Here is a 49,787-nt window from a genome sequence, read left to right as displayed (position 1 = left end):
CCGCATCCTCTGGATCGCTCGGGGCGAAAGGGGTCGCGTGATTCAGCAAATCATTCAGTCTGTCAGACATGCCGGCCCCTTCTTCTAGAGTGCGAGGGTTAAGCGGAGCGTGCCTCGTCTTACAGGCAGGTTGACACGATGCTAGATGTCGATGGCCGCCCAGGCAGTCCCAACCGTGCACTTCGGTATCCGTTTCACGGGTAATGGACGACTGAAATGGGGCGCGGGAATCGGGGACGCTCCGCAGGGTGCGGACGTCCACTGTGAGGCCGGCTCCGCCGACGAGACCTCGCTACGGCGCGCCGCAGGTCGCCGCGCTCGTGCTCACCTGGCACGACTTCGCCATCAGAGGCATCCGGCTCACCTGCCGCACCAGCATCGCCTTGCGGCACCCGCCGCTCGGTTCCGTCCGACGACGGTCCTCAAAGACGGCCGGGAAACGGACATCGGTGTCGGCTGCGGGCAATTCGACGGTGCCGGATCGTCCGGGCCCGGTCAGGGGGCGGGGCGCAGGAGGGCCTCCTGGGCCACCGAGGCCAGGAGGGTGCCGTCCGCCGTGTGGAGCGTTCCGCGGGCCAGGCCGCGGGCGCCGTGGTTGGTGACCGGGGCGACCGAGTACAGCAGCCACTGGTCGACGCGCGGCGGGCGGTGGAACCACATGGCGTGGTCCAGGGTGACGGCCGTGACCAGGTGCTTCGGCGATCCCGGGGCGCGGGCGCTGCTGACCACCGCCATGTCGGACAGGTAGGCGGCCAGGCACGCGTGCAGGGCCGGGTCGTCGCCGATCGGCGCCGACGCGCGGATCCAGAACGGGTGCGGCATCGGGAACTCGTCCTCGGCGGGCGTGTTCACCAGCCGGATGTCGAACCCGATCGGATGCTTGAAGAAGGAGGGGAGCGCGGGCGCGCTCAGCCCCTCGGGGCCCGGGACGTCCAGGGGCGGGGCGGCCTGCCAGTCGAAGCCGTCCTCCGGGTCGTGGAACGAGGCGATCAGCTCCAGGATCGGCTTGCCGCCCTGGCTTGCGGTGACGTGCCGGGTCGAGAACGAGCGGCCGTCGCGGGTGCGGGCCACGTCGAACGTCAGCGGCTCGTCCGGCGTCCCCGGGCGGATGAAATAGGCGTGCAGGGAGTGCGGCGGGCGCCCGCCGGCGGTCAGGCACGCGGCGCGCAGGCTCTGCCCGGCGACCTGCCCGCCGAACAGCCTCGGCCGCCCCACCGACGGCGAGGCCGCCAGGAACGAGTCCTCGCCGAGCGGGGTCAGGTCGAACATCCGCGTGATGCCGTCACTCATCCGGGAACCTCCTGCAAGCGGTGACCCTACTGGGCGGCGGGACGGTCCCGGTGATCCGGGGCGGTCGCCTGCGCGGCCGGGGACGGCCCTGATACGGTCACGCGCGGTCGACCTATGATCGCCGTGGGGAGGGCGCCCGGGGGACTTCGGCGCCCGCCCGCGAGGAGATGAGAGAGGCAATGGCTGATATCACCGAGTCGCCCGAATGGTCCGCGCTGGCCGAGCACCACGCCGCGCTCGCCGGGCGGCACCTGCGCGACCTGTTCGCGGACGATCCGGGGCGCGTCGACCGCATGACGGTGACCGCGGGGGACCTCCACCTGGACTACTCCAAGCACCGCGCCACGGGCGAGACCATGGAGCTCCTCGCGGCCCTCGCCGAGCGGGCCGGGCTGCGCGCCCGGATCGAGGCGATGTTCACCGGGGAGCACATCAACGTCAGCGAGGACCGCGCCGTCCTGCACACCGCGCTGCGGCTCCCGCCCGGCGAGGCCCTCACCGTCGACGGGCAGGACGTCGCCGCCGACGTGCACGCCGTCCTGGACAAGATGTCCGACTTCGCCGGACGCGTCCGCTCGGGGGAGTGGACGGGCTTCACCGGCAAGCGGATCACGACCGTCGTCAACATCGGCATCGGCGGCTCCGACCTCGGCCCCGCCATGGCCTACGAGGCCCTCCACGACTACGCCGACGCCGGGATCGCCTGCCGGTTCGTCTCCAACATCGACCCCGCCGACATCGTCGGCAAGCTCGCCGGCCTCGACCCCGAGCAGACCCTGTTCGTGATCAGCTCCAAGACGTTCGGCACGCTGGAGACCCTCACCAACGCCAAGGTCGCGCGGCGGTGGCTCACCGAGCGGCTCGGCGACGACAAGGCGGTCTCGCGGCACTTCGTCGCCGTCTCCACCAACGCCGAGCGCGTCGCGGACTTCGGCATCGACACCGCCAACATGTTCGGCTTCTGGGACTGGGTCGGCGGCCGCTACTCCTTCGACGGCGCCATCGGCCTGTCCCTGATGATCGCGATCGGCGGCGAGGCGTTCCGCGAGATGCTCGCCGGGTTCCGGGAGATCGACGAGCACTTCCGCAGCGCCCCGCTCCAGGCGAACATGCCGGTGATCATGGGGCTGCTCGGCGTCTGGTACACCGACTTCTTCGGCGCGCAGACCCGGGCCGTGCTGCCCTACAGCCAGCGGCTGTCCCGCTTCCCCGCCTACCTCCAGCAGCTCACGATGGAGTCCAACGGCAAGTCGGTGCGGGCCGACGGGGCGCCCGTCGTCGCGCAGACCGGCGAGATCTTCTGGGGCGAGCCCGGCACCAACGGCCAGCACGCCTTCTACCAGCTGCTGCACCAGGGCACCCGGCTCGTCCCGGCCGACTTCATCGGCTTCGCCGAGCCGTTCGAGGACCCTCCCGTGGACGGGCCGGCGGGGATGCACGACCTCCTCACCGCGAACATGCTCGCGCAGACGTCGGCGCTCGCGTTCGGCAAGACCGCCGAGGAGATCGCCGCCGAGGGCGCGCCCGCCGCGGTCGTCCCGCACAAGGTCATGCCGGGCAACCGGCCGAGCAGCACGATCCTGGCGCCGAAGCTGACCCCGAAGACGCTCGGCTCCCTCGTCGCCCTCTACGAGCACATGGTCTTCGTCGAGGGGACGATCTGGGGCATCGACTCCTTCGACCAGTGGGGCGTCGAGCTGGGCAAGGTCATGGCGATGGACCTCGCGCCCGCGCTCACGTCCGAGGAGCCGCCGGCGCAGGCGCCCGACCCGTCCACCGCCGCGCTGGTGCGCCGGTACCGGGAGCTGCGCGGCCGGCGGGTCTGACCCCGGCGCTCGAACAGGGCGAACGGGGCGCGCATGCGAAAGGCCCGCCGGAGACGTCCGGCGGGCCTCCTCCGTCCGTCAGGCGCCGGCGGCCGGCAGCGGCCCCTCGACCCAGCCCTGGGACTCCATGATCGCGCGGAACTCCTCGTAGGAGATGAACCCGTCGAGGTTGCTGTCCGCCTGCTCGAACCTGTCCTGCGTCTCGGCGCGTGTCCAGGCGAGCCCCAGCTCGTCCAGCACGAGTGTGAACTCCATCAGGTCGAGCTTCTGGTCGCCGCCGAGGTCCGCGCGCGTGAACACCGCAAGAAGGTCGTCCTCGGTCGGTCGTGTCGTCATCTCGCTCCTTCGGTCCGATGGTAGCCACGCATCATCTCATAGGGAGCGATCCAGGCAATGTGTAAAACGCCGCAGGAAGACGGCGTGTTCCGGCTAGCCGCCGCCGGTCAGCTCGGGGACGCGGTGCCGGTAGCGGGCGAGCAGCGCGGCGTTCATCTCGTCGCCGCCGGGGACGTTCGCGCTCGTCCAGCGCGGCGGGTCCACGCCGCGCTCGGCCGCCAGGTCGTCCAGGGCGGCCAGCACGCGCGACCACGCGTACGCGGCGAGGATCGTGGACGCCGCGGCGGTGCGCGGCTCCGCCGCCGGATGCAGCACGTCGCCGGGCGGGACGCGCGTGTCCAGCACGATGTCGGCGTGGTCGGCCAGGGTCGTCTCGGTGCGCGCCGCAGCGCCCTCCGACGCCCGCGTCGACGTCACCGCGACGACCGGCACGCCCCGCGCCCGGCACTCCGCCGCGACCTCCACCGGGTACGGGTTGCGGCCGCTGGTGGAGAACACCACCGCCACGTCGGGCGGGGCGGGCGCCGCGTTCCGCACCACCGCGCGCCCGACCCCGTCGCGCCGCTCGATGCGGGTGCTGCGCACCGCGTCCCCGATCGGGGCCACGCGGGGATCCCAGATCGGGCGGACGGCGGCCAGGCCCCCGGCCCGGTAGAACGTCTCGAACACCATCGCGAGGGAGTGCCCGGCCCCGGCGACGTGCACGATCCCGTCGGCCTGGACCGAGTCGAGGACGAGCGCGGCGGCGGCGCCGATCGCCTCGCCCGACGCCGCGTCCAGGTCGTCCAGCAGGGCCCGCACCCGGTCGGGGAAGCTCGGCCGGGCGGCGTCAGGCATCGGGCAGGGCCTCCTTCAGGGCGCGGGCCATGTCGTCCTCTCCGGCGGCGGCGCGGAGCCGGCCGGCCAGGCCGCCGGACAGCGCCCGCGCCAGCCCGGACAGGACGCCGACGTGCGCGTCCGGTTCCGGGGTGCAGAACGCGAGCAGCAGGTCGACGGGGTCGTTGTCAGGATGACCGAATTCGACCGGCGCCGCCAGCCTGGCCGCGCCGACGCCGACGGCCAGCCCGCCCTCCTCGGGCCGCGCGTGCACCAGCGCCAGCCCCTTGGTCAGCACGATGTACGGGCCGTTCTCCTCGACCACCCGGACGCACGCGTCCGGGTAGCCCTCGCCGGCCGCGCCCGCGCCGACCAGCACGGAGGCCGCCTTCCGCACGGCCTCCCGCCAGTCGCGGGCGGCGACGGCGTCGCTCACCGCGATGACCGTCATGAGAGCCAGCCCTGCTCGGCCAGCCGCTCCCTGAGCTGCGCTTCGAGGCCCTCCTTGTCGAGGAAGTCGCTGATCGTGATCACGACGGGCGCCAGGCCGGCGATCTCGCTGGTGTGCATGCCCTGGCCGATCACCACGTCGGGCGACATCCCGCGCGCCGTGGACACGTCGGTGTTCTCCACCCGCGCGTCCACGCCGAGCGAGCGCAGCGCGTCCTCGGCGGTCATCTTCAGCATCAGGCTGGAGCCCATGCCGACGCCGCAGACCGCGAGGATCTCCAGTTGCCGGTCCAGTGCCATCTCGGCTCTTCTCCCTCGGTCGGTTCGGTCAGGTCTTCGCCGACGCCGCGTCGTCGGGCGCCGCGTCGTCGGGCGCCGCGTCACCGGGCGCCGCACCCTCGGGCGCGGCCTCGCCGGGCGCGTCCTCCTCCGCCGCGGCGCGGCGCTTCTCGGCGCGGCCGAGGAGCAGCAGCGACGCGACCATCGCGGCCAGCGCCACCGCGGGGACGAGCCAGACCGCGCCGCCGCCGGCGACGGGGTCCACGGCCTTCAGCAGCCACGCGATCGCGTACCAGTCGGGGTCGGCGAGGGTGGCCAGCTCGGGCGCGGTCTTCTCGTACAGGTCCCAGGTGACGGCCTGCCCCACCGCGAGGATCAGGCCGGTGATCGCGCCGCCGAGGACGGCGCCGCGCCAGCCCGCCACCACGTTGCCGAACAGCGCGGCGGCGCCGCCGACGAAGAACAGCATGATCATGGGCGGGGCGAGGGTGAACCAGCCGGCCGCGGCGAACACGCCCAGGCAGACCAGGAACACGGCGGTGGAGGCCACGAAGCCGACCATGACGGCGGTCGGCGCGACGGGGAACACGGTCGGCGCGTCCAGCGCGGGGCGGGTGCCGGGGATCACCCGGTCGCTGAACCCCTTGAACGCCGGGACGATCTCGGCGAGGAACATGCGCACGCCGAACAGCAGGATCGCGATGCCTCCCGCGAACCGGAGGCCGACCAGGATCGCCCACACCCACGGGGACAGTTTGTCGTCCATCTCGGCCGCGGCCTTGGCCACCACGCCGCCGTCGGCGAGCGCGACCCCGATCAGCATGATCACGGTGATGACCAGGGCGGTGCTGACGTTGACGTCCTTGAAGAACGACAGCTGCCGGGGCAGCTTCAGCTTCTCGGTGTCGTGCTTCTCGCGGCTGCCCAGCGGCCGCGCGGCGTACCCGGTGATCAGGCAGGCGAGCGAGCTGGTGTGCGCGAACCCGAACCGGTCGTCGGGCATGACGCGGCGCATCAGCGGCCGCATCCACAGCGGCTGCAGCGTCCAGTACGCGGCGACGAACCCGGCCCCGCACAGCACCAGCGTGAGCTGGTCGGCGTCCGGCGCGATCGTCACCAGCGACGCGACCGTCACCGTGCTGATCCAGAACATCAGGTGCCCGGTCAGGTACAGGTAGCGCGCCGCGGGGAACAGCCGGACGACCAGCACGTGGACGAGGAACGCGACCGTGATGACGAGCGCGATCGTGCCGCCCTGCTGGGCGAGGAAGTCGGCGAGGGTGTTGTCCGCCTTCGGCGGCGCGGTGTCCATCGCGCTGGCGAGGACGGTCTGGAAGCTCGTCAGCCCGCCGGTGAACACCTCGACGCCGATGAACAGGATGACGACGCCGATCGTGGCGCGCAGCGCGCCGGCGAAGACGTCCTCGAACCGCTTGCGCTGCAGGATCAGCCCGATCAGCGTGATGAGCCCGATGAGGATGGGGACCTGGCCGAACACGTTGTCGGCCAGGAAGGTGAGGATGTCCTTGATGACGTCCATGGTGAAGTCGCCTCACTTCCCGGGGTGGGGGACGGTCAGTGGGTCGGCGGCCGGAGGTCGAGTTCCAGCCGGTAGCGGTCGCCCCGGTAGACGGATCGGACGTATTCGAGGGGCCGTCCGTCCGGGTCCTTGGTGATGCGCTCGAAGAGGAACGCCGGCATGTGCACCGGCACGCCCAGCTCGGCGGCCTCCTCGGCGGTGGTGACGGTCGGCTCGATCGTCTCGGTGCCCGAGGCGATCACGATGCCGCGGCCGCGCAGCAGGTCGTAGAACGACTGCCCCTCCAGGTCGTGCCGCCGCAGGTCCGGCAGCAGCGCCCGGGGCAGGTACAGGGTCTCGATGGCCATGGTCGCCTCGTCGGCCAGCCGGAGCCGCCGAATGGTAAATACCTCTTCCTCGGGCGGGAGGGCGAGCCGCCTGCCGATCCGCGCCCCCGCGGTCTCGGTGCGGAACGACAGGACCCGGCCGCCCGGCTTCATGCCCCGCCTGATCATGTCCTCGGTGAACGACGTCATCGTCAGCGACACCGCGATCCGGGGTTCGGCCACGTAGGTGCCGCTGCCGTGCCGCCGCTCCAGCAGTCCCTCGGCCGCGAGGCCGTCGACGACCTGCCGCAGCGTGGGCCGGGAGACGCCGAGCTCCTCGGCGAGCCGGCGCTCGGACGGCAGGGCGTCCCCCACGTCCAGGCCGTCCATCATCGCGAGCAGCTCGCGGCGCACCGCCTGCCGTTTCGTGCTCCCGGACCGGGCCTCACCGGCGGATGGCACGCGGTTCACCTCCGTGGACGCTGTTCCTGTGGTTGCACACGGTATGTCCCGTTCATGCGACTGGTCAATACCACTTTGCGATGTTCGCCGCGGCGGCCGTCCGGCGGCCCGGCCCGCGGCCGCGCGATGGGGCATCGCGCACGCGGCGCCCTGGCGATGGCGTGTTCGGCGCCGGCTGGACGCGGGAGGGGCCGGGCGGCGCCCTGGCCGGCCGCGGCGCCCGGCCCGGCGGGTCCGCCCACCCGGACCGGTTCATGACCGGCGATCCGCTCATGAACTTCTGCGAGGGATCTGCGCAGGTGGACGGCATCCGGTTGTACGTTCCAATGTAAGAACGTCCGAGGCGGGGGCTAAGGTCCGGATGATCTCGCCCACGCCGCGCCACGGGGGGCCTCGTGACACAGCAGACCGCGACGGGACGGGCGCCCGAGCCGTCCCTCGCCGACCCCTGCGCGGAGCGGGAGCCGGCGGGGGAGCGGCTGCGCGCCGGCGGGGGCGGCCGGGTGCTGGACGTGTTCCTGTCCGGCCAGGTGTTCATGGACATGATCTTCACCGGGCTGCCGGGCCTGCCGCCGCCCGGCACCGAGATCGTCACCGACGGGCTCGGCTCGGCGCCCGGCGGCGTCGCCAACATCGCGGTCGCGATGAGCCGGCTCGGGCTGCGGGTCGGGCTGGCGGCGCCGTTCGGCGACGACATGTTCGGCGCCTACCTGTGGAGCACCCTCGCCGAGCAGGAGGGCGTCGACCTCGGGCTGTCGCGGCGGGTGCGCGGCTGGTCGACGCCCGTCACCGTGTCGATGGCCTACGACTCCGACCGCAGCATGGTGACGTTCGCCAAGCCCGTCCCGTCCTCGCCGGACGACCTGGGCGCGCCCCCGCCGGACGCGCGGGCGTGCTTCGTCGACGTCGGCCGCCCGGTGCCGCCTTGGGCGGCGGAGATGCGCGCGGGGGGCACGCTGGTGTTCGGCGACCTCGGCTGGGACCATACCGGCGCCTGGCCGGCCGAGGTCCTCGACCGGCTCGCGCACGTGGACGTGTTCCTGCCGAACGCGGCCGAGGCGATGGCCTACACCCGGACGGACGCCCCGGCGGACGCGGCCGAGGCGCTCGCCGAGCGGGTGCCGGTGGTCGTGGTCAAGCGGGGCGGCGACGGCGCCATCGCGATCGACGGGGAGACGGGGGAGCGGGCCGAGGTCGGGGCGCTGCCGGTGGAGGCGCTCGACCCGACCGGCGCGGGCGACGTGTTCGCCGCCGGGTTCGTGTTCGCCGCGCTCGCCGGGCTACCGCTCGCCGAGCGGCTCCGGTTCGCGAACCTGTGCGCGGGGCTGTCGGTGCGGCACCGCAGCGGCTCGCTCGGCTCGCCGTGCTGGGGCGAGATCGCCGCGTTCGGCGAGTCGGGGGAGGTGTCCGAGGCGGTGCTGGCGGAGTACGCGTTCATCGTCCCGTTCATCCCGGACGCGGCGGACGACTCGCCCGTCCGCGCCGAGCCCACCCTGCGCAAGCAGCAGATGGCGGGCCGCCGGGCCGCGCCGCGGAGGCCGGCCTAGCGGGAGCCGGCGCGGTACTCCTGCGGGCTCACGCCGTGCTCGCGCTTGTACGCGGTGCTCAGCGCGAACGCGGTTCCGTAGCCGACCTGGCGGGCGATGGCGTCGAGCGTCGCGTCGCTCTCGCGCAGCAGGTCGGCGGCCTGCGCGAGGCGGGCGCCGGTCAGGTACGCCATGGGCGGCTCGCCGATCAGCCTGGTGAACCGCTGCGCGAGCGCGGCCCGGGACACCCCGACCTCCGCGGCCAGGTCGGCGACCGTCCACGGGTGCGAGAGGTCGGCGTGCAGGAGCCGCAGCGCGGGGCCGGCGACGGGGTCGCCGTGGGCGCGGTACCAGCCGGGCGCCTCGGCGTCCGGGCGGGAGAACCAGGCGCGCAGGGTCGCGATGAGCAGCAGGTCGAGGAGCCGGTCGAGGACGACGTCCTGGCCGGGCTCGTCCTTGCCGATCTCCTCGCCCAGCACGTCGACGAGCGGCGACTTCCACGTGTCGCCGCGGACGACCGCGATCGGCGGCAGCGCGGACAGCAGCCGCTGGGTCACGGCGCCGCGCATCTGGTAGGTGCCGATCAGCATGACGGTCGTGCCGGCGGGGTCGTTGCCCCAGGCGCGGACGCCGAGGTCCATCGCCTCCGACAGGCTCGTCCCGTCGGGGGTGGTGCAGCGCTGCCCGGGATGGATGACGATCTGCGGCTCGGTCGCCGGGTCGTCGCTGACGGTGTAGGGGTCGGGCCCGCGGAAGATGACCATGTCGCCGGGGCCGACGCGCTGCGGTTCCCCGTCGTCGGGGACGATCCAGGCGTCGTCCCGGACCATGGAGAGCAGCGTCAGCGGCGCCTCGTCCTGGATGCGGATCGACCAGGGCGGGGCGAGGGTCGAGCGGAGCATGAACGCCCCCCGGGCGCGCGGCCCGTCGAGGAGGTCGGTGAGAGCGTCCACGGGTCAAGCGTAGACGCTCGCGTATGGGGGCGAGCTTCTCAACGATGGTCGCTGGAGACGCCCGGCTGTTGACTCGAAGGCATGACGAACACGGCATCCGAGAACGGCCTCACCCTCGTCCTCGGCGGGACCGGCAAGACCGGCCGCCGCGTGGTGGAGCGGCTGGAGGCCCTCGACGTCCCGGTCCGGATGGGCTCGCGGTCGGCGTCCCCGGCCTTCGACTGGCAGGACCGGTCGACCTGGGCGCCCGTCCTGCGGGACGTCGAGAAGGTGTACCTGTCCTACTACCCGGACCTGGCGGCGCCCGGCGCCGCCGAGGCCGTCGCCGCCTTCGCCGCGCGGGCGGCCGGGGCGGGCGTGCGGCGCGTGGTCCTGCTCTCCGGGCGGGGCGAGCCGGAGGCGCGGGAGTGCGAGCGGATCGTCCAGGGCGCCGGCCCGGAGTGGACGGTCGTGCGGGCCGCCTGGTTCGCGCAGAACTTCAGCGAGGACTACCTGCTCGACCCCGTCCGCGCCGGCGAGGTCGTGCTCCCGGCGGGCGACGTGCCGGAGCCGTTCGCGGACGCCGGCGACATCGCGGACGTGGCCGTCGCGGCGCTCACCGGGGACGGGCACGCCGGCGAGGTCTACGAGGTGACCGGCCCGCGCGCGCTCACCTTCGCCGAGGCCGTCGCCGAGATCGGCCGCGCGGCCGGGCGGGAGATCGCCTTCGTCCCGGTGAGCGCGGACGACTACGCGGCCGCCCTCAAGGAGCACGGCGTGCCCGACGAGGTCGCCGGGTTCCTCCTCTACCTGTTCACGACCGTCCTGGACGGCCGCAACGCCCGCCCCGCCGACGGCGTCCGGCGGGCGCTCGGCCGAGCCCCGCGCGACTTCGCCGAGTACGCGGCGGAAGCCGCCGCCAGCGGCGTCTGGAACCTCTGACCCGGAAGTGGGACGACGATGAGAACTGCGTTCGCGGGCGTCTCGGTGACGCTCTCCCTCATCATGGCGGCCGGCATGGCCGGGACGTTCTTCGGCTTCTCGACCGGCGTGATGCCCGGCTTGGACGCGGCGAAGCCGGCATCGGCGATCGACGCGATGCAGGGCATCAACCAGCGCATCCAGAACCCGCTGTTCGTGGCGATGTTCCTGCTGGTACCGGTGCTGGCGATCGCGGCGGGCGTGCTGCTGCTGACCCTGGAGCAGAAGTCGGCGGCGATCCTGTTCTTCGCCGCGGCCGGCGTCTACTTCGCCGGAGCCCTCCTCCCGAGCTTCGCGGTGAACATCCCGATGAACAACGACCTGGACGGCGTGACGATCCCGGCGGACGCCGCCGAGGCCGCGAAGACCTGGTCGGACTACTCAGGCCGCTGGACGGCGTGGAACACCGTCCGCGCGGTGTCCAGCTGGGCGAGCCTCCTCGCGATGAGCCTGGGCGTCTACTACTGGGGCAAGAACGACTGACCATGAGAAGCGGCCCGCTCCCCGCCGGGGGCGCGGGCCGCTTGCCGCGCCGCCCGGCGAGGCCGGGTCCGCGGCGGGCTTACGATCTCTGGATGGGCGGTGTCTACGCGATCAGCGACCTGCACGTGGGGTTCCCGGAGAACCGGGCGTTCGTCGAGGGGCTGCGGCCCGAGTCCGGAGACGACTGGCTGATCGTCGCCGGGGACGTCGCGGAGCGGTTCTCCGACGTCGAGTGGGCGCTCCGCACGCTGCGCGAGCACTTCGCCACCGTGGTCTGGGTCCCCGGCAACCACGAGCTGTGGACGACCGGGAACGACCCGGTGCGGCTGCGCGGCGAGGCCCGGTACCGGCGCCTGGTCGACATGTGCCGCGGCCTCGGCGTCCTGACCCCCGAGGACCCGTACCCGGTGTGGGACGGCGAGGGCGGGCCCGTCACCGTCGCGCCCCTGTTCGTCCTCTACGACTACACGTTCCGGCCGGAGGGGACGTCCACCAAGGAAGAGGCCCTCGCGGTCGCGCACGAGTCGGGCGTCGTGTGCACCGACGAGGTCTACCTGCATCCCGACCCGCACCCGACGCGGGACGCCTGGTGCGACGCCCGCGTCGCCTACAGCGAGAAGCGCCTGGCCGCCCTGGAGCCGGGGACCCGGACCGTCCTCGTCAACCACTGGCCGCTCGTCCGCGAGCCCACCCGCGTCCTGTGGTACCCGGAGTTCGCGCAGTGGTGCGGCACCGAGCGCACCGCCGAGTGGCACGACCGGTTCCGCGCGGTGTCGGTCGTCTACGGGCACCTGCACATCCCCCGGACGATCTGGACCGGCGGCGTCCCGCACATCGAGGTGTCGGTCGGCTACCCGCGCGAGTGGCGCAAATGGCGCGGGTCGCCGCGCGGCCCGCGCCGGATCCTGCCCGACCCCGAGACGAGCTGACCTAGCGGCGGCCGGGCACCATGCCGGCCGCGGCGAGCGACAGCAGCCGCCCGGCCGCCTCCGGCTCCCGCTCGGTGACCGCCGCGATCGCGCCGGTGAGCCACAGGACGTCGGCGAACGCCGCGCCCGCCGGCGCGTCCCCGGCCCGCTGCGCGCGGGCGAACAGCGCCTCGCCCGCCTCGCACATCGCCCGCCGCGCGGCCGCCCCCTCCGGCCGCCCGTCCCGCAGCGACACCACCGCCGACGCGGCCAGCCCCCGGAACACCGTCACCCGCGCCATGAACGTCCGCAGCCAGGTCATCAGCGCCTCGCCGGGCGCGGGCGCGACCATCAGGTCGCGGGCCGCCGCGGCGAGCTCCTCGTAGGCGTCGGCGAGCAGCGCCTCCAGGAGGTGCTGGCGGGTCGGGAAGTGGCGGTAGAGCGTCCCGATGCCGACGCCGGCGGTGCGGGCGACGCCCTCCAGGGACGCGCCGGCCCCCTCGCGCTGGAACGTCTCGCGGGCCGCGGCGAGCAGCCGCGCCCGGTTGCGGCGCACGTCGGCGCGCACCGCGCGGGCGGGGGCCGTCGGCGTGTCGTCGCTGGTCACGTGGGTCCTCGGTCCTTTCCCGGCGGGTATGGGCCTGCGGCGATTCGGGGGGATCCGCGGCTTTGGAACGGTCCCTCGATACTATCCGCGCCGGGCCGCCCGTTCCGCCCCGGGAGGGGCCGGCCCGCCGCGGCCGGTGCCGCGGCGGGCCTGCGCCGACCTGCGCCGACGTCAGGACGGGCCGGGGGAGACGGGCAGCTGCACCCGCCCGCCCGCGGCGCGGAACTCCGCCGCCTTCTCCCGCATCCCGGCGGCGAGGGCCGCCTCGCCGTCCAGCCCGCGCTCGTCGGCGTACCGCCGGACGTCCCGGGTGATCTTCATCGAGCAGAAGTGCGGGCCGCACATCGAGCAGAAGTGCGCGGTCTTCGCCGGGGCCGCCGGGAGCGTCTCGTCGTGGAACGCGCGGGCCGTGTCCGGGTCGAGGGACAGGTTGAACTGGTCCTCCCACCGGAAGTCGAACCGCGCCTCCGACAGCGCGTCGTCCCACGCCCGCGCCCCCGGATGGCCCTTGGCCAGGTCGGCGGCGTGGGCGGCGATCTTGTAGGCGATGACGCCCGCCTTCACGTCCTCGCGGTCCGGCAGCCCGAGGTGCTCCTTCGGGGTGACGTAGCAGAGCATCGCGGTCCCGTGCCAGCCGATCATCGCGGCGCCGATCGCCGAGGTGATGTGGTCGTAGCCGGGCGCGATGTCGGTGGTCAGCGGGCCGAGCGTGTAGAACGGCGCCCCGTCGCACCACTCCTGCTGCAGGTCGACGTTCTCCTTGATCTTGTGCATCGGGACGTGGCCGGGCCCCTCGTTCATCACCTGGTTGCCGTGCTCGGCCGCGATCCGCGTCAGCTCGCCCTGCGTGCGCAGCTCGGCGAACTGCGCCTCGTCGTTGGCGTCCGCGATGCAGCCGGGGCGCAGGCCGTCCCCGAGGGACCAGGTGACGTCGTAGGCGGCGAAGATCTCGCACAGCTCCCGGAAGTGCGTGTACAGGAAGTTCTCCTCGTGGTGCGCGAGGCACCACGCCGCCATGATCGAGCCGCCCCGCGACACGATGCCCGTCTTGCGCCGCGCGGTCAGCGGCACGTACCGCAGCAGGACCCCCGCGTGGACGGTCATGTAGTCGACGCCCTGCTCGGCCTGCTCGATCACCGTGTCGCGGAAGAGGTCCCAGGTCAGCTCCGCGGGGTCGCCGCCCGCCTTCTCCACCGCCTGGTACAGCGGGACGGTCCCGACCGGCACCGGCGAGTTGCGCAGGATCCACTCCCGCGTCGCGTGGATGTCCCGGCCGGTGGACAGGTCCATGATCGTGTCGGCGCCCCACCGGGTCGCCCACGTCATCTTCTCGACCTCGTCCTCGATCGAGGACGCCACCGCCGAGTTGCCGATGTTCGCGTTCACCTTCACGAGGAAGTTCCGCCCGATGACCATCGGCTCGATCTCGGGGTGGTTGACGTTCGCGGGCAGCACCGCCCGGCCGGCGGCCAGCTCGTCCCGGACGAACTCCGGGCGCACGCCCTCCCGCAGCGCCGCGAACTCCATCTCCGGCGTGATCTCGCCCCGCCGCGCGTACGCGCGCTGCGTCACCGCGCCGCCGGTCGCGCGCCGCGGCCGGCGGGGCGGGAAGTCCTCCCGCGCGGGCGCCCGCCGCCCGTCGTCCCCGGGCCGCGCCGGGCGCTCCTCGTACGGCGCGGTGTCGCCCCGCTCGGCGATCCACGCCTCCCGCAGCGCAGGCAGCCCCCGCCGGACGTCGACCTCCTGCGCCGGATCGGTGTACGGCCCCGACGTGTCGTACAGGACGACGACATCGCCGTTGGTCAGCGGCACCTCCCGCATCGGGACCCGGAGGTCCGGCCGCGACCCCTGCAGGTAGGTCTTGCGGGCAGCTGGAACCACACGTTGTGTCATGACGACTCGATCTCTCCCTACGCCGGCATTACCCGGTCAGGTTCATGCGGTCAGCGGCCGTCCCAGCCGCTATCTCAGCCCGGTTCGCCGGGCACCCGCGATCTGTCGCCCCCGACGCTAACCCGCGGCACCCCGGTTGCCGCAACCGCCGCCTCCGGGGTAGAACGCGCCCGCGCGAGGCCCTGAGAGGATCGGGGCATGTTCGACCCTCACCAGGAGTACACGCTGACCCCGGTCGGCCATGTCTCGTCCGCGCTGACCGACCGCGAGTCCGCGCCCAAGCAGGGGACCGAGGGCGCGCCCGAGGCATGGCTGGTCTTCGAGCCGGCCGTGCTCCCGGCGCTGGAGGGCCTCCGCCCGGGCGACCGGGTCTTCGTGCTGACGTGGCTGCACCTGTCGCCCCGGGACGTCCTGCGCGTCCACCCGCGCGACGACCCGTCCACCCCGATGCGCGGGGTGTTCGCGACGCGCTCCCCGGACCGCCCCAACCCGATCGGCCTGCACCCGGTCGAGGTCCTGGAGGTGACGGGCCGCCGCGTCCGCGTCAGCGACCTGGAGGCCCTCGACGGCACCCCGATCGTGGACGTGAAACCGATCCTCGCCTGCGAACCCGGCGGGTAGGCCGCCGGGCCGGGGGAGCGCGGCGGGTTCGCGGTCGCCGCCCGCCTCCCGCCCGCGGCGCGCCGTCAGCCCGCGGTGACGAGGTAGAGCAGGCCCGCCAGCGTCGAGGCCGAGCCGATCTCCCCGCGCGCGGCGCGCGCGGGGACCGACGCCAACGGGACCCACTCGATCCGCTCGGCCTCCACGTCGGTCGGCGCCCCGACCCGCTCGGCGCCGTCCGCCCGGTAGATGTGATAAACGCCATCGTGGACGCCGGGTGACGGCCGCACGTCGAGCAGGTGCCGGACGGTCCCCGCGCGGTATCCGGTCTCCTCGACCAGCTCCCGCGCGGCCGCCTCGCCGGGGTCTTCGCCTGGTTCGACTCGTCCGCCGGGAATCTCCCAACCCCACTGGTCGGTGATGAACCGGTGCCGCCAGATCAGCAGCACCCGGCCCTCCCCGTCGACCGCCGCGACGCCCGCCGCGGGCCGCACCCGCACGAGGTGATGGTCGAACCGGCGCCCGTCCGGGAGTTCGACATCGGCCAGCCGCACGTCCATCCAGGGGCTGTCGTAGACCGACCTCTCCCCGTAGACCGTCCATCTCATGGATGGACGCTATCGGGGCCTTTCAAACCCTTACCGGTAGGGTCAGGATCAAGGGGACCAGGGGAGGCGATCGCGTCGGTGAGCACACTGCAGGAGGCCCCGCAGGACCGGATCTTCACGGTGCCCAACGTGCTGAGCGTGGCACGGCTCGTGGGCGTCCCGCTGTTCCTGTGGCTGGTCTTGGCCGAGGCGGACGGGTGGGCGATCGGCGTGCTGGTGTTCGCCGGCCTGTCCGACTGGCTGGACGGCAAGCTGGCGCGCGCGCTGAACCAGACCAGCAAGCTCGGCACGGTGCTCGACCCGGCCGCCGACCGCCTCTACATCCTCGCCACGCTGATCGGGCTCACCATCCGCGACATCATCCCGCTGTGGCTGGTGGTGCTGCTCGTCGCCCGGGAGTTCGCGATCCTGCCGATCGCGCCGATCGTCCGGCGGCTCGGGTACGGCGGCACGCTGCCCGTCCACTTCATCGGCAAGGCGGGCACCATGTGCCTGCTGTACGCCTTCCCGCTGCTGCTGCTGGGCGACCACGACGGCGGCGCGGCGACCGCGGCGAAGGTCGCCGGCTGGTCCTTCGCCATCTGGGGGACGGGCCTGTACTGGTGGGCGGCCGTCCTCTACTGGACGCAGACGCGGCAACTGGTGCTGGCCGGCCGCGACTCGCCCCCGGCCCCCGGGCCGGACGCCGCGCGCGCACCGGACGACCGGCGCGATCCGGGCGCGGACCCGCCGGCCGGCGACCAGAAGGGAGCTGAGACCCCCCGATGAAGGCCGTCGTGATGGCGGGAGGCGAGGGGACGCGGCTGCGTCCGATGACCGCCAACCAGCCCAAGCCGCTGCTGCCGCTCGTCAACCGGCCGATCATGGAGCACGTGCTCCGGCTGCTGAAGCGGCACGGGTTCACCGAGACCGTGGTCACCGTCCAGTTCCTGGCCGCGCTGATCCGCAACTACTTCGGCGACGGCGAGGAGCTCGGCATGTCGCTGAGCTACGCGACGGAGGAGATCCCGCTCGGCACCGCCGGCAGCGTCAAGAACGCCGAGGAGGCGCTGCGCGACGACCGGTTCCTCGTGATCTCGGGGGACGCGCTCACCGACATCGACCTCACCGACATGGTGCGGTTCCACAAGGAGAACGACGCGCTCGTCACCATCGGGCTGAAGCGGGTCCCGAACCCGCTCGAATTCGGCATCATCATCGTGGACGACGAGGGCCGCGTGCAGCGGTTCCTGGAGAAGCCCACCTGGGGCCAGGTGTTCTCCGACACCGTCAACACCGGCATCTACGTGATGGAGCCCGAGGTCCTCGGACACGTCGCGGAGGGCGAGCCCGTCGACTGGTCGGGGGACGTGTTCCCCAAGCTCCTCGCCGAGGGGGCCCGCCTGTTCGGGTACGTGGCCGACTGCTACTGGGAGGACGTCGGCACCCACGAGAGCTACCTCAAGGCCCAGGCCGACATGCTGTCGGGCCAGGTCGGCATCGAGCTGGACGGCTTCGAGATGTCCCCGGGCGTGTGGGTCGCCGAAGGAGCCGAGGTGGACGCCGAGGCCGTGCTCAAAGGGCCGCTCTACATCGGCGACTACGCGAAGGTCGAGGCGGGCGTCGAACTGCGCGAGTACACCGTCCTCGGCAGCAACGTCGTGGTGAAGGAGGGCGCGTTCCTGCACCGCGCCATCGTCCACGACAACGTGTTCGTCGCGCCGTCCACGAACCTGCGCGGCTGCGTCGTCGGCAAGAACACCGACATCATGGCCGGAGCCCGCGTCGAGGAGGGCGCGGTCATCGGGGACGAATGCGTCATCGAGGCCGAGGCGTACGTCTCCAGCGGCGTGAAGGTCTACCCGTTCAAGACGATCGAGGCCGGCGCGGTCGTCAACACCAGCGTCATCTGGGAGTCGCGCGGGCAGCGCAACCTGTTCGGGCCGCGCGGCGTGTCCGGGCTCGTCAACGTCGAGATCACCCCCGAGCTGGCGGTGCGGCTGGCCTCCGCCTACGCCACCACGCTGAAGAAGGGCTCCACGGTCGTCACCGGACGCGACGTCTCGCGCGCCGCCCGCACCCTCAAACGCGCCGTGAACAGCGCGCTCACCGCCAGCGCCATCAACGTCAACGACCTGGAGGCGACCCCGCTCACCGTCGCCCGGTTCGAGACCGGCCGCGAGGACGCCGTCGGCGGCATCTACATCCGCACCACCCTCGGCGACCCGCAGGGCGTCGACATCCTGTTCCTCGACGCGGGCGGCGCCGACCTGTCCCAGGCGGCGCAGCGCAAGCTGGAGCGCGTCTTCGGCCGCCAGGAGTACCGCCGCGCGTTCCCCGGCGAGATCGCCGAGCTCACCTACCCGCCGCGCGTCGTCGAGACCTACACCCGCGACCTGCTGCGCCGCGTCGACATCCGCGGCGTCCGCGAGGCCGGGCTGAAGATCGTCCTGGACTGCGCGGGCGGCGTCGCCTCCCTCGTCCTGCCGAACCTGCTCGGCAAGGTCGGCGTGGAGGTCCTCACCCGCAACGCCGGGCTGGACGAGGCCAACCCGACCGAGACGCTCGCCGAGCGCATGCGCGACCTGGAGCGCCTCGGCGACCTGGTGTCCTCCTCGCGCGCCGCCTTCGGCGTCCGCTTCGACCCGGTCGGCGAGCGGATCTCCCTGGTGGACGAGAACGGCGAGCTGGTCGGCGACGACCGCGCCCTCCTCGTCATGCTCGACCTGGTCGCGGCCGAGCGGCGCGGCGGCAAGGTGGCGCTGCCGGTGACCACGACGCGGGTCGCCGAGCAGGTGTGCCGGTTCCACGGCGTGCAGGTCGAGTGGACCTCCACCTCCCAGGACGTCCTCACCAAGGCCGCCGCCCAGCCCAGCGTGATCTTCGCCGGGGACGGCCGCGGCGGGTTCCTGATGCCCGAGTTCAGCGGCACCGTCGACGGCATCGCGGCGTTCGTCCGGCTCGTCGGCCTCGTCGCGCGCACCCGCCTGACGCTGTCCCAGATCGACCGCCGCATCCCCGACGCGCACCTGCTGCGCCGCTCCGTCCCGACGCCGTGGGCGGCCAAGGGCAGCGTGATGCGGCACGTCGTGGAGGCCGCCGGGGACCGCACGATCGACACCACCGACGGCGTCCGCGTGGTGGAGGACGACGGCCGCTGGGTGCTGGTCCTGCCCGACCCGGCGGAGGCGGTGACCCACCTGTGGGCCGAAGGGCCCGACGCCGACGCCGCCCAGGCCCTCCTGGAGGAGTGGGCCGCCGTCGTCGAGCGCGCCGGCTCCTGATCCCGCGTCAGTCGGCGGCGGTGTCGTCGGGGTCGCCGGCGGCGATCTCGGCGAGGACGTCCAGGGCGCGCGCCAGGGCGTCCAGGGGCGGGGAGGCGAGGCCGAGCCGGACCGCGCGGGGGGCGGCGGCCGTCCCCACGACGAAGGCGGCGGCCGGGGTCACGGCGATGCCGCGGCGCGCCGCCGCGGCCACGAACGTCTCCGCGCGCCACTGCGCCGGCAGATCCCACCAGGAGAAGTACGAGCACGGCGCGGACCGGGCGTCGGGGACGCGCTCGGCGAGGAGCCTCTGGCGGGCCGCGGCGTCCGCGCGCTTGGCCCGGGCGACCGCCTCCACCGTGCCGTCGGCGATCCAGCCGGCCGCCGCGTCGAGCGCGAAGCGCGCGGGTCCCCATGCGCCCGAGCGCAGCGCCGCGGCGACGGGCCCGGCGAGCGCGGCGGGCGGGACGGCGAACCCCACGCTCAGGCCGGGCGCGAGGCGCTTGGACAGGCTGTCGACCACCACGGTGCGCCGCGCCGCGAGGCTCGCCAGCGGCCGCGGGCCGTCCTCGTCGAGGAACGCCCAGACGCGGTCCTCGATCGCGTGGAGGCCGAGCCGTTCGAGGGCGGCGGCGAGCTCGACGCGGCGCTGCCCCGGCATCGTCGTCCCGGACGGGTTGTGGAGCGTCGGCTGGACGTACAGCGCGCCGAGCGGGGCGGCGCGGTGCGCGTCGGCGAGGGCGTCGGGGCGCAGCCCGTGCTCGTCCCCGGCGACCGGGACGAGCGTGACGCCGAGCCGGGCCGCGATGCCCTTGACCACCGGATAGGTGAGCGCCTCCACGGCGAGCCGCCCGCCGGGCGGCACGAGCGCCGCCACGGCGCCCGCGATCGCCTGCCGGCCGCTCCCCGCGAACAGCACGGAGCCGGGTGCGGGACGCCAGCCGGGCGCGGCCAGGAGGGCCGCCGCGGCCTCCCGGGCGGCGGCGGTCCCCGTGACCCGGCCGGGCCCGAGCGCCGCCTCCAGGACGTCCGGGCGCAGGAGGCGCTCCATCCCCGCGGCGAGCAGCGCGTTCTGCTCCGGCAGCAGGGGCTGGCTCAGCTCCAGATCGACCCGCGCCCCGGCCGGCTCCGCCAGCGCGGGGACGGGCGCGGGCCCGGCCGCGCGGACGAACGTGCCGCGCCCCACCTCGCCCACCACGAGGCCGCGCCTGGCCAGCTCCCCGTAGACGCGGCTCGCCGTGGACACGGCGATGGCGCGCTCGCGGGCGAAGGCCCGCTGCGGCGGGAGCCGGTCACCGGGCCGCAGCCGCCCCGCGGCGATGTCGGCGGCCACCTCGTCGGCGACCCGGCGGAAATCCTCCATGCGCTCCCCACATTGCTCCGACTTCAATGGAAAGTATTGCACCGAGTAAATGCCGAGATCTAGTCTCAGATCAATTCCACTGTTCGGAGTGCAATGATCTCGCTCACCGCCGCCGCGGCCGTGGCCGCCTTCGCCCTCGGGCTCGTCCTGACCCCGGGGCCCAACATGATCTACCTGGTGTCGCGGTCGGTGACGCAGGGCCGCCGCGCCGGGCTCGTCTCCCTCGGCGGCGTCGCCGCCGGCTTCCTCGTCTACGTCGCCGCCGCCACCGCCGGGCTCACCGCCGTATTCACGCTCGTCCCGGCCGTCTACACGGTGATCAAGCTGGCCGGCGCGGCGTACCTGCTCTGGCTCGCCTGGCAGGCGCTGCGGCCCGGCGGCACGACGGCGTTCGCGCCGAAGGAGCTGCCCGCCGACCCGCCGCGCCGCCTCTTCACCATGGGCCTGGTCACCAACCTGCTCAACCCGAAGATCGCGATCCTCTACGTGTCGCTGCTGCCGCAGTTCGCCGACCCCGGCCGCGGGCACATGGCCGTCCAGATCATGCTGCTCGGCCTCCTCCAGATCACCATCGCGATCACCGTGAACGGCCTCATCGTCCTCGGCGCCGGGGGCATCGCCGCGTTCCTCGCGCGCCGCCCCGGCTGGCAGCGCGTCCAGCGCTACCTGATGGGCTCCGTCCTCGCCGGGCTGGCGCTGCAGATCGGCCTGCACCGCCCCGCCACCGCCTGACCGGCGCGGACCCGGTCTCGCCGGCGGCGGCCCGCGCGCTCCCCGGGCTTGCCATGATGGGGCGGTGATCGCACGACGGGACGACCGGCGGCCCGGCGCCTCGACGCCGCTGCTCGCCGACCTGCTCGCCGGGAAGCTCCTCGACCCCGGCTACGCGGAGGCCGCCGCGCGGCGGGCCGCCTCCGCCCCGCCGCGCCGCCTGCGGGGCCCGGGCGTCCTGCTGGTCCTCCTCCTCGCCGGGATCCTGATCGCCGTCGCCGGGGCGCAGGCGCGGCGCGGCGAGCCGGTGGCGGCCGAGCAGCGGGCCCGGCTGATCGACGAGATCCACGCCCGCACCGCCGAGACCGACGGCCTGCAGGACCGCGTGGACCGGCTGCGCGCCCGGACCGAGCGCAGCCGCGCCGCCGCGCTGGCCCGCAGCGACGAGGGCCGCCGGGTGCGCGGCCGGCTGGCGGGCGCCGGCGCCGCCGCGGCGGCGCTGCCCGCCGAGGGCGCCGGAATCGTGGTCACCCTCGCCGACGCCCCGCCCGCCGCGCGGCACCCCGCCGCCGAGAGCGGCCGGGTCTATGATCAGGACCTCCAGGTGCTGGTCAACGGGCTCTGGGCGGCGGGCGCCGAGGCCATCGGCGTGAACGGGCGGCGGCTCACGTCCACCACCGCGATCCGCGCGGCCGGCGAGGCGATCCTGGTCGACTACCGGCCGCTCACCGGCCCCTACGCGGTGACGGCCCTCGGCGACCCGGACGGCCTGCGGGACGCCCTCGAAGGCTCGCCCGCCGACCGGCGCCTCGCCGCGCTGCGCGACCGGTACGGCATCCGGTACGAGGTGCACCGCACGTCCGGAGCGCGGCTGCCCGGCGCGGGGACGCTCCGCCTGCGCTACGCCGCCCCCGCCCCGCAGGACGGCCAATGACCAGCGAACCACCGACCGCGCGACGGGTGCGCGCGCGGTGCACAGCCGCACGGCCGGCCCGCTCCCGGCCGGCCGGCAGCCGCCAGGGGAGCGGGGGAGGGGTGAGCCCGGCGTGATCGCGTTGATCGGCCTCGTGATCGGGGTGGTGCTGGGGCTGATGCTGCAGCCGGACGTGCCGCTGTGGCTGCAGCCCTACCTGCCCATCGCGATCGTGGCGGCGCTCGACGCCATGTTCGGCGGCGTCCGGGCGCGGCTGGAGGGGATCTTCGACGAGAAGGTCTTCGTGGTCTCGTTCGTCGGCAACACCGTCATCGCCGCGCTGATCGTGTTCTTCGGCGACCAGGTCGGCGTCGGCTCGCAGCTGTCCACCGGCGTCGTGGTCGTGCTCGGCATCCGGATCTTCTCCAACGTGGCCGGGATCCGGCGGAAGCTGTTCGGCGCATGACCGGGAGTGAGCGGGAAGCGCGCCCGGAGGGGCTGCGGGGGCTCCTCGCGCTGTTGCGCCCGCGGGTCACCGCCGGGCAGATCGCGGGCGGCCTGCTGTGCCTCGTCCTCGGGTTCGCGGTCACCGCGCAGGTCCGGTCGACGCAGCGGGACTCCACGTTCGCCACCGCGCGGCAGGACGAGCTCGTGGGGATCCTGGCCGATCTGGGTCAGCGGTCCGAGCGGCTGCGGGCCGATCTGCGCGACCTGGAGGCGACCAAGGCCGGGCTGGAGCGGGACGCCGCGGGCGGCAGCGCCCTGGAGGAGGCCCGCGAGCGGGCGACCACCTACGGCCTCCTCGCCGGGACGCTCCCCGCCGAGGGCCCCGGCATCGAACTGCTGATCAGCGACCCCGGGGACCGCGTCAAGGCGATCGACCTGCTGGACGCGCTCCAGGAGCTGCGGGACGCCGGCGCCGAGGTCGTCCAGGTGAACGATGTCCGCGTCGGCGTCGACACCTACTTCATGGACGACCGCAACGGCGTCCGGATCGACGGGCGGCTGCTCTCCCTCCCGTACCGCTTCCTCGCCATCGGCGACCCCCACACGATGACCACCGCGCTCAACATCCCCGGCGGCCTCGTCAGGACGCTGCGCGGAGCGGGGGCGACCGTCCTGATCACCCCGCGCGCGAAAGTGGCCGTCGGCGCGGTACGGTCTCCCTAGAGGGAACGGGGGGAACGGCAAACCGGACGGCCGGCCCATGCGTCGTGATCGGGGCGGGTCCGCGCGGCGGCGTAGACCTGCGATCATCGACGAATGTAGTTTGGTCCAGCCGGTTCACCGTTCCAGTTGACCCCTCGGGCAATACCCGCTTAAGTTGCGGCGACCGTCGCCGTGCGCGGGCGGTGAGCAGGACCGTGGCCGGGGGCGGGTCCCCGGCGTGGGTTGGGTGAAGGATGCGCGTGGCGCAGGCGGCTCCCGCTGCGGCGGGGCGCCCGCATGCGGCACGCCGATGGTAGGAGGCCGAGCCGATCGATGCCGAGCGTCTACTGCACGCAGTGCGGTCACGCCAACCCGGATGATGCCCGCTTCTGCTCGAACTGCGGCACTCCGCTGACCCGGAGTCCGGCCGCTCCGCCGCCGTACCGCGAGTCGCCCGGCGAGTCCACGTCCACGATCTCCATCGGCGGGTTCGAGGCGCTGGACACCGACACGGGCGCCGAGGAGCAGGCCGGCCCCGACCAGATGGCGATGGAGGCGCTGCCCCCCGGCACCGCCCTGCTCGTCGTCAAGCGCGGCCCGAACGCCGGCAGCCGGTTCCTGCTCGACAAGGACCGCACGTCCGCCGGGCGCCACCCCGAGAGCGACATCTTCCTGGACGACGTCACCGTGTCCCGGCGGCACGCCGAGTTCACCCGCCAGGGCGGCACCTTCTCCGTCCGCGACGTCGGCAGCCTCAACGGCACCTACGTCAACCGGCAGCGGATCGACCAGGCCGGCCTGTCCGGCGGCGACGAGGTGCAGATCGGCAAGTTCCGGCTGGTGTTCCTGACGAACCCGGCGCACGGCTGACGGAACGGGAGGGGCGTTGAACGCGGAGCCTGCCCGGTCCCCGATGACGATCGGGGACGTCCTCGGGCTGCTGCGGCCCGAGTTCCCCGACATCACCATCTCCAAGATCAGGTTCCTGGAGTCCGAGGGGCTCGTCGAACCGCGCCGCAGCCCCTCCGGCTACCGCAAGTTCTGCGACGCCGACGTGGAGCGCCTCCGGTTCGTCCTCACCGCGCAGCGCGACCACTACCTGCCGCTGCGCGTGATCCGCCGGTATCTGGAGGCCCGCGACCGCGGTGAGAGCGTCCCCCCGCTCGGCGCTCGCGAACCGTCCCGGCGCCGCCCCCGCACCCTCGTGGCCGCCGACACCACCGCCCCCGACCCCGCCGTCCGGCTGACCCGCCGCCAGCTCCTGGACGGCGCCGGCATCGACGAGGCGCTCCTCACCCGCCTGGAGGAGTACGGCCTCGTCCACCGCACCGGCGCCCACTACGAGGGCGACGCCCTCGGCATCTGCCGGATCGCCGCCGCGCTCGGCGAGTTCGGCTTCGAGGTCCGGCACCTGCGGGCCGTCAAGGCCGCCGCCGACCGCCAGGTCGCCCTGATCGAGCAGATGGTCGCCCCGCAGCTGCGCCGCCGCGGCCGCGGCGCCCACGAGGAGGCCGCCGAAACCGCCCGCGAGATCGCCGCGCTGTCGGTCAAGCTCCACGCCGCCCTGGTCAGCGCCGGGCTCAGCGAAAGCCTCGACCACTGATCATGCCCGCCGCGGAGGATTTTCCCGCCCCGGCGGCGCGACGAGCTGTCCGGCCCTGGGTGTACGTTGGCTACATGGTTCGGTCAGGAATCGATCCGCTGCGAGTGGTGATCGAGAACGCGAGAACCAGCAGGGAGCCGCTGTGAAGCAGATGGAGGTCGTCGGCGTCCGGGTCGAGATGCCCTCCAATCAGCCGATCGTCCTGTTGAAGGAGACGGAGGGCGATCGCTACCTGCCCATCTGGATCGGGGCGGTCGAGGCGACCGCGATCGCCTTCGCGCAGCAGGGGGTGCTGCCCGCCCGGCCGCTCACCCACGACCTGTTCCGCGACGTCCTGGACGCCCTCAGCGTCCAGCTCCGCACCGTGAACATCACGGCCCTGCGCGAGGGGATCTTCTTCGCCGACCTGATCTTCTCCAACGGCGTCGAGGTGAGCGCCCGCCCGTCCGACTCCATCGCCCTGGCCCTGCGCACCGGCGCCACCATCTTCGCCAGCGAGGACGTCCTCGAAGAGGCCGGCGTCGCCATCCCCGACGAGCAGGAGGACGAAGTGGAGAAGTTCCGCGAGTTCCTCGACACGATCTCCCCGGAGGACTTCGGCCGCGCCGGATAGCCCGCCGCCCCCAGCCCTCTGATCGCAGCTCGCCGGCCCCGGTTTCCCGCCCGCCCGGGGTGACGGCGCCAGGGAACCCCTGATCCCCGCCCCTCCCTCTTTCCGGCTCAGCCCGAGACAGAACCCGCGCGGTCGCAGTGGGGCTCCTGTGCACCTCGTTCAGGGCTCGCCGCCGCGGCCTGGAGCCGAAGCCGCCCGCGCAAGGGCGGTTGGTGGCGGCTTGGGGGAGGTTTGTCATAAATGCCACATCGTCCTGGAGCTGGTGGTTTTTGACGGCGGCCCATCGGGGTAGGAGTGCACAGGTGGCGGAGGTGCGCAGTTTGCCCACGTGAAGCCGGTTCATCCGGGCATGCGACGCGCCGACGGTGAACGTTGACCACACCCTGACCGGCACCTACCGTGCTGGTGGAACACCCGTGGTGTAATTCGTCAAACCCCCTTGACGAACCGCCACGGGATGATAGAAGCCGGAGGTCCGCGTGGCGGTGAGCAGCGGCGAGGGCAAGGCGACCCCCGACAGGCACATGGCGTCCCGCCGTGCCGGAGAGCAGGGCCTGCTCTTCGACACGCAGGTGTCCGTGCCGCCGGAGGATGTCGGCTACCGCGGCCCGACGGCGTGCGCCGCGGCGGGGATCACCTACCGGCAGCTCGACTACTGGGCGCGGACGAAACTGGTGGAGCCGAGCGTGCGCGCCGCGCAGGGCTCGGGCAGCCAGCGGCTGTACAGCTTCCGCGACATCCTGGTGCTCAAGGTCGTGAAGCGGCTGCTCGACACCGGCGTGTCGCTCCAGCAGATCCGGACGGCCGTCACGCACCTGCGGGATCGCGGCGTGCGGGACCTCGCGCAGATCACCCTGATGAGCGACGGCGTCAGCGTCTACGAATGCACGTCGGCGGACGAGGTCGTCGACCTCCTCCAAGGCGGCCAGGGCGTGTTCGGCATAGCGCTCGGACGCGTCTGGCAGGAGGTCGAGGGCAGCCTCGCCGAACTCCCCGGGGAACGGGCCGCCGCGGACCCTCCCCACCACCCCCACGATGAGCTCGCCAACCGCCGGCGGGCGCGCCGCACCGGCTGACGCTCAGAGCGCCTCCTTGCGCTGCAGGTAGGCGAACGCCCCCCAGCCCGGCAGCACCGGCAGCCAGAGAGTGAAGAGCCGGTACAGAAGGACCGCGGACGTCGCCGTCTCCGCGGAGAGCCCCGAGATCGTCAACGCGAGGGTGAGAGCGCCCTCCACGGCGCCCAGGCCGCCCGGCGTCGGCGCCGCCGAACCCACGGCGTTCGCGGTGAGGAACACCAGCACCACCGTCGTCCACGGCAGCGAACCGCCGAACGAGCGGATCGAGGAGTCCAGGCACAGGACGAACGCGAGCGTGAGCAGCACCGTGCCGCCGATGCCGGTGAACAGCTTCGTCGGGGACTGGAGCACGTCCACCAGCCGGGGGACCACGCCCGAGAACATGCTCTTCAGCCGCGACGTGACCACGCGGCGGACGCGGGGCACCGTCAGCGTCAGGCCGGCCAGAAGCCCCAGCGCCAGCACCGCGATCACGATCGTCCGGGACGGCGCCAAGTCCTGCGTCGCCTTCGCGGTCGAGCCGGTGAGGAACCCGAACAGGACGAGCAGCAGGATGTGCGTGACCATCCCGACCAGCTGCGACGCCCCCACGCTCGCCACAGCGAGCGCCGGCCGCACCCCCGAGCGCTGCAGGAAGCGGGTGTTGACCGCCACGCCGCCCACCGCGGCGGGCGCGACGAGCTTCACGAACGACGCGGCGACCTGCACCAGGACCGTCCGGCCCAGCGGCAGGCGCTCCGGGACGAAGCCCATCAGCATGAACGCCGCCGCGACATAGCTGAGCACCGCCGCGCCGAGGGCCGCGGCGACCCAGTGCCAGCTCGCCGTGGCCGCCAGGTAGCCGACGTCCAGGCTGGTCACCTGCGGGATGACGATGTACGCGGCGAACGACAGGGCCACCACGCTGACGATCGTGCGGGGCCGGAACCGCTCCAGCCGCGCCGGCGCCGCCTCGACCTCCGGCTTCAGCCGGACGATCTGCTCCCGGATCCGGGTCAGCAGCTCCCGGTCGCGCCGCAGCGCCTGCCGCGTCGTCCGGGACAGCGCCACCCGCTGCAGCAGCGGCACCGCCCCGCCGAGCGCCTCCTCGCCGAGCACCGACGCGGCGGTCCGCACCGCCCGCTCCGGCCCGGCCCGCAGCGCCAGCGTGGTGAGCAGCTGCGCCAGATCGAGCCGCAGCGCCAGATCGCCCGCCGCCGTCTCCCCGGCGCGCAGGTCGGTCACGTAGGCGAGGCCGTCCTCGCCGATCAGCAGCGCCCCGTCCTGCAGCCGCCGGTGCGCGAGCCGGCCCCCCTGCATCGCCCGGAACTGCCGCCATATGTCGGTGAGCAGCTCGTCGGTGACCTCCTCGTCGGGGACGTCGCCGAGCCGCCGCCCCGGCACGTGCTCGTAGGCCAGCAGCGCCGCCTCCGTGCCGACCTCGCAGGTGCCGGCCAGCCGCGGGGTGCGGGCGCCCGCCGCGTCCACCGCGTACGCCATCAGCGACTCCTGCTCCAGCGACCGGCGCAGCGACCGCAGCGTCCGCCCGCTGGTGGCGCCGCGCAGCCGCAGCAGCCGCCAGATCCGGTACAGCAGCCCGGCGGTCTGCTGGTCGCGGTCCAGGACGCGGACCTCCAGGTCCCAGTCGCCGTGGACGCCCCGGCAGGCGGGCGGGCGGGCGCCGTACCCGCCGCCGCCGGGCGCGAGGACGACGCCGTAGCGGCGCCCGTCCTCGGTGTCGTCGGAGGGCTCGTCGAGCCGCGCGCCCCGCTTCGGCCGCAGCCCGAGCCGCTCCAGCGACGCCACCACCGCCCGGCCCGCCGGCCGCGGGTTCGGCGTGCCGACCGCGTACAGCGTGCCGTGCCCGATGGCGCGGCCGAGGCAGTAGGTGGCGGCGAGCGCGGCGACGGAGGCGTAGGACGCGGTGAGCCCGGTCAGCGCCGCCAGCCCGATCATGGTCCAGGTCGCGGCCTGCCAGCGGGCGCGGCCCGCCATCCCGACCGCGCTCACGAACGCGATCACGGGCGCGATGTCGGTGTGCACGGGCGCGGTCTCGGTGCCGCCCCAGATCAGCGAGTCGAGCACGCCGCCCGGTGCCGCCCGCACCACCAGGTCGTCCAGGCCCACCGTGATCCCGAACGCGATCACGGCGGCGAGCAGCGCGATCGCGACGCGCGTCCCGTCCTTGCGGAACAGCCGCTCGACGGCGAACGCGATCGGCACCGCCAGCACCCCGAAGCTCGACACCAGCGTCGCCAGCGTCAGCAGCAGCCGCGGCGCGTGCGCGGTGCCCTCCGCGATGTCGGTCTGCAGGCCGTGCGTGGTCTGCTGCGCGATCGACACCAGCAGCATCACCGCCGCCAGCCCCACCACCGACGCCGCGAACCTGATCGCGTCGGACGGCCGGCGGATCCGGTCGGGCTGGGCGGGCTCGTCGACGGGCACGCCGGCGGTCGCGCCGTGCCGCGGGCGCACCGTGCCGTCGTGGGTCTGTGTCACGCCGTACCGCCGCCCTGACCGTCCGCCATCGTGATCAGCGTCCCAGAATCCGGGGCGCGGCGTCGAGTGCCGTCCCGGCCCCCGGCCGGTCGCGCGTGCACCTCGCAGCCCCATCTCCGTCCCCGTGGCCCGAGGTCCGTCTTGTCCCAGGTGAGTGAGCACATCGTACCGGCCGGTACCACCCGGGGCGGTGGGGACGGCACCCGTGTCCGCGCGGGGGAGGCCCCCACCCGCCGGGGCCCGGGACGACCGCCCGGACCCGGCTTTGGGTAGGGTTTCGTCAGGACATGCCGTCGACCCTGGGCGGGAGAGACCCCGTGCAGCCAGCGCGGGGCGCCGAAGGGGCAACCTCCCCGGAACCTCTCAGGCAAAAGGACCGCTCGGGCGAGGCACCTCTGGAAAGCAGGCGTCGATCCCCGCGGGCGGGGAAGGCGGCTCACCGAAGGGGAAATCCCGCCGCGCGGGTGAAGCTCTCAGGTGCCGATGACAGAGGGGGAGACCTGCCGCCGGCCCGCGCCGGCGGCGGACCTGAGCGACCGCAGCAGCCAGGAGGCTCTCCATGACCGCCCAGTTCTTCGCCCCCGTGGCCGCGCCGCAGCGGCCGCGCGCCGTGTTCGCCGACCGGCACATCGGCCCCGGCCCGGACGACCACGCCCGGATGCTGGCCGCCATCGGCTACTCCGGCGCCGAGGCGCTGATCGACGCCGCGGTCCCCGCCGCGATCCGCACCGGCCGCCCGCTGGACCTGCCGCCCGCGCTCAGCGAGTCCGCCGCGCTGGACCGGCTCCGCGAGCTGGCGTCCCGCAACACCGTGCTGACGTCCATGATCGGCCTCGGCTACCACGGGACGACCACCCCCGGCGTGATCATGCGGAACGTCCTGGAGAACCCCGGCTGGTACACCGCCTACACGCCCTACCAGCCGGAGATCTCGCAGGGCCGGCTCGAGGCGCTGCTGAACTTCCAGACCGTGGTCGCCGACCTGACCGGGCTGCCCGTCGCGAACGCCTCCCTGCTGGACGAGGGCACCGCCGCCGCCGAGGCGATGGCCCTCGCGCACCGCGTGTCCAAGCGCAAGGAGCCCGGGACGTTCCTCGTCGACGCCGACGCGCTCCCGCAGACCGCCGAGGTCATCCGGACCCGGGCGGTCCCGCTGGGCATCGAGGTGGTGACCGCAGACCTGTCCGAGGGGCTGCCGGACGGCGACTTCTTCGGCGTCCTGCTGCAGTACCCGGGCGCGTCCGGGGCCGTCCGCGACCTGGCGCCGGTCATCGCGCAGGCGCACGAGCGCGGCGCGAAGGCGGTCGTGGCCGCCGACCTGCTGGCGCTGACGCTGCTGCGCCCGCCGGGCGAGTCCGGCGCCGACATCGCCGTGGGCTCCGCGCAGCGGTTCGGCGTCCCCTACGGCTTCGGCGGCCCGCACGCCGGCTACATGGCGGTCGGCGAGGGCATCCAGCGGCAGCTGCCCGGACGCCTCGTCGGCGTGTCCGTCGACGCCGACGGCGCGACCGCCTACCGGCTGGCGCTGCAGACCCGCGAGCAGCACATCCGCCGCGAGAAGGCCACCAGCAACATCTGCACCGCCCAGGTCCTCCTCGCCGTGATGGCGGGCATGTACGCCGTCTACCACGGCCCGGAGGGGCTGGCCGCGATCGCGCAGCGCGCGCACCGCCGCGCCGCCGAGATCGCCGCCGGGCTGCGCGCCGCCGGCGTCGAGGTCGTGCACGGCGCGTTCTTCGACACCGTCCTCGCCCGCGTGCCCGGACGGGCCGCCGAGGTCGTCGCCGCGGCCCGCGAGCGCGGGATCAACCTGCGCCAGGACGGCCCCGACCGCGTCGGCGTCGCCTGCGACGAGACCACGCTGCCCGAGCACGTCGCCGCCGTCCTCGACGCGTTCGGCGCCGCCCCCGCCGGCGACGCCGCCGAGGCGATCCCGGACGCGCTGCGCCGCGAGAGCCCCTACCTCACCCACCCGGTCTTCCACGCGCACCGCTCCGAGACCGCGATGCTGCGCTACCTGCGCCGCCTCCAGGACAAGGACGTCGCGCTCGACCGGTCCATGATCCCGCTCGGCTCCTGCACGATGAAGCTGAACGCGACCGCCGAGATGGAGCCGATCACCTGGCCGCAGTTCGCGGACATCCACCCGTTCGCGCCCGTCGACCAGGCCGCCGGCTACCTCGAGCTGATCGGCGAGCTGGAGGACGCCCTCGCCGAGATCACCGGGTACGCGAAGGTGTCCGTCCAGCCGAACGCGGGCTCGCAGGGCGAGCTGGCCGGGCTCCTCGCGATCCGCGGCTACCACGCGTCCCGCGGCGAGGAGCACCGCGACGTCTGCCTGATCCCCTCCTCGGCGCACGGCACCAACGCCGCCAGCGCCGCCATGGCCGGGATGCGCGTCGTCGTCGTGAAGTGCGACGAGGGCGGCAACGTGGCGCTGGACGATCTGCACGCCAAGATCGACGAGCACCGCGGCCGGCTCGCCGCGATCATGGTGACCTACCCGTCCACGCACGGCGTCTTCGAGGAGACGATCACCGAGGTGTGCGGCGCCGTCCACGAGGCGGGCGGCCAGGTCTACGTCGACGGCGCCAACCTGAACGCGCTCGTCGGCCTCGCCCGCCCCGGCGAGTTCGGCTCGGACGTCTCGCACCTCAACCTGCACAAGACGTTCTGCATCCCGCACGGCGGCGGCGGGCCCGGCGTCGGCCCGATCGGCGTCCGCGAGCACCTCGTCCCGTTCCTGCCGAACCACCCGCTCCGGGCGGAGGCGGGCCCGGAGACGGGCGTCGGCCCGGTCTCCGCGGCCCCGTGGGGGTCGGCGGGCATCCTGCCGATCTCCTGGGCCTACATCGCCATGATGGGCCCGGACGGCCTGCGCGCCGCCACCGAGGGCGCGATCATCGCCGCGAACTACCTCGCCGCGCGGCTCGCCCCGCACTACCCGATCCTCTACACCGGACGGAACGGCCTGGTCGCGCACGAGTGCATCGCCGACCTCCGCAAGATCACCAAGGAGACGGGGATCACCGCCGAGGACGTCGCCAAGCGCCTCATCGACTACGGCTTCCACGCCCCGACGCTCTCCTTCCCCGTGGCCGGCACGCTGATGATCGAGCCCACCGAGTCCGAGGACCTCGCCGAGCTCGACCGCTTCTGCGACGCCATGATCGGGATCCGCCGGGAGATCCAGCGGGTCGCCGACGGCTCCTACGACCGCGAGGACAACCCGCTCAAGAACGCCCCGCACACCGCCGCCTGCCTGCTCTCCGACGACTGGAAGCACCCCTACACCCGCGAGGAGGCCGCCTACCCCGTCCCGTCCCTGCGCGAGGGCAAGTACTGGCCCCCCGTCCGCCGGATAGACCAGGCCTACGGCGACCGCAACCTGGTCTGCTCCTGCCCGCCGCCCGAGGCGTTCGAGGACTGACCGGCCCGCCCCCTGGGCGAATTCATGATCTTGAAGGGGGTTTCGGGGTGTCGTCGCGGGACGCGGCGGGGCCGGGTCGCTAGTCTCGGTGCGGACTTCCAGGAGCCGCAGAGGGCAGAGGCCGATGAGCGAGTTGCCGGACGAGACGTCCGACCCGGCGCGGATGTGCGAGGAGGCCCGGAGCCTCGCCGAGAACGGCGAGGCGGGGCGGGCGGCGCTGCTGTTCGAGAAGGTGCTGGGCATGGGCGAGACGCCGTGCCGGGCGCAGGCGGCGCTCGGGCTCGCCGTCGTCCTCGACGACGCGGGGGAGGTGGAGCGGGCCAGGGAGGCCGACCGGGCCGCGATCGCCACCGCCGACCCGGAGTACGGGCCGCGCGCCGCCTACCATCTGGCGCTGACCTATGAGCGGGCGGGCGAGCCGGAGGCGGCGGTGCCCGCGTGGGGCGCGGTGGTCGACTTCGGCAACCCCGCCTACCTGCCGCCCGCCCACCTGGCCCTGGCCCGCATCGCCGACGACGCCGGCGACTTCGACGCGGCGCGGGACCACTGGGAGTCGGCGATCGGGACGGGCGACGCCGAGTACGGGCCGCTCGCCGCGCACGACCTGGCGCAGCGGCTGCTGGAGCGCGGCGACCCGGCGCGGGCGCAGCGGATCCTGGCGGCGGGGCTGCGGCTGATCGACCGGGACGCCGCCCCGTACGCGTACGCGCGGCTCGCCGTCGCGCTCGGCATCTCCTACCTCGACCAGGCGATCGGCGCGTTCGGCGCGGCGCTGGCGGCGGAGCCGTCCGACCCGGAGGCCGGCCCGCTGGCCACCGAGCTGCTGGCGCGGACGCTGCCGCTGCGCGGGCGGGGCGCCGAGGCGGGCGAGGTGTGGCGGCGCGGGCTGGGCGACCCCGGCATCGCCCCGCAGGTGCGGGCGAGGCTTCGCCGCGACTTCGCCGAGGACGACGACGGCCTGTGGTGGGAGCCGGTCGTGGAGCAGGCCGTGTCGGACGGGACGCTTCCCGCGCTCGCCGGGGAGGCGTTCGGCGCGCTCGACCACATGTACTCGCTGCTCGCCGTCCGGTACGCCGAGGGGCGGGGGGACGAGACCCACGAGCTCCTCGGCGGCGCGGTCCGCGTCCCGGACGGCTACCCGTGGGGGCCGCTGCTGCACGAGAGCTTCGCCGAGCGGCTCCGCCTGGCGATGGGCGGGCCGGACGCCTAGCCGGCGATGGCGCGCTCGGCGATCACCTTCGTGATGCGGGCGCGGACGAGGTACTCGGTGGGGACGGCGTTGCGCGCGCCGAACTCCTCGGCCCGGCCGGCGCCCATGTAGCGGCCGCCGATGGCGGTGGCCCAGCGGCGCATCTCCGCCAGGTCCTCGATGAGCGTCGCCTCCGCCTGGAGCTGCACGTACGAGAACGGCGGGGTCTGGTCGTCCACGCAGATCGACAGGCGCGGGTCGCGGGCGAGGACGCGCCCCTTGACGGAGCCGCGGCCGGTGTTGAACAGCACGTCGTCGCCGTCGAGGACGAACCAGATCGGCGTGACGTGCGGGGAGCCGTCCCTGCGGGTGACGGCCGCCTTGCCGGTGCGGGTGCCCTCCATGACGAACGCGCGCCACTCGCTGTCGGTCATCTTCTCCATGCGGCCAGTCTTCCGCAAAGGTCGCCGGGGGCGCCCGCTACGGTGGCCGGTATGGAGGTCGCGACGGCGCACGGGCCCGCCGAGGTGGTGCTGGACGAGGTGGAGGGCCCGGCGTTCCTGCTGGTCCTGACGCACGGGTCCAACGGGAGCGTGGAGGCGCCCGACCTGCTCGCCGTGCGGGACGCGGCGCTCGGGCTCGGCGGCGCGGTCGCTCGGGTGACCCAGCCGTTCCGGTTCGCGGGCCGCAGGGCGCCCGGCCCGCCGGCCAAGCAGGACGCGGCCTGGCTGGAGATCGTCGTGCCGCTGCGGGAGAGGTTCGCGGGCGTCCCCCTCGTGCAGGGCGGCCGCAGCAACGGCGCACGGGTGGCGTGCCGCACGGCGGCTCCGGCCGGAGCGGCGGGCGTGGTGGCGCTGGCGTTCCCGCTGCACCCGCCGGGCAGGCCGGACAGGACGCGGGTGGGGGAGCTGCGTTCGGCGGGGGCGGAGGTCCTGGTCGTCAACGGCGACCGCGACCCGTTCGGCGTGCCGGACGAGGCGGACGCCGCGCACGTGGCGGTGCTGGCGGGGGAGCGGCACGACCTGAGCCGGGACCCCGCCGCGGTCGGCCGTGCGGTGGAGCCGTGGCTGCGCAAGTGGGCGGCGCGCTGACGTCCGCCGGACATGCGAACGGCCCGTCCGCGGACGGGCCGGCGGGCCGGGAGGCCGGTGGCTCCGGGCCCGGTGCGGGCCCGGAGGTCGGACGGTGGTGGGCGTTGCCCCCGAGGATGATCACCCGTTTGAACTAGTCCCCCGTGGAGACCGCTCAAGCGGCGGACGGCGCCTGCAGGTCCGTCGGCCGGTGCGGCGCGATGACTCCCCCGTCGGGCAGCAGCTCACCGGTGTCCTCGAAGAGCACGACGCCGTTGCACAGCAGGCTCCACCCCTGCTCGGGGTGCGAGGCCAGCGTCCGGGCGGCGTCGCGGTCGGGTGCGTCGTGCGAGGGACAGGGCGGCTGGTGCGGGCACATGGCGTGCCTCCGGTCTCAACTACTGGTCGGTCGTGGTGCTTTCCTTAATTGACGCACCCCAGTGTGGAGTGGTTCGCACCCATCGGCTATAGCCCGTTGGGACGGTTGTCCGTTGGTACCGGAGTACCGGTCGGATGTGACCACCCTCACTCCGTGGTGCCAGGCATAGGGTCCCTCCCTCGAGATAACGGATGAAGAACGACACGCCGACGGGTCGGAAACCCCTACGATGGCGCACGGGGGAAACGCCTTACGGCGTAGGGGGAGTGAGGCCGATGCGGGTCGCTTTGTCCGTTGCGTGCTTCGATGACGCTCTGTTCCCCGATACGGGGAGGGCCGTTACCGTCCTTTTGGAACGTCTCGGCCATGACGTGGTATTCCCCTCGGGGCAGACGTGCTGCGGGCAGATCCACTGGTCGGCGGGCTACCACCGCGAGGCCGCCGATCTGGCCCGCGCGTACACCGCGGCGTTCGAGGGCGCCGGCGTCGTGGTGGCGCCGTCGGCGTCCTGCGCCGCCGCCGTCCGGGACGCCTACCCGCGGATCGCGCGCGCGGCCCGCGACCCCGGCCTGGCCCGCGCCGCCGCGGGCCTCGCCGTCTACGAGCTGACCGAGTTCCTCGTGGACGTCCTCGGGGTCACCGACGTCGGCGCGTACTTCCCGCACCGGGTCGCCTACCATCCGTCCTGCCAGTCCCTGCGGGCGCTGAGGCTCGGCGACCGGCCGCTGCGGCTGCTGCGCGCGGTGAAGGGCCTCGACCTGGTGGAGCTGCCGGGCGCGGAGGAGTGCTGCGGGTTCGGCGGCGCGTTCGCGCTGAAGAACGCCGACGTGTCGGTCGCGATGGTCGCCGACAAGGTCGGGCGCATCCGCGGCACGGGCGCGGACGTGGTGTGCGCCGTCGACGACTCCTGCCTCGCCCACATCGGCGGGGCGCTGTCCAGGCTGCGCGCCGGCGTCCGGACCGCGCACCTGGCCGAGATCCTCGCCGCGACGGGGCCGTCGTGACCGCCGCGCCGCCGGGCGGGCCGGTCCCGCCGCCGATGCCGAAGTTCGCCGCCGCGGCCCGTCCCGCGCTGGCCGACACCGGACTGCGCCGCAACCTGCGCCGCGCCACCGCGGCGCTGCGCGAGCGGGCGGCCGCGGCGTCCGCCGAGCCCGCCGACTGGGAGGAGCTGCGCGAGGCGGGCCGCGCCATCGGCGACGACGCGCTCCGCAACCTCGACGTCCACCTGGAGGAGCTGGAACGGGCCGTCACCGAGGCGGGCGGCACCGTGCACTGGGCGGCCGACGCGGCCGAGGCCCGCCGCGTCGTCGCCGGCCTGGTGCGGGAGGCCGGCGCCGCGGAGGTCGTGGCGGCGTCGTCGCTCGCCCTCCGGGAGATCGGCGCCGCGGGCGCGCTGGCCGCGATGGGGGTGACGGTCCGCGAGACCGCCGTCGCGGACCTGGCCGCCCGGCTCGGCGGGGACGAGGCGTCCCATCCGCTGTCGGCGGCCGCGCACCGCGACCGCGCGCAGATCCACGAGCTGTTCCGGCGCGCGATGCCCGCCGCCGGGCCGGACCTGCCCGGCGACCCGGAGGCGCTCGCCGCCGCGGCCCGCGCCCACCTGCGCGAGCCGTTCCTGCGCGCCCGCGTCGCGATCACCGGCGCGAACTTCCTGGTCGCCGAGAGCGGCACGGCCGTCGTGGTGGAGTCCGAGGGCAACGCGCGGATGTGCCTGACCCTGCCGGAGACGCTGATCTGCGTCGCCGGCATCGACAAGGTCGTCCCGGCGTGGGACGACATGGAGGTGTTCCTCCAGCTGCTCCCGCGCGCGTCGACCGGCGACCGGATGACCCCGTACGTGTCGACGTGGACGGGGGTGACGCGGGGCGACGGGCCGAGCGCGTTCCACCTCGTCCTGCTCGACAACGGCCGCACCCGCGCGCTCGCGGACGAGGTGGGGCGCGCCGCGCTGCGCTGCATCCGCTGCTCGGCCTGCCTGAACGTCTGCCCCGTCTACGAGCGCACGGGCGGGCGCCCCTACGGCCCGGTCCACCCGGGGCCGATCGGCGCGATCCTGACCCCGCAGCTGCTCGGCGTGGAGAGCGCGGCCGCCGCGTCGCTGCCGTACGCGTCCACGCTGTGCGGCGCCTGCGCCGACGTCTGCCCGGTGAAGATCGACATCCCGGAGGTGCTGGTCCACCTGCGCGGCACGGTCGTCGAGTCGCGCCGCCGGCGGCCCGTCCCGACGCCCGAGATGGTGCTGATGCGCGGCCTGGCCTGGACGATGGGCGATCCCCGCCGGCACGAGGCGGCGCTGCGGCGCGGCACCCGGTGGGCGCGGCTGCTGTCGCGCGGCGGGCGGATCCGCCGCCTGCCCGGCCTGCTCGGCAGGTGGACCGAGGCGCGCGACCTGCCGGCGCCGCCCGCGGAGAGCTTCCGCGCCTGGTGGAACGGGACGCGGGCGTGAGCGCGCGCGAGGAGGTGCTGCGCCGGGTGCGCTACGCGCTCGGCGGGACGCGCGGCGCCCATCCCCCGGTGCCGCGCGGCTACGCGCGGCGGCTGACCGGGGCGGAGGCCGAGACGCGGGCGGACGTCATCGCCCTGTTCACCGAGCGGGTCGCCGACAACCGGGCGGCGGTGCGGCACGTCGGCGCGGACGAGGCGGGCACCGCGGTGGCGGCCGCGCTGTGGGCGCGGGAGGCCAAGCAGATCGTCGTCCCGGCCGACCTGCCGTTCGGGTGGCTCGCCGAGCTGGACGGCGTCCGCGCGCTCGCCGACACCCCGGCGCTCGACATCGACGCGCTCGCCGCCGTGGACGGCGCGGTGACCGGCTGCGCCCTGGCGGTCGCGCAGACCGGCACGGTCGTCCTGGACGGCGGCCGGGCGCAGGGGAGGCGGGCGCTGACGCTCGTGCCCGGCTTCCACCTGTGCGTCGTGCGCGCCGACCAGATCGTCGGGACGGTCCCGGAGGCGGTCACCCGGCTGGACCCGGCGCGGCCCCTCACCTGGATCAGCGGCCCGTCCGCCACCCACGGCATCGAGCTGCGGCGGGTCGAGGGCGTCCACGGCCCGCACCAGCTGGAGATCCTGGTCGTCGACGACTAGCGGGCGAGCGCCTGCGGGCCGGGCCGGCGGCCGGGGGCTAGCGGACGCCGGCGATGACGAGGTCCAGGCCGGCGGTGAAGCGGGCGTCCCAGTCGACGACGCGGTCGGCGCCGTCCTCGGCGGTGCCGCGCACCTCCAGCGCGGTGTGGCCGATCACGTAGCCGAGCAGGGTGTGCGCGGCGACGGCGGCGGTGTCCTCGGCGACGCCGCCGCGCCGCATGACCTCGCGCAGGGACGCGACCGTGGCGGTGAGCGCGGCGGGGTTGCGGCGGGTGACGATCAGGGGGAGGACCCCGGCGTGCGCCATCAGCCGCTCCCGGTAGTCGCGCGCCCATCCGCGCAGGGCGTCCTGCCAGCGGCCGGGCGGCGGCTCGCCGGCGGGGGCGGCGGCGACGTGCGCGACGAGGCCGTCCAGGAGCTGCTCCTTGCCGCGGGGGAGGTGGTGGTAGATGGCCATCGCCTCGACCTCCAGGGCGTCGCCGAGGCGGCGCATCGTGAGGCGGCCGAGTCCCTGGCCGTCCACGATCCGCAGGGCCGCCTCGATGATCCGCTCGGTGGACAGCGGCGCGCGGTGCTGGGCGTTGATGCTGGGCTGCCGGACCATGAGAACCGACCTTACTGTGTAAAGGGCCGAAGCCGGGTGTCCGCCGCCACGACACGCCGGAACCCCGCGTACGCTTACCCTCGACCGGACAGTGCAGACCGTCGAGGGAGTACCACCATGCCGCTGGGCCGCCGGGTGAGCAAGGACGTCGCGGAGCCGTACGAGGCCGACCGGCGACTGGCCGCCGAGTACGACGACCGGCTCGCGGCGGCCGGCGAGGCGGAGCGGGCGCTGCGCGAGGCGCAGGCCGCGGACGCCCCCTTCGACGAGCTGCGGGAGCTGGCGGCCGCGTTCGACAAGGCGCTGACGGCGGTGCTCGCCGCCGCCGAGGCGGCCGAGCGGGTCGCGATGGGCCCGAAGGTCTACACGACGCCCGGGCAGGACGCCGAGGCCCGCCGCGCCGCCGAGATCGCCTACCGCAAGGCCAAGGCGCGCCCGGCGGTGCGCCCGTGGACCGACGAGGTCGACCGGCTGCGCACGGCCCGCGAGGCGCACCGCCTCAGCTTCAAGACGGTGCCGTCCGCGCTCGGCTGAGCCGCCCGCGGGTGCGGCGACACAGCGTCACCGGGTGGCACCGGCCACCGAACTTTGAGAGTCTGCCCTCTGGGGGAGCGCCGGGGGCGCCCCGCCGCGCGGCCGCAGGGCCGCCGCGTGCGCGCGGACGCGTCCCGGCGGAGAGGGCACACGCCGCTCTGGACGTTGGGGGATGTCACGTGGAGCGCACGCCGCCGGACCGGTGCCGCGTACTCGAGTCCTACCGGGACGGGGTGGCGGCGATCCGCGCGCTGGCGGCGCGCGCCGGCGACTGGGACGTGCCGACGCCGTGCGCCGACTGGCGGCTGATCGATCTCGCCGGGCATCTGCGGTGCGTCGCGGAGAACTTCCTGGAGTACCTGCAGGACGCGCCCGACAGCCGGCTCGCGACGCTGTTCGCGCAGGACGCGGCGACGGCGGTGCTGATCCGGCAGCAGGCGCGGCAGAACGCGACCGAGCTGGCGGTGCTGCCGCCCGAGCCCGGTCCCGACCGGATCACGGCGTTCGGGGTGTCGGCGGGCGCGTACGCCGACCTGCTGCCGGACATGTGGGACCGGACGCACCTGGTCTACCGGGGCACCAAGTACACGGTCGGCGACCACGCGGGCGCGGCGTGCGTGGAGTGGCACCTGCACGCCTGGGACATGGCCCGCGCGGTGGGGGAGGACTACCGGCCCCGCGACCCCGACCTGCTGGTGTCGGCGTGGCACTGGGGCGTCCCGCACCTGCCGCTCGCGGCGGGGGACGCGTGGGAGGCGGTGCTGCGCTCGTCGGGCCGGTCGCCGCGCTGGCCGGAGCGCGACGACCGGCCGGGCGCGCGGCCCGCGCGGGGGAGGCGGCGGGCCGGCCGTCAGACGCCGTCCGGCCTGCCGGGCCGGGGCCGCAGGTAGACCGCCCAGGTGAGGGCGCAGCACACGGCGTAGAAGGCGATGAACGCGAGGTAGGCGCCGTCGCCGGTCCCGTAGGTCTGGAACGACTGCCGGAAGGCGAGGTTGACCAGGACGCCGCCGAACGCGCCGACGGCGCCGGCGATGCCCATCAGCGCGCCGGCCAGGCGGCGCGCCTCGTGCTCGGGCGCCCTGGCGCGGAAGATCGCGGGGATCATCTTGTAGGTGGAGCCGTTGCCGGCGCCGCTGCACGCGAACAGCAGCACGAAGCCGGCGATGAACAGCGGCAGCGACCCGCGCTGCGACGCGGCCAGCACCAGCCCGGCGGACGCGGCCATCGCGACGAACGTCCAGAAGGTGACGGCGGCGCCGCCGAGCCGGTCGGCGAGCCGGCCGCCTGCGGGGCGGATCAGCGACCCGAGCAGGGGGCCGAGGAACGTCAGGCAGGCGGCCTTGACCGGGCTGCCGAAGTCGCCGGCGAACTGGACCTGCAGCACCTGCCCGAAGGCGAACCCGAACCCGATGAACGAGCCGAACGTGCCGATGTAGAGCACCGACATGATCCAGGCGTGGGCGTCCCTGGAGACGTCCCGCATGGCCCGGCGGTCGTTGCGGGCGTGCGCGAGGTTGTCCATGCGCAGCCACGCCAGCAGCGCGGAGAGGACGATCAGCGGGATGTAGATCCCGGCGACGAGGCCGGGGTGGTCCTTGCCGGCGGTGGCGAGGACCAGCAGCCCGGCGAGCTGGACGACGGCGACGCCGAGGTTGCCGCCGCCGGCGTTGACGCCGAGGGCCCAGCCCTTGAGCCGCTGCGGGTAGAAGGCGTTGATGTTGGCCATCGAGGACGCGAAGTTGCCGCCGCCGACGCCGGCGACGGCCGCGAGGGCGAGCAGGGTGCCGAACGGGACGCCGGGTTCGACCAGGAACGCGGCGAGCACCGCCGGGACGAGCAGCAGCGCGGCGCTGAAGACGGTCCAGTTGCGGCCGCCGAACCGGGCGACGGCGAACGTGTAGGGGATGCGCAGCGCCGCGCCGACGAGGGCGGGGACGGCGGTGAGGGTGAACTTGCCGGCCGCGTCGACGCCGTAGGCGGGGCCGAGGAACAGCACCAGCACCGACCACAGCGACCACACCGAGAACCCGATGTGCTCGGTGAGGATGGAGTAGATCAGGTTGCGGCGGGCGATCCGGGCGCCGCGGGCCGTCCAGAAGGCGGGGTCCTCGGGCCGCCAGTCCTCGATCCAGCGGTCCCGGGGCGGGCGGGCGCGGTCCCCGCGCGCGGCCTGTGTCGTGACGGTCATGGGCGCTCTCCCTGGTCGGTTCGGACGGGCCGACCGTAGGAAGGCGGCGTTTCGGGCGCGTGTGACCGGGCGTACGCCCGTGCTAACTCCGCCGCACCGCGCGTGACCGCCGCAGGTGAGCCGCGCGGTAGATCCGGGCCGCGCCGGGTAGGCAGGGGATCGCGGGCGGCGGGGGAAACGGAGGCAGGACCGATGGCGACCTGCGAGGTCTGCGGCAACGACTACGACATGACGTTCGAGGTGCACGCGCAGGGGCAGGTGCACACGTTCGACTCGTTCGAGTGCGCGGTGACGAAGATGGCGCCGGTGTGCGAGCACTGCCAGTGCCGGATCATGGGCCACGGCGTGGACGTGGACGGGCACTGGTACTGCTGCGCGCACTGCGCCCGCGCGGTCGATCCCGAGCGCGGGCGGCAGGTGCGGGACGCCGTCCCGGCCTAGCCCCCGGTGCGGCCCCGGCCGGCCGGGCGGCCGGCGCGCGCCGGCAGCCCGGCGCCGAACGGCTGCTCGCGGCCGTCCTCCAGGTAGACGGCGCGGCCGTCGGCCATGGCCCGCAGGCTGGGGTCCATCCGGCGGGAGACGTGCGGCGGCGCCAGCTCGGGGATCTGCTCCGGCGCGACCAGGACGTGGTCGGACAGCTCCTCGGGCGGCAGCCGGATCGCCGCGATCTGCTCCCCGGTGATCGTGCCGCCGAACACGAACACGTTGACGGCGTCCACGCCGTCGTCGCGCGGCGAGCCCCAGTCGACGCAGGCCAGGCCGTCCAGCCGGGGGACGAGGCCGAGCTCCTCCTCGCACTCGCGCACGCACGCCGACAGCGGGGACTCGTCGGCTTCGATGACCCCGCCGGGGAGATACCAGCCCTCGCTGTAGGTGGGCTTGACCAGCAGGACCCGCCCGAGGTCGTCCAGGAGCAGGGCCGCCGCGGCGCCGCGGGAGCGCGGCAGGGAGGCGTAGTAAGCAAGGTCGGGCATGTACCGAGGTTAGGCGTGATCACCGCGGTGCGGCCGGGGGCGGGCGGGCGCGGGGGCCGCATCCGTCCGCGAGATCACCGGGCCGCCGCGAATCCGTTCGGGAAACAGGTGAAAAACGACGAATGGGCCATGACAAGGATCGACAACGCTTGACACGCGCGCGTCAGGAAACGACCCGCGGCGGCCGCCGCGGCGCCGGGCTGACTTCGGCGGACGCCGCAGCGTGAACGGCTCTTAACGCCCGGGTCACACGGGGGAAGCGCGGGCGAAACGGCCCCCGCCGAACCTGGGCGCATGACCGGGACTCCCACGCACTGCCCGTACTGCGCCCTGCAGTGCGGCATGACCCTGCACGACACCGGCGAGGGCACCGTGCGGGTCGAGCCGCGCGGCGACGTCCCCGCGAACCGCGGCGGGCTGTGCCAGAAGGGCTGGACGGCCGCGGAGCTGCTCACCGTCCCCGACCGGCTGACCGCGCCGCTGATGCGGCGCGACCGGGCCGCGCCGCTGGAGCCCTGCACGTGGGACGCGGCCCTCGACCGGGTCGCCGCGGAGGCCGCCCGGCTGCGGGCGCTGCACGGCCCGGACGCCGTCGCGGTGTTCGGCGGCGGCGGGCTGACCAACGAGAAGGCGTACCTGCTCGGCAAGTTCGCGCGGGTCGCGCTCGGCACGTCCCAGATCGACTACAACGGCCGGTTCTGCATGTCGTCGGCCGCGGCGGCGTCCGGCCGCGCGTTCGGCATGGACCGCGGCCTGCCGGGGCCGGTCACCGACCTGGCGGCGTCCGGCGCGGTGCTGCTCGTCGGGTCGAACCCCGCCGAGACGATGCCGCCGTTCATGCGGCACCTGGCGGAGATGCGCGACGGCGGCGGCGCCCTCGTCGTGGTGGACCCGCGCCGCACCGCCACCGCCCGCCAGGCCGACCTGCACCTGCAGCCGGTGCCCGGGACCGACCTCGCGCTCGCCAACGGGCTGCTGCACCTGGCGCTGGCCGAGGGCCTCGCCGACGAGGACTACATCGCCGCCCGCACCGCCGGGTTCGACGCGGTCCGCACGGTGGTGAACGCGTACTGGCCGGACCGCGTCGAGCGGATCACCGGCGTCCCCGTCCCGGCGATGCGCGAGGCCGTCCGGCTGCTGGCCCGCGCCGCCCGCGCCCACGTGCTGACCGGGCGGGGCGGCGAGCAGCACGCGCGCGGCACCGACACCGTGAGCGCCTTCATCAACCTGGCGCTCGCGCTCGGGCTGCCCGGCCGCGCGGGCTCGGGGTACGGGTGCCTGACCGGGCAGGGCAACGGGCAGGGCGGCCGCGAGCACGGGCAGAAGGCCGACCAGCTCCCCGGCTACCGCGGGATCGGCGACCCGGCGGCCCGCGCGCACGTCGCGGCGGTGTGGGGCGTCGACCCGGCGGACCTGCCGGGACCGGGGCGGTCGGCCTACGAGCTGCTGTCGGCGCTCGGCACCGCCGGCGGCCCGCGGGCGCTGCTGCTGTTCGGGTCGAACCCGGTGGTCTCCGCGCCGCGCGCCGCCCACGTGGAGGAGCGGCTGGACGCCCTGGACCTGCTGGTGGTCGCCGACTTCGTCCCGTCGGAGACCGCCCGGCGCGCCGACGTCGTGCTGCCGGTCGCGCAGTGGGCGGAGGAGTCGGGGACGATGACGAACCTGGAGGGCCGGGTGCTGCGCCGCCGCCGGGCCGTCCGCCCGCCGGCCGGCGTCCGCACCGACCTGGAGGTCATCGCGGCGCTGGCGGAGCGGCTGAAGGCGCCGGGGGAGTGGACCGCCGACCCCGGGGCGGTGTTCGCCGAGCTGCGCCGCGCGAGCGCCGGCGGCGCCGCCGACTACTCCGGCATCGACGCGGCGCGGATCGACGCCGAGGGCGGCGTGTTCTGGCCCTGCCCGGACCCGGACCACCCGGGCACCCCGCGCCCCTACCTGGACCGTTTCGAAACGCCGGACGGGCGCGCCCGGTTCGTGCCGGTCGAGCACCGCGGCCCCGCCGAGGACGTGGACGCCGCCCACCCCGTGTACCTGACCACCGGCCGGGTCCTCGCGCAGTACCAGTCGGGCGCGCAGACCCGCCGCGTGCCGGCGCTGGCCGAGGCCGCGCCGGGGCCGTTCGTGGAGCTGCACCCCGACCTCGCCGAGCGCCTCGGCATCGAGGACGGCGCCGAGGTGCGGGTGGAGAGCCGCCGGGCCGCGGTGACCCTGCGGGCGCGGCTGACCGACGCGGTCCGCGACGACACCGTGTTCGTCCCGTTCCACTGGCCGGGGGAGGGGCGGGCGAACCTGCTCACCAACCCGGCGCTGGATCCGGTGTCGCGGATGCCGGAGTTCAAGGTGTGCGCCGTCCGGGTGGGAGTGAGTCCCTTTTAACACGGCGGTGACAAAGGAGACCCAGCGGCGAAACCGCTCCTGCGGAGGATCTGACCATGACACCCGAAGCCACGATCACCGAGGACCCGGCGGTCCGCTGGTTCCACATCTGCTCCTACGCCGACCTGATCCCCGAGCGGGGGGTCTGCGCGATGGTGGACGGCACGCAGGTTGCGGTCTTCCGGGTCTTCGACGGCGGCCTGCACGCGCTGTCGAACCTCGACCCGTTCAGCGGCGCCTACGTGCTGTCGCGCGGGATCCTCGGCACCCGGAACGGGACGCCGACCATCGCGTCCCCCATGTACAAGCAGGTGTTCGACCTGCGGACCGGGGTGTGCCTGGACGATCCGCGGGTGGCGCTGCCGGTGTTCCCGGTCCGCCGCGCCGGGGACCGGGTGGAGGTGGCGCTCACCGATGAGCACCGGCAGTGAGCCGCCGGCCGGGTTCGCCGAGCCGCTCGCGGGGTTCGCGGTCGGCGTGACCGCGGCGAGGCGGCACGAGGAGCTCGCCACGCTGCTGGAGCGGCGCGGCGCGCGGGTCGTGCTCGCCCCCGCCATCCGCCTCGTCCCGCTCGCCGACGACGCCGAGCTGCTGGAGGCGACGCGGGCGTGCGCGGCCGGGCCGCTGGACCACGTCGTCGTCACGACCGGGATCGGGTTCCGGGCGTGGCTGGAGACGGCGGACGGGCACGGGCTGCGGGACGCCCTGGTGTCCCGGCTCGCCGCCGCGGACATCGTGGCCCGCGGCCCGAAGGCGCGCGGCGCGGTCCGGTCCGCCGGGCTGCGGGAGGTGTGGTCGCCGGACTCGGAGGGGTGCGCCGAGGTCACCCGGCACCTGCTGGCCAAGGACCTGGCGGGCGCCCGGATCGCCGTGCAGCTGTACGGGGAGCGGCAGCCGGAGCTGACCGGGGCGCTGCGCGCCGCGGGCGCCGAGGTGATCGAGATCCCGGTGTACCGGTGGTCGCGCGCCGACGACCCGACGCCGCTGCGCCGGCTCGTCGGCCAGGCGGTCGCCGGCACGGTCGACGCGATCACGTTCACCTCGGCGCCCGCGGTCGACGCGACGCTGGGCGTGGCGGCGGACGACGGGCTGGAGGAGGCCCTGGTGGAGGCCATGCGCACCCACGTCGTGGCGGCGTGCGTCGGGCCGGTCACCGCGGAGGCGCTCACCGGCCGCGGCGTCCCGACCGTCCAGCCGGAGCGCGCCCGGCTCGGCGCGCTCGTCCGCGCGCTGGTCACCGGGCTGCCGGGGCGGCGGTCGCGGCGGCTGTCGGTGCGCGGGGCGTCGCTGGAGCTGCGCGGGCACGCCGTCGTGCTGGACGGGCAGCTGCGGCCGATCGCGCCCGCGCCGATGGCGATCCTGCGGGCGCTCGCGCGGCGTCCCGGGCACGTGGTGTCGCGGGCGGAGCTGTGCGGCGCGCTGCCGAGCCGGTCGGCCGGGGTCGGCGCGCCGCGCGGGAGGGACGCGCGGCCGCAGGCCGACGAGCACGCGGTGGAGATGGCGGTGGCGCGGCTGCGGCGCGGGCTGGGCCGGCCGGGGATCGTGGAGACGGTCGTCAAGCGCGGCTACCGGCTGGCGTGCGACCCGCGCCTCGCCGACCGGATCACGGCGGGCGCCGGTGGCTGACCGGGGCCCGGCGCTGCTGGCCGTCGCGCACGGGACGCGCGACCCGGCCGGGCCCGCGGTGGTCCGGGAGCTGCTCGGCCGGGTGCGCGCGATGCGGCCGGGCCTGCGGGTCGCCGAGGCGTACGGGGAGCTGGCGGAGCCGTCGCTGGAGGAGGCCGCGTCCGTCCTCGCGCCGGGCGGCGGCCCGGTGGTCGTGGTGCCGCTGATGCTGGCGCGCGGCTACCACGCGCTGATCGACATCCCGGAGCGGGCGGCCCGGCTGCTGCCGGGCGCGGTGGCGGCCCGGCCGCTCGGCCCGGACCCGCTGCTGGCCGCCGCACTCGCCGGCCGGCTCGCGGAGTGCGCGCGGACCCGGACCCCGCCGCGCCGCCCGGACGCCGTCGTCCTGGGCGCGGCGGGGTCCGCCGATCCGGCCGGGGCCGTCGACGTGCGGGCCGCCGCCCAGCTGCTGGCGCGGCGGCTGCGGCGGCCCGTCACCTGCGGGTTCGTCGCCGCGGGCGGGCCGACGCTGGACGAGGCCGTCGCGCGGCTGCGGCGGCGGGGGGCGGCGCGCGTGGCCGTGGCGACGTACCTGCTGGCGCCGGGCCGGTTCCTGGACCGGGTGCGGGCGTGCGGCGCCGACGCGGTGGCCGCGCCGATCGGGGCGCACGACGCCGCGGCGCGGCTGGTGCTGCGCCGCTACGACGAGGCGCTGTCGCGCATGAACGAGCCGGTGTCGGTGCGCTGACCGGCCTCTTCCCGGCCCGGCGGGGGGACGGCGCCGCCGCCCTGCGCCGCCCCCGGCCGCCGCGCCCCGTCCCGCTCGGGGGCCGCGAACCGGTCGTCGTGGTGGGCCAGGAGGCGCAGCAGCAGCTCCCGGAACTGGCGCCGCTCGTCCGGTGACAGCGGCGCGAACAGGACCTCGTTGAGGCGGGCGCGGGCGGCCAGGCTCTCCCCGAGGAACAGCCGGCCGTCCTCGGTGGCGTCCAGCGCGTAGCGGCGCCGGTCCTCGGGGTCGCGGCGGCGCTCGACGTGCCCGGCCTTCTCCAGGGCGTCCACGATGCCGACCAGGTCGCCGGCGTCCATGCGGAGCCGCTCGGCGACCTCGCGCTGCGACAGCGGCCCGGACCGCGCGACGCACCACAGGACGAGCAGGTGGGGCAGCCGCGGCTGGCCGGGGAACATCCGCGCCCCGGTGCGCCGCACGAGCCGCACCGCCTCGAACATCAGGTAGGTGGGCGAGTCGTACATGGGGTCCGGCTGATCCGTCACGCCCGCTCCTCGGGGGTTGCTTGGCCCTGCCTATTTCTCTTGACGTGAGAGATAGGGTACTCCTACCGTTGGAGGGCCCAAAATATGGGTGTGCACTCCATGCGGAGGGGAGGCCCCATGCCGGACGGGGGACCCGCCGTCGAGGTCGACGGCCTGATCAAGAGGTTCGGCGACGTGGAGGCCGTGCGGGGGATCGAGTTCACCGTGCGGCCGGGGGAGATCTTCGGTTTCCTCGGCCCGAACGGCGCGGGCAAGTCCACGACGATCAACATGCTCTGCACGCTGCTGCGGCCGACCGGCGGCCGCGCCCTGGTGGCCGGGCACGACGTGGTCGCCGAGCGCGACAGCGTCCGCCGCAACATCGGGCTGGTGTTCCAGGACCCCACGCTGGACGGCTACCTGTCGGCGGAGCAGAACCTGCGCTTCCACGCCGAGCTGTACGGGGTGCCGCGGTCGGTGACCCGCGCCCGCATCCGGCAGGTCCTGGAGATGGTCGGGCTGTGGGACCGCCGCGAGGACCTGGTGCAGACCTTCTCCGGCGGGATGAAGCGCCGGCTGGAGATCGCGCGCGGCCTGCTGCACTCGCCGCGGGTGCTGTTCCTGGACGAGCCGACCGTCGGCCTCGACCCGCAGACCCGCGCGTCGATCTGGGAGTACATCCGGCAGCTGCAGGCCGCCGAGGAGATCACGATCTTCATGACCACGCACTACATGGACGAGGCCGAGTTCTGCGAGCGCATCGCGATCATGGACTCGGGGCGGATCGTGGCGCTGGACACCCCGGAGGCGCTGAAGGCGGGCGTCGGCAGGGACCGGGTCCGCATCCAGACCGCCGACGACGAGGCGGCGATCGCCGCGATCAAGGAGCGGTTCGACCTGGAGGCGGTCGTGTCGGAGGGCGCGGTGGCGTTCTCGGTGGTCTCCGGCGAGGCGTTCGTGCCGCGGCTGTTCGCCGAGCTGGGCGTCCCGATCCGGTCGGTGAACGTGGCGCGGCCGTCGCTGGACGACGTGTTCATGTCGTTCACCGGCAGCACGATCCGGGACGCCGAGGCGACCGGGAACGACCGGATGCGGATGGCGATGCGCGCGGCGCGGCGATGACGGGCCGGACGAGGACGATGCGGGGGCGGGCGATGCGGGGACGGGCGATGACGGGGCCGACGGCGGCGGACGAGGAGGCGGCGATGGCGGGCACCGCGCAGAAGGCGGCGGCTCCGGAGGTCGTCCGGGTCCGGGTGCCCGACCGCGGCCTGCGGCAGGACCTGCGCGCCGTGAAGATCGTCCTGCACCGGGAGCTGATCCGGTTCTGGCGGGACAAGCTGCGGATGGTGTCCGGCCTGGTCCAGCCGGTGCTGTGGCTGCTGGTCATGGGCACCGGCCTGTCGAACCTGGTGACGAGCGGCGGCGGCCCGGCCGGAAACGTCGACCTGAAGACGTTCATCTACCCCGGCGTGTGCGCGATGTCGGTGATGTTCACCGCGATGTTCTCCGCCGGGTCGATCGTCTGGGACCGGGAGTTCGGGTTCCTGCGCGAGATGCTCGTGGCGCCGGTCAGCCGCAGCGCCATCGTGATCGGCAAGTGCGTCGGCGGCGCGCTCGTGGCGACCCTGCAGGGCGTGGTGATCGTGATGCTCGCGCCGCTGGCCGGCGTCCCCTACGACCCGGCGCTGATGCTGCAGCTGATCGGCCTGATGTTCATCGGGGCGTTCGCGCTGACCGGGTTCGGGGTGATGATGGCCGCGCGGATCACCCAGATGCAGGCGTTCTTCGGCCTCATGCAGATGGCGATGATGCCGATGATGTTCCTGTCGGGCGCGCTGTACCCGCTGAACGGGCTGCCGACGTGGCTGAGCGTGCTGACCCGGTTCAACCCGCTGACCTACGCGGTCGACCCGATGCGGCACGTGGTGTTCGCGCACCTGGACGTCTCGCAGCGGCTGCTGCGCACCTTCGACCCGGGCGTCACGTGGGGCGGCTGGACGGTGCCGATCTGGCTGGAGATCCTGATCGTCCTCGGCATGGGCCTCGGGCTGATGCTGGTGGCCATCGTGGAGTTCCGCCGCGCCGACTGACCGCCGCGCCGGCTGACCGC

Annotated in this window: 50 protein-coding genes and 2 riboswitches; of the genes, 31 read left to right on the top strand and 19 right to left on the bottom strand. The window is 74.6% G+C overall.

Annotated elements, in window-relative coordinates; genetic code table 11:
• Nucleotides 1-495: 495 nt before the first annotated feature.
• Entirely contained in the window at nt 496-1,290 is a 795-nt protein-coding gene (locus ACIWVC_RS16175) for an acyl-CoA thioesterase (RefSeq protein ID WP_396448546.1), read from the bottom strand.
• A gap of 179 nt (nt 1,291-1,469) precedes the next feature.
• Here ACIWVC_RS16175 and pgi point away from each other — a divergent pair, with 179 nt between their 5' ends.
• Nucleotides 1,470-3,116 (top strand): glucose-6-phosphate isomerase, encoded by a 1,647-nt coding sequence (gene pgi, locus ACIWVC_RS16170; protein WP_396448545.1) that lies wholly within the window; start codon nt 1,470-1,472, stop codon nt 3,114-3,116.
• Between the two features lie 78 nt (nt 3,117-3,194).
• Here the strand turns inward: pgi and ACIWVC_RS16165 are convergent, their stop codons facing one another.
• From ACIWVC_RS16165 to ACIWVC_RS16140, 6 genes are all read right to left on the bottom strand, one after another.
• Nucleotides 3,195-3,452: an EF-hand domain-containing protein gene (locus ACIWVC_RS16165; RefSeq protein ID WP_396448544.1), complete on the bottom strand. Its 258-nt coding sequence runs from the start codon at nt 3,450-3,452 to the stop codon at nt 3,195-3,197.
• 93 nt (nt 3,453-3,545) lie between these two features.
• Nucleotides 3,546-4,289: an SIS domain-containing protein gene (locus ACIWVC_RS16160; RefSeq protein WP_396448543.1), complete on the bottom strand. Its 744-nt coding sequence runs from the start codon at nt 4,287-4,289 to the stop codon at nt 3,546-3,548.
• Nucleotides 4,282-4,719 carry a PTS sugar transporter subunit IIA gene (locus ACIWVC_RS16155; protein ID WP_396448542.1) on the bottom strand — a complete coding sequence of 146 codons (438 nt, stop codon included), beginning with the start codon at nt 4,717-4,719 and terminating at the stop codon, nt 4,282-4,284. The genes ACIWVC_RS16160 and ACIWVC_RS16155 overlap by 8 nt, the downstream gene beginning before the upstream one ends.
• Nucleotides 4,716-5,018 carry a PTS sugar transporter subunit IIB gene (locus tag ACIWVC_RS16150; protein ID WP_396448541.1) on the bottom strand — a complete coding sequence of 101 codons (303 nt, stop codon included), beginning with the start codon at nt 5,016-5,018 and terminating at the stop codon, nt 4,716-4,718. The genes ACIWVC_RS16155 and ACIWVC_RS16150 overlap by 4 nt, the downstream gene beginning before the upstream one ends.
• Before the next feature lie 28 nt (nt 5,019-5,046).
• Nucleotides 5,047-6,537 (bottom strand): PTS ascorbate transporter subunit IIC, encoded by a 1,491-nt coding sequence (locus tag ACIWVC_RS16145; protein ID WP_396448540.1) that lies wholly within the window; start codon nt 6,535-6,537, stop codon nt 5,047-5,049.
• 35 nt (nt 6,538-6,572) lie between these two features.
• Nucleotides 6,573-7,304: a GntR family transcriptional regulator gene (locus tag ACIWVC_RS16140; RefSeq protein WP_396448539.1), complete on the bottom strand. Its 732-nt coding sequence runs from the start codon at nt 7,302-7,304 to the stop codon at nt 6,573-6,575.
• A 395-nt stretch (nt 7,305-7,699) separates the two neighbouring features.
• Between ACIWVC_RS16140 and ACIWVC_RS16135 the strand changes: the two genes are divergently transcribed.
• Nucleotides 7,700-8,851 (top strand): carbohydrate kinase family protein, encoded by a 1,152-nt coding sequence (locus ACIWVC_RS16135; RefSeq protein WP_396448538.1) that lies wholly within the window; start codon nt 7,700-7,702, stop codon nt 8,849-8,851.
• Here ACIWVC_RS16135 and ACIWVC_RS16130 read toward each other — a convergent pair.
• Nucleotides 8,848-9,783: a cupin domain-containing protein gene (locus tag ACIWVC_RS16130; RefSeq protein WP_396448537.1), complete on the bottom strand. Its 936-nt coding sequence runs from the start codon at nt 9,781-9,783 to the stop codon at nt 8,848-8,850. The genes ACIWVC_RS16135 and ACIWVC_RS16130 overlap by 4 nt on opposite strands.
• Before the next feature lie 81 nt (nt 9,784-9,864).
• Between ACIWVC_RS16130 and ACIWVC_RS16125 the strand changes: the two genes are divergently transcribed.
• From ACIWVC_RS16125 to ACIWVC_RS16115, 3 genes are all read left to right on the top strand, one after another.
• Nucleotides 9,865-10,704 carry an NmrA family transcriptional regulator gene (locus ACIWVC_RS16125; protein ID WP_396454270.1) on the top strand — a complete coding sequence of 280 codons (840 nt, stop codon included), beginning with the start codon at nt 9,865-9,867 and terminating at the stop codon, nt 10,702-10,704.
• Between the two features lie 18 nt (nt 10,705-10,722).
• Nucleotides 10,723-11,226, top strand: coding sequence for a DUF1772 domain-containing protein (locus ACIWVC_RS16120; protein WP_396448535.1), 504 nt, complete (start codon nt 10,723-10,725; stop codon nt 11,224-11,226).
• A 92-nt stretch (nt 11,227-11,318) separates the two neighbouring features.
• Nucleotides 11,319-12,155: a metallophosphoesterase family protein gene (locus tag ACIWVC_RS16115; protein ID WP_396448534.1), complete on the top strand. Its 837-nt coding sequence runs from the start codon at nt 11,319-11,321 to the stop codon at nt 12,153-12,155.
• 1 nt (nt 12,156) lies between these two features.
• On the opposite strand, the gene ACIWVC_RS16110 is transcribed toward ACIWVC_RS16115, so the two are convergent.
• Nucleotides 12,157-12,741 carry a TetR/AcrR family transcriptional regulator gene (locus ACIWVC_RS16110; RefSeq protein ID WP_396448533.1) on the bottom strand — a complete coding sequence of 195 codons (585 nt, stop codon included), beginning with the start codon at nt 12,739-12,741 and terminating at the stop codon, nt 12,157-12,159.
• A gap of 171 nt (nt 12,742-12,912) precedes the next feature.
• Nucleotides 12,913-14,634: a phosphomethylpyrimidine synthase ThiC gene (thiC, locus tag ACIWVC_RS16105; protein WP_396448532.1), complete on the bottom strand. Its 1,722-nt coding sequence runs from the start codon at nt 14,632-14,634 to the stop codon at nt 12,913-12,915.
• Nucleotides 14,630-14,743: riboswitch (TPP riboswitch) on the bottom strand. It overlaps the preceding gene by 5 nt.
• A gap of 89 nt (nt 14,744-14,832) precedes the next feature.
• Between thiC and tsaA the strand changes: the two genes are divergently transcribed.
• Nucleotides 14,833-15,255 (top strand): tRNA (N6-threonylcarbamoyladenosine(37)-N6)-methyltransferase TrmO, encoded by a 423-nt coding sequence (gene tsaA, locus ACIWVC_RS16100; RefSeq protein WP_396448531.1) that lies wholly within the window; start codon nt 14,833-14,835, stop codon nt 15,253-15,255.
• 65 nt (nt 15,256-15,320) lie between these two features.
• On the opposite strand, the gene ACIWVC_RS16095 is transcribed toward tsaA, so the two are convergent.
• Entirely contained in the window at nt 15,321-15,842 is a 522-nt protein-coding gene (locus ACIWVC_RS16095) for an NUDIX hydrolase (RefSeq protein WP_396448530.1), read from the bottom strand.
• Between the two features lie 78 nt (nt 15,843-15,920).
• Between ACIWVC_RS16095 and ACIWVC_RS16090 the strand changes: the two genes are divergently transcribed.
• Both ACIWVC_RS16090 and ACIWVC_RS16085 read left to right on the top strand, forming a co-directional pair.
• A complete protein-coding gene (locus ACIWVC_RS16090; protein ID WP_396448529.1) occupies nt 15,921-16,610 on the top strand; it encodes a CDP-alcohol phosphatidyltransferase family protein in 690 nt (229 codons plus the stop codon).
• Complete coding sequence (locus ACIWVC_RS16085; protein WP_396448528.1) at nt 16,607-19,105, top strand: sugar phosphate nucleotidyltransferase; 2,499 nt, start codon at nt 16,607-16,609, stop codon at nt 19,103-19,105. The genes ACIWVC_RS16090 and ACIWVC_RS16085 overlap by 4 nt, the downstream gene beginning before the upstream one ends.
• A gap of 7 nt (nt 19,106-19,112) precedes the next feature.
• Here ACIWVC_RS16085 and ACIWVC_RS16080 read toward each other — a convergent pair whose 3' ends face one another.
• Nucleotides 19,113-20,447 carry a PLP-dependent aminotransferase family protein gene (locus tag ACIWVC_RS16080; RefSeq protein WP_396448527.1) on the bottom strand — a complete coding sequence of 445 codons (1,335 nt, stop codon included), beginning with the start codon at nt 20,445-20,447 and terminating at the stop codon, nt 19,113-19,115.
• A 93-nt stretch (nt 20,448-20,540) separates the two neighbouring features.
• Between ACIWVC_RS16080 and ACIWVC_RS16075 the strand changes: the two genes are divergently transcribed.
• The 8 genes from ACIWVC_RS16075 (at nt 20,541) to ACIWVC_RS16040 (ending at nt 26,512) form a co-directional block, all read left to right on the top strand.
• The gene (locus tag ACIWVC_RS16075) at nt 20,541-21,179 is read left to right on the top strand and encodes a LysE family translocator (protein WP_396448526.1); all 639 of its coding nucleotides are present in this window, start codon (nt 20,541-20,543) and stop codon (nt 21,177-21,179) included.
• Nucleotides 21,180-21,243: 64 nt separating this feature from the next.
• On the top strand, nt 21,244-22,092 hold the full coding sequence (locus ACIWVC_RS16070; RefSeq protein ID WP_396448525.1) for a DUF881 domain-containing protein: 849 nt from the start codon (nt 21,244-21,246) through the stop codon (nt 22,090-22,092).
• Nucleotides 22,093-22,204: 112 nt separating this feature from the next.
• Nucleotides 22,205-22,537, top strand: coding sequence for a small basic family protein (locus ACIWVC_RS16065; RefSeq protein WP_396448524.1), 333 nt, complete (start codon nt 22,205-22,207; stop codon nt 22,535-22,537).
• Entirely contained in the window at nt 22,534-23,241 is a 708-nt protein-coding gene (locus ACIWVC_RS16060) for a DUF881 domain-containing protein (RefSeq protein WP_396454269.1), read from the top strand. The genes ACIWVC_RS16065 and ACIWVC_RS16060 overlap by 4 nt, the downstream gene beginning before the upstream one ends.
• Nucleotides 23,242-23,553: 312 nt before the next feature.
• Nucleotides 23,554-24,090, top strand: coding sequence for an FHA domain-containing protein (locus tag ACIWVC_RS16055; protein WP_396448522.1), 537 nt, complete (start codon nt 23,554-23,556; stop codon nt 24,088-24,090).
• Nucleotides 24,091-24,106: 16 nt separating this feature from the next.
• Nucleotides 24,107-24,823, top strand: coding sequence for a MerR family transcriptional regulator (locus ACIWVC_RS16050; RefSeq protein WP_396448521.1), 717 nt, complete (start codon nt 24,107-24,109; stop codon nt 24,821-24,823).
• 142 nt (nt 24,824-24,965) lie between these two features.
• A complete protein-coding gene (locus ACIWVC_RS16045) occupies nt 24,966-25,436 on the top strand; it encodes a bifunctional nuclease family protein (RefSeq protein WP_067468341.1) in 471 nt (156 codons plus the stop codon).
• 479 nt (nt 25,437-25,915) lie between these two features.
• The gene (locus ACIWVC_RS16040) at nt 25,916-26,512 is read left to right on the top strand and encodes a MerR family transcriptional regulator (protein WP_396448520.1); all 597 of its coding nucleotides are present in this window, start codon (nt 25,916-25,918) and stop codon (nt 26,510-26,512) included.
• Nucleotides 26,513-26,515: 3 nt separating this feature from the next.
• Here the strand turns inward: ACIWVC_RS16040 and ACIWVC_RS16035 are convergent, their stop codons facing one another.
• Complete coding sequence (locus ACIWVC_RS16035) at nt 26,516-28,990, bottom strand: YbhN family protein (protein WP_396448519.1); 2,475 nt, start codon at nt 28,988-28,990, stop codon at nt 26,516-26,518.
• A 294-nt stretch (nt 28,991-29,284) separates the two neighbouring features.
• Nucleotides 29,285-29,379, top strand: a riboswitch (glycine riboswitch).
• Between the two features lie 170 nt (nt 29,380-29,549).
• Here ACIWVC_RS16035 and gcvP point away from each other — a divergent pair.
• The gene (gcvP, locus tag ACIWVC_RS16030; RefSeq protein WP_396448518.1) at nt 29,550-32,420 is read left to right on the top strand and encodes an aminomethyl-transferring glycine dehydrogenase; all 2,871 of its coding nucleotides are present in this window, start codon (nt 29,550-29,552) and stop codon (nt 32,418-32,420) included.
• Nucleotides 32,421-32,544: 124 nt separating this feature from the next.
• Nucleotides 32,545-33,630, top strand: a complete 1,086-nt coding sequence (locus tag ACIWVC_RS16025) for a tetratricopeptide repeat protein (protein WP_396448517.1) — start codon at nt 32,545-32,547, stop codon at nt 33,628-33,630.
• On the opposite strand, the gene ACIWVC_RS16020 is transcribed toward ACIWVC_RS16025, so the two are convergent.
• Nucleotides 33,627-34,052: a PPOX class F420-dependent oxidoreductase gene (locus tag ACIWVC_RS16020; RefSeq protein WP_396448516.1), complete on the bottom strand. Its 426-nt coding sequence runs from the start codon at nt 34,050-34,052 to the stop codon at nt 33,627-33,629. The genes ACIWVC_RS16025 and ACIWVC_RS16020 overlap by 4 nt on opposite strands.
• Before the next feature lie 51 nt (nt 34,053-34,103).
• Here ACIWVC_RS16020 and ACIWVC_RS16015 point away from each other — a divergent pair, with 51 nt between their 5' ends.
• Entirely contained in the window at nt 34,104-34,700 is a 597-nt protein-coding gene (locus ACIWVC_RS16015) for an alpha/beta family hydrolase (RefSeq protein ID WP_396448515.1), read from the top strand.
• A gap of 154 nt (nt 34,701-34,854) precedes the next feature.
• Here ACIWVC_RS16015 and ACIWVC_RS16010 read toward each other — a convergent pair whose 3' ends face one another.
• Nucleotides 34,855-35,058 carry a DUF5999 family protein gene (locus tag ACIWVC_RS16010; RefSeq protein ID WP_396448514.1) on the bottom strand — a complete coding sequence of 68 codons (204 nt, stop codon included), beginning with the start codon at nt 35,056-35,058 and terminating at the stop codon, nt 34,855-34,857.
• 275 nt (nt 35,059-35,333) lie between these two features.
• On the opposite strand from ACIWVC_RS16010, the gene ACIWVC_RS16005 reads away from it, so the two are divergent.
• The 3 genes from ACIWVC_RS16005 to ACIWVC_RS15995 are packed head-to-tail and all read left to right on the top strand — an operon-like array spanning nt 35,334 to nt 38,145.
• A complete protein-coding gene (locus tag ACIWVC_RS16005) occupies nt 35,334-36,062 on the top strand; it encodes a (Fe-S)-binding protein (protein WP_396448513.1) in 729 nt (242 codons plus the stop codon).
• Complete coding sequence (locus ACIWVC_RS16000) at nt 36,059-37,507, top strand: LUD domain-containing protein (protein WP_396448512.1); 1,449 nt, start codon at nt 36,059-36,061, stop codon at nt 37,505-37,507. Before ACIWVC_RS16005 ends, ACIWVC_RS16000 begins: the two co-directional genes overlap by 4 nt.
• Nucleotides 37,504-38,145, top strand: coding sequence for a lactate utilization protein C (locus ACIWVC_RS15995; RefSeq protein ID WP_396448511.1), 642 nt, complete (start codon nt 37,504-37,506; stop codon nt 38,143-38,145). The genes ACIWVC_RS16000 and ACIWVC_RS15995 overlap by 4 nt, the downstream gene beginning before the upstream one ends.
• Before the next feature lie 37 nt (nt 38,146-38,182).
• Here ACIWVC_RS15995 and ACIWVC_RS15990 read toward each other — a convergent pair whose 3' ends face one another.
• Nucleotides 38,183-38,749 (bottom strand): TetR/AcrR family transcriptional regulator C-terminal domain-containing protein, encoded by a 567-nt coding sequence (locus tag ACIWVC_RS15990; protein ID WP_396448510.1) that lies wholly within the window; start codon nt 38,747-38,749, stop codon nt 38,183-38,185.
• Nucleotides 38,750-38,866: 117 nt separating this feature from the next.
• On the opposite strand from ACIWVC_RS15990, the gene ACIWVC_RS15985 reads away from it, so the two are divergent.
• Entirely contained in the window at nt 38,867-39,283 is a 417-nt protein-coding gene (locus ACIWVC_RS15985) for a plectin (RefSeq protein ID WP_396448509.1), read from the top strand.
• A 179-nt stretch (nt 39,284-39,462) separates the two neighbouring features.
• Entirely contained in the window at nt 39,463-40,173 is a 711-nt protein-coding gene (locus tag ACIWVC_RS15980) for a maleylpyruvate isomerase N-terminal domain-containing protein (RefSeq protein ID WP_396448508.1), read from the top strand.
• Here ACIWVC_RS15980 and ACIWVC_RS15975 read toward each other — a convergent pair.
• Complete coding sequence (locus ACIWVC_RS15975) at nt 40,134-41,471, bottom strand: nitrate/nitrite transporter (protein WP_396448507.1); 1,338 nt, start codon at nt 41,469-41,471, stop codon at nt 40,134-40,136. The two genes, ACIWVC_RS15980 and ACIWVC_RS15975, sit on opposite strands and share 40 nt — an antisense overlap.
• 192 nt (nt 41,472-41,663) lie before the next feature.
• On the opposite strand from ACIWVC_RS15975, the gene ACIWVC_RS15970 reads away from it, so the two are divergent.
• Complete coding sequence (locus ACIWVC_RS15970) at nt 41,664-41,912, top strand: hypothetical protein (protein WP_396448506.1); 249 nt, start codon at nt 41,664-41,666, stop codon at nt 41,910-41,912.
• Here the strand turns inward: ACIWVC_RS15970 and ACIWVC_RS15965 are convergent.
• The gene (locus tag ACIWVC_RS15965) at nt 41,909-42,445 is read right to left on the bottom strand and encodes an NUDIX domain-containing protein (RefSeq protein WP_396448505.1); all 537 of its coding nucleotides are present in this window, start codon (nt 42,443-42,445) and stop codon (nt 41,909-41,911) included. The genes ACIWVC_RS15970 and ACIWVC_RS15965 overlap by 4 nt on opposite strands.
• A gap of 294 nt (nt 42,446-42,739) precedes the next feature.
• Here ACIWVC_RS15965 and ACIWVC_RS15960 point away from each other — a divergent pair, with 294 nt between their 5' ends.
• The 4 genes from ACIWVC_RS15960 to ACIWVC_RS15945 are packed head-to-tail and all read left to right on the top strand — an operon-like array spanning nt 42,740 to nt 47,171.
• Nucleotides 42,740-44,818: a molybdopterin oxidoreductase family protein gene (locus ACIWVC_RS15960; protein ID WP_396448504.1), complete on the top strand. Its 2,079-nt coding sequence runs from the start codon at nt 42,740-42,742 to the stop codon at nt 44,816-44,818.
• A 56-nt stretch (nt 44,819-44,874) separates the two neighbouring features.
• The gene (gene nirD / locus ACIWVC_RS15955; protein ID WP_396448503.1) at nt 44,875-45,249 is read left to right on the top strand and encodes a nitrite reductase small subunit NirD; all 375 of its coding nucleotides are present in this window, start codon (nt 44,875-44,877) and stop codon (nt 45,247-45,249) included.
• The gene (locus ACIWVC_RS15950; RefSeq protein ID WP_396448502.1) at nt 45,233-46,444 is read left to right on the top strand and encodes a uroporphyrinogen-III synthase; all 1,212 of its coding nucleotides are present in this window, start codon (nt 45,233-45,235) and stop codon (nt 46,442-46,444) included. Before nirD ends, ACIWVC_RS15950 begins: the two co-directional genes overlap by 17 nt.
• Entirely contained in the window at nt 46,437-47,171 is a 735-nt protein-coding gene (locus ACIWVC_RS15945; RefSeq protein WP_396454268.1) for a sirohydrochlorin chelatase, read from the top strand. Before ACIWVC_RS15950 ends, ACIWVC_RS15945 begins: the two co-directional genes overlap by 8 nt.
• Here ACIWVC_RS15945 and ACIWVC_RS15940 read toward each other — a convergent pair.
• Nucleotides 47,123-47,695, bottom strand: a complete 573-nt coding sequence (locus ACIWVC_RS15940; protein ID WP_396449909.1) for a MarR family winged helix-turn-helix transcriptional regulator — start codon at nt 47,693-47,695, stop codon at nt 47,123-47,125. The two genes, ACIWVC_RS15945 and ACIWVC_RS15940, sit on opposite strands and share 49 nt — an antisense overlap.
• A gap of 117 nt (nt 47,696-47,812) precedes the next feature.
• Here ACIWVC_RS15940 and ACIWVC_RS15935 point away from each other — a divergent pair, with 117 nt between their 5' ends.
• Complete coding sequence (locus tag ACIWVC_RS15935; protein WP_396449908.1) at nt 47,813-48,796, top strand: ATP-binding cassette domain-containing protein; 984 nt, start codon at nt 47,813-47,815, stop codon at nt 48,794-48,796.
• Between the two features lie 47 nt (nt 48,797-48,843).
• On the top strand, nt 48,844-49,767 hold the full coding sequence (locus ACIWVC_RS15930; RefSeq protein ID WP_396449907.1) for an ABC transporter permease: 924 nt from the start codon (nt 48,844-48,846) through the stop codon (nt 49,765-49,767).
• Nucleotides 49,768-49,787 lie beyond the last annotated feature (20 nt).

Origin of the sequence: Actinomadura sp., from assembly GCF_044508335.1 — a bacterium.
Lineage (GTDB): Bacteria > Actinomycetota > Actinomycetes > Streptosporangiales > Streptosporangiaceae > Spirillospora.
The sequence above is the reverse complement of the archived record's forward strand: the minus strand, read 5'-3'. Positions and strand labels throughout refer to the sequence as shown.

Bases quoted from the DNA above. Each gene is read 5' to 3' on its own strand.
- nirD (WP_396448503.1), top strand. From the start codon at position 44,875: ATGACACCCGAAGCCACGATCACCGAGGACCCGGCGGTCCGCTGGTTC.
- ACIWVC_RS15950 (WP_396448502.1), top strand. From the start codon at position 45,233: ATGAGCACCGGCAGTGAGCCGCCGGCCGGGTTCGCCGAGCCGCTCGCG.
- ACIWVC_RS16080 (WP_396448527.1), bottom strand. From the start codon at position 20,447: ATGGAGGATTTCCGCCGGGTCGCCGACGAGGTGGCCGCCGACATCGCC.
- ACIWVC_RS15930 (WP_396449907.1), top strand. From the start codon at position 48,844: ATGACGGGGCCGACGGCGGCGGACGAGGAGGCGGCGATGGCGGGCACC.
- ACIWVC_RS16020 (WP_396448516.1), bottom strand. From the start codon at position 34,052: ATGGAGAAGATGACCGACAGCGAGTGGCGCGCGTTCGTCATGGAGGGC.
- ACIWVC_RS16175 (WP_396448546.1), bottom strand. From the start codon at position 1,290: ATGAGTGACGGCATCACGCGGATGTTCGACCTGACCCCGCTCGGCGAG.
- ACIWVC_RS15975 (WP_396448507.1), bottom strand. From the start codon at position 41,471: ATGACCGTCACGACACAGGCCGCGCGCGGGGACCGCGCCCGCCCGCCC.
- ACIWVC_RS16055 (WP_396448522.1), top strand. From the start codon at position 23,554: ATGCCGAGCGTCTACTGCACGCAGTGCGGTCACGCCAACCCGGATGAT.
- ACIWVC_RS15960 (WP_396448504.1), top strand. From the start codon at position 42,740: ATGACCGGGACTCCCACGCACTGCCCGTACTGCGCCCTGCAGTGCGGC.
- ACIWVC_RS15990 (WP_396448510.1), bottom strand. From the start codon at position 38,749: ATGGTCCGGCAGCCCAGCATCAACGCCCAGCACCGCGCGCCGCTGTCC.
- ACIWVC_RS16115 (WP_396448534.1), top strand. From the start codon at position 11,319: ATGGGCGGTGTCTACGCGATCAGCGACCTGCACGTGGGGTTCCCGGAG.
- gcvP (WP_396448518.1), top strand. From the start codon at position 29,550: ATGACCGCCCAGTTCTTCGCCCCCGTGGCCGCGCCGCAGCGGCCGCGC.
- ACIWVC_RS15970 (WP_396448506.1), top strand. From the start codon at position 41,664: ATGGCGACCTGCGAGGTCTGCGGCAACGACTACGACATGACGTTCGAG.
- ACIWVC_RS16125 (WP_396454270.1), top strand. From the start codon at position 9,865: ATGACGAACACGGCATCCGAGAACGGCCTCACCCTCGTCCTCGGCGGG.
- ACIWVC_RS16005 (WP_396448513.1), top strand. From the start codon at position 35,334: ATGCGGGTCGCTTTGTCCGTTGCGTGCTTCGATGACGCTCTGTTCCCC.
- pgi (WP_396448545.1), top strand. From the start codon at position 1,470: ATGGCTGATATCACCGAGTCGCCCGAATGGTCCGCGCTGGCCGAGCAC.
- ACIWVC_RS16015 (WP_396448515.1), top strand. From the start codon at position 34,104: ATGGAGGTCGCGACGGCGCACGGGCCCGCCGAGGTGGTGCTGGACGAG.
- ACIWVC_RS16120 (WP_396448535.1), top strand. From the start codon at position 10,723: ATGAGAACTGCGTTCGCGGGCGTCTCGGTGACGCTCTCCCTCATCATG.
- thiC (WP_396448532.1), bottom strand. From the start codon at position 14,634: ATGACACAACGTGTGGTTCCAGCTGCCCGCAAGACCTACCTGCAGGGG.
- ACIWVC_RS15985 (WP_396448509.1), top strand. From the start codon at position 38,867: ATGCCGCTGGGCCGCCGGGTGAGCAAGGACGTCGCGGAGCCGTACGAG.
- ACIWVC_RS16075 (WP_396448526.1), top strand. From the start codon at position 20,541: ATGATCTCGCTCACCGCCGCCGCGGCCGTGGCCGCCTTCGCCCTCGGG.
- ACIWVC_RS16165 (WP_396448544.1), bottom strand. From the start codon at position 3,452: ATGACGACACGACCGACCGAGGACGACCTTCTTGCGGTGTTCACGCGC.
- ACIWVC_RS16060 (WP_396454269.1), top strand. From the start codon at position 22,534: ATGACCGGGAGTGAGCGGGAAGCGCGCCCGGAGGGGCTGCGGGGGCTC.
- ACIWVC_RS16085 (WP_396448528.1), top strand. From the start codon at position 16,607: ATGAAGGCCGTCGTGATGGCGGGAGGCGAGGGGACGCGGCTGCGTCCG.
- ACIWVC_RS16145 (WP_396448540.1), bottom strand. From the start codon at position 6,537: ATGGACGTCATCAAGGACATCCTCACCTTCCTGGCCGACAACGTGTTC.
- ACIWVC_RS16160 (WP_396448543.1), bottom strand. From the start codon at position 4,289: ATGCCTGACGCCGCCCGGCCGAGCTTCCCCGACCGGGTGCGGGCCCTG.
- ACIWVC_RS15935 (WP_396449908.1), top strand. From the start codon at position 47,813: ATGCCGGACGGGGGACCCGCCGTCGAGGTCGACGGCCTGATCAAGAGG.
- ACIWVC_RS16025 (WP_396448517.1), top strand. From the start codon at position 32,545: ATGAGCGAGTTGCCGGACGAGACGTCCGACCCGGCGCGGATGTGCGAG.
- ACIWVC_RS16155 (WP_396448542.1), bottom strand. From the start codon at position 4,719: ATGACGGTCATCGCGGTGAGCGACGCCGTCGCCGCCCGCGACTGGCGG.
- ACIWVC_RS16010 (WP_396448514.1), bottom strand. From the start codon at position 35,058: ATGTGCCCGCACCAGCCGCCCTGTCCCTCGCACGACGCACCCGACCGC.
- tsaA (WP_396448531.1), top strand. From the start codon at position 14,833: ATGTTCGACCCTCACCAGGAGTACACGCTGACCCCGGTCGGCCATGTC.
- ACIWVC_RS15965 (WP_396448505.1), bottom strand. From the start codon at position 42,445: ATGCCCGACCTTGCTTACTACGCCTCCCTGCCGCGCTCCCGCGGCGCC.
- ACIWVC_RS16150 (WP_396448541.1), bottom strand. From the start codon at position 5,018: ATGGCACTGGACCGGCAACTGGAGATCCTCGCGGTCTGCGGCGTCGGC.
- ACIWVC_RS16095 (WP_396448530.1), bottom strand. From the start codon at position 15,842: ATGAGATGGACGGTCTACGGGGAGAGGTCGGTCTACGACAGCCCCTGG.